49 protein-coding genes, 1 tRNA gene and 1 pseudogene (1 of these 51 only partly in view) are annotated in these 57,213 nt (G+C 69.8%); 28 read left to right on the forward strand and 23 right to left on the reverse strand.

Going from position 1 to position 57,213, the window contains the following annotated elements; all coding sequences use genetic code 11:
- The 3 genes and pseudogenes from GXW79_RS10060 to GXW79_RS10070 form a co-directional block, all read left to right on the forward strand.
- Positions 1-312 (forward strand): annotated as a pseudogene (locus GXW79_RS10060) (regulatory protein RecX); the annotation flags it as partial.
- A gap of 44 nt (positions 313-356) precedes the next feature.
- Positions 357-1,058 carry an AzlC family ABC transporter permease gene (locus GXW79_RS10065; RefSeq protein ID WP_246503889.1) on the forward strand — a complete coding sequence of 234 codons (702 nt, stop codon included), beginning with the start codon at positions 357-359 and terminating at the stop codon, positions 1,056-1,058.
- A complete protein-coding gene (locus GXW79_RS10070) occupies positions 1,055-1,354 on the forward strand; it encodes an AzlD family protein (RefSeq protein WP_211874263.1) in 300 nt (99 codons plus the stop codon). The genes GXW79_RS10065 and GXW79_RS10070 overlap by 4 nt, the downstream gene beginning before the upstream one ends.
- On the opposite strand, the gene GXW79_RS10075 is transcribed toward GXW79_RS10070, so the two are convergent.
- Positions 1,311-3,785, reverse strand: a complete 2,475-nt coding sequence (locus GXW79_RS10075; RefSeq protein ID WP_246503890.1) for a mechanosensitive ion channel domain-containing protein — start codon at positions 3,783-3,785, stop codon at positions 1,311-1,313. The genes GXW79_RS10070 and GXW79_RS10075 overlap by 44 nt on opposite strands.
- Positions 3,786-3,872: 87 nt before the next feature.
- Here GXW79_RS10075 and GXW79_RS10080 point away from each other — a divergent pair, with 87 nt between their 5' ends.
- The 9 genes from GXW79_RS10080 to GXW79_RS10120 all read left to right on the forward strand — a co-directional run bounded on the left by GXW79_RS10080 (position 3,873) and on the right by GXW79_RS10120 (position 9,842).
- Positions 3,873-4,067 (forward strand): twin transmembrane helix small protein, encoded by a 195-nt coding sequence (locus GXW79_RS10080; RefSeq protein ID WP_211874264.1) that lies wholly within the window; start codon positions 3,873-3,875, stop codon positions 4,065-4,067.
- Between the two features lie 136 nt (positions 4,068-4,203).
- Positions 4,204-4,953 carry an electron transfer flavoprotein subunit beta/FixA family protein gene (locus tag GXW79_RS10085; RefSeq protein WP_211874265.1) on the forward strand — a complete coding sequence of 250 codons (750 nt, stop codon included), beginning with the start codon at positions 4,204-4,206 and terminating at the stop codon, positions 4,951-4,953.
- Between the two features lie 2 nt (positions 4,954-4,955).
- Positions 4,956-5,885 (forward strand): electron transfer flavoprotein subunit alpha/FixB family protein, encoded by a 930-nt coding sequence (locus tag GXW79_RS10090; protein WP_211874266.1) that lies wholly within the window; start codon positions 4,956-4,958, stop codon positions 5,883-5,885.
- 52 nt (positions 5,886-5,937) lie between these two features.
- Entirely contained in the window at positions 5,938-6,804 is an 867-nt protein-coding gene (locus tag GXW79_RS10095; RefSeq protein ID WP_211874267.1) for a 3-hydroxybutyryl-CoA dehydrogenase, read from the forward strand.
- Between the two features lie 97 nt (positions 6,805-6,901).
- On the forward strand, positions 6,902-7,849 hold the full coding sequence (locus tag GXW79_RS10100; RefSeq protein WP_211874268.1) for a Bug family tripartite tricarboxylate transporter substrate binding protein: 948 nt from the start codon (positions 6,902-6,904) through the stop codon (positions 7,847-7,849).
- Positions 7,850-8,017: 168 nt separating this feature from the next.
- Complete coding sequence (locus GXW79_RS10105; RefSeq protein ID WP_211874269.1) at positions 8,018-8,182, forward strand: hypothetical protein; 165 nt, start codon at positions 8,018-8,020, stop codon at positions 8,180-8,182.
- A 280-nt stretch (positions 8,183-8,462) separates the two neighbouring features.
- Positions 8,463-9,341, forward strand: a complete 879-nt coding sequence (locus GXW79_RS10110) for a tripartite tricarboxylate transporter substrate-binding protein (RefSeq protein WP_367614879.1) — start codon at positions 8,463-8,465, stop codon at positions 9,339-9,341.
- Between the two features lie 86 nt (positions 9,342-9,427).
- Positions 9,428-9,517: transfer RNA gene (locus tag GXW79_RS10115), tRNA-Ser, on the forward strand.
- Positions 9,477-9,842, forward strand: coding sequence for a polysaccharide deacetylase family protein (locus GXW79_RS10120; protein ID WP_211874271.1), 366 nt, complete (start codon positions 9,477-9,479; stop codon positions 9,840-9,842). Before GXW79_RS10115 ends, GXW79_RS10120 begins: the two co-directional genes overlap by 41 nt.
- On the opposite strand, the gene GXW79_RS10125 is transcribed toward GXW79_RS10120, so the two are convergent.
- The 8 genes from GXW79_RS10125 to GXW79_RS10160 form a co-directional block, all read right to left on the reverse strand.
- A complete protein-coding gene (locus GXW79_RS10125) occupies positions 9,807-10,556 on the reverse strand; it encodes a glycosyltransferase family 2 protein (protein WP_211874272.1) in 750 nt (249 codons plus the stop codon). The two genes, GXW79_RS10120 and GXW79_RS10125, sit on opposite strands and share 36 nt — an antisense overlap.
- Positions 10,553-11,368 (reverse strand): lysophospholipid acyltransferase family protein, encoded by an 816-nt coding sequence (locus GXW79_RS10130; protein ID WP_211874273.1) that lies wholly within the window; start codon positions 11,366-11,368, stop codon positions 10,553-10,555. Before GXW79_RS10130 ends, GXW79_RS10125 begins: the two co-directional genes overlap by 4 nt.
- 188 nt (positions 11,369-11,556) lie before the next feature.
- The gene (gene glgX, locus GXW79_RS10135; RefSeq protein ID WP_211874274.1) at positions 11,557-13,509 is read right to left on the reverse strand and encodes a glycogen debranching protein GlgX; all 1,953 of its coding nucleotides are present in this window, start codon (positions 13,507-13,509) and stop codon (positions 11,557-11,559) included.
- Positions 13,502-14,926: a glycogen synthase GlgA gene (gene glgA, locus GXW79_RS10140; protein ID WP_211874390.1), complete on the reverse strand. Its 1,425-nt coding sequence runs from the start codon at positions 14,924-14,926 to the stop codon at positions 13,502-13,504. The genes glgX and glgA overlap by 8 nt, the downstream gene beginning before the upstream one ends.
- Before the next feature lie 11 nt (positions 14,927-14,937).
- Positions 14,938-16,203 carry a glucose-1-phosphate adenylyltransferase gene (glgC, locus tag GXW79_RS10145; RefSeq protein WP_211874275.1) on the reverse strand — a complete coding sequence of 422 codons (1,266 nt, stop codon included), beginning with the start codon at positions 16,201-16,203 and terminating at the stop codon, positions 14,938-14,940.
- A complete protein-coding gene (locus GXW79_RS10150) occupies positions 16,196-16,411 on the reverse strand; it encodes an alpha amylase C-terminal domain-containing protein (RefSeq protein ID WP_211874391.1) in 216 nt (71 codons plus the stop codon). The genes glgC and GXW79_RS10150 overlap by 8 nt, the downstream gene beginning before the upstream one ends.
- Positions 16,412-16,466: 55 nt before the next feature.
- Complete coding sequence (locus GXW79_RS10155) at positions 16,467-18,875, reverse strand: glycogen/starch/alpha-glucan phosphorylase (RefSeq protein WP_211874276.1); 2,409 nt, start codon at positions 18,873-18,875, stop codon at positions 16,467-16,469.
- Between the two features lie 126 nt (positions 18,876-19,001).
- Positions 19,002-19,919 carry a PfkB family carbohydrate kinase gene (locus GXW79_RS10160; protein WP_211874277.1) on the reverse strand — a complete coding sequence of 306 codons (918 nt, stop codon included), beginning with the start codon at positions 19,917-19,919 and terminating at the stop codon, positions 19,002-19,004.
- Positions 19,920-20,228: 309 nt separating this feature from the next.
- Here GXW79_RS10160 and GXW79_RS21785 point away from each other — a divergent pair, with 309 nt between their 5' ends.
- Positions 20,229-20,378, forward strand: coding sequence for a PepSY domain-containing protein (locus GXW79_RS21785; RefSeq protein ID WP_367614875.1), 150 nt, complete (start codon positions 20,229-20,231; stop codon positions 20,376-20,378).
- Positions 20,379-20,697: 319 nt separating this feature from the next.
- On the opposite strand, the gene GXW79_RS10170 is transcribed toward GXW79_RS21785, so the two are convergent.
- Together GXW79_RS10170 and katG are read right to left on the reverse strand one after the other, a co-directional pair.
- Positions 20,698-21,168, reverse strand: a complete 471-nt coding sequence (locus GXW79_RS10170) for a CreA family protein (RefSeq protein WP_211874278.1) — start codon at positions 21,166-21,168, stop codon at positions 20,698-20,700.
- Between the two features lie 212 nt (positions 21,169-21,380).
- Positions 21,381-23,579 (reverse strand): catalase/peroxidase HPI, encoded by a 2,199-nt coding sequence (gene katG, locus GXW79_RS10175; RefSeq protein ID WP_211874279.1) that lies wholly within the window; start codon positions 23,577-23,579, stop codon positions 21,381-21,383.
- A gap of 247 nt (positions 23,580-23,826) precedes the next feature.
- On the opposite strand from katG, the gene GXW79_RS10180 reads away from it, so the two are divergent.
- Entirely contained in the window at positions 23,827-24,255 is a 429-nt protein-coding gene (locus tag GXW79_RS10180; protein WP_211874280.1) for a DUF1810 domain-containing protein, read from the forward strand.
- Here the strand turns inward: GXW79_RS10180 and GXW79_RS10185 are convergent.
- Positions 24,252-25,655, reverse strand: a complete 1,404-nt coding sequence (locus GXW79_RS10185; RefSeq protein ID WP_211874281.1) for a TolC family protein — start codon at positions 25,653-25,655, stop codon at positions 24,252-24,254. The genes GXW79_RS10180 and GXW79_RS10185 overlap by 4 nt on opposite strands.
- A 29-nt stretch (positions 25,656-25,684) precedes the next feature.
- Positions 25,685-28,801 (reverse strand): efflux RND transporter permease subunit, encoded by a 3,117-nt coding sequence (locus GXW79_RS10190; RefSeq protein WP_211874282.1) that lies wholly within the window; start codon positions 28,799-28,801, stop codon positions 25,685-25,687.
- 214 nt (positions 28,802-29,015) lie between these two features.
- On the opposite strand from GXW79_RS10190, the gene GXW79_RS10195 reads away from it, so the two are divergent.
- Positions 29,016-30,317 carry an efflux RND transporter periplasmic adaptor subunit gene (locus tag GXW79_RS10195; protein WP_211874283.1) on the forward strand — a complete coding sequence of 434 codons (1,302 nt, stop codon included), beginning with the start codon at positions 29,016-29,018 and terminating at the stop codon, positions 30,315-30,317.
- 9 nt (positions 30,318-30,326) lie between these two features.
- Here the strand turns inward: GXW79_RS10195 and GXW79_RS10200 are convergent, their stop codons facing one another.
- On the reverse strand, positions 30,327-31,727 hold the full coding sequence (locus GXW79_RS10200) for a sensor histidine kinase (RefSeq protein ID WP_211874284.1): 1,401 nt from the start codon (positions 31,725-31,727) through the stop codon (positions 30,327-30,329).
- A gap of 93 nt (positions 31,728-31,820) precedes the next feature.
- Here GXW79_RS10200 and GXW79_RS10205 point away from each other — a divergent pair, with 93 nt between their 5' ends.
- Positions 31,821-32,519, forward strand: a complete 699-nt coding sequence (locus tag GXW79_RS10205; RefSeq protein WP_211874285.1) for a response regulator transcription factor — start codon at positions 31,821-31,823, stop codon at positions 32,517-32,519.
- Here the strand turns inward: GXW79_RS10205 and GXW79_RS10210 are convergent.
- Complete coding sequence (locus tag GXW79_RS10210; RefSeq protein WP_211874286.1) at positions 32,492-33,574, reverse strand: MBL fold metallo-hydrolase; 1,083 nt, start codon at positions 33,572-33,574, stop codon at positions 32,492-32,494. The two genes, GXW79_RS10205 and GXW79_RS10210, sit on opposite strands and share 28 nt — an antisense overlap.
- Before the next feature lie 188 nt (positions 33,575-33,762).
- On the opposite strand from GXW79_RS10210, the gene GXW79_RS10215 reads away from it, so the two are divergent.
- The 3 genes from GXW79_RS10215 to GXW79_RS21620 are packed head-to-tail and all read left to right on the forward strand — an operon-like array spanning position 33,763 to position 38,638.
- Entirely contained in the window at positions 33,763-34,932 is a 1,170-nt protein-coding gene (locus GXW79_RS10215) for an isovaleryl-CoA dehydrogenase (RefSeq protein WP_211874287.1), read from the forward strand.
- The gene (locus tag GXW79_RS10220; protein WP_211874288.1) at positions 34,932-36,539 is read left to right on the forward strand and encodes a carboxyl transferase domain-containing protein; all 1,608 of its coding nucleotides are present in this window, start codon (positions 34,932-34,934) and stop codon (positions 36,537-36,539) included. The genes GXW79_RS10215 and GXW79_RS10220 overlap by 1 nt, the downstream gene beginning before the upstream one ends.
- Positions 36,540-36,544: 5 nt before the next feature.
- Positions 36,545-38,638, forward strand: a complete 2,094-nt coding sequence (locus GXW79_RS21620) for an acetyl/propionyl/methylcrotonyl-CoA carboxylase subunit alpha (RefSeq protein ID WP_211874289.1) — start codon at positions 36,545-36,547, stop codon at positions 38,636-38,638.
- Between the two features lie 3 nt (positions 38,639-38,641).
- On the opposite strand, the gene GXW79_RS10230 is transcribed toward GXW79_RS21620, so the two are convergent.
- Positions 38,642-42,031 (reverse strand): indolepyruvate ferredoxin oxidoreductase family protein, encoded by a 3,390-nt coding sequence (locus tag GXW79_RS10230; protein WP_211874290.1) that lies wholly within the window; start codon positions 42,029-42,031, stop codon positions 38,642-38,644.
- Between the two features lie 101 nt (positions 42,032-42,132).
- Between GXW79_RS10230 and GXW79_RS10235 the strand changes: the two genes are divergently transcribed.
- A complete protein-coding gene (locus GXW79_RS10235) occupies positions 42,133-42,588 on the forward strand; it encodes an Lrp/AsnC family transcriptional regulator (RefSeq protein ID WP_211874291.1) in 456 nt (151 codons plus the stop codon).
- Between the two features lie 140 nt (positions 42,589-42,728).
- Here the strand turns inward: GXW79_RS10235 and GXW79_RS10240 are convergent, their stop codons facing one another.
- Complete coding sequence (locus GXW79_RS10240; protein ID WP_211874292.1) at positions 42,729-43,586, reverse strand: alpha/beta fold hydrolase; 858 nt, start codon at positions 43,584-43,586, stop codon at positions 42,729-42,731.
- A gap of 131 nt (positions 43,587-43,717) precedes the next feature.
- Between GXW79_RS10240 and GXW79_RS10245 the strand changes: the two genes are divergently transcribed.
- The 4 genes from GXW79_RS10245 (at position 43,718) to yghU (ending at position 47,166) form a co-directional block, all read left to right on the forward strand.
- Positions 43,718-44,146, forward strand: coding sequence for a PaaI family thioesterase (locus GXW79_RS10245; RefSeq protein WP_211874293.1), 429 nt, complete (start codon positions 43,718-43,720; stop codon positions 44,144-44,146).
- Positions 44,147-44,227: 81 nt separating this feature from the next.
- On the forward strand, positions 44,228-45,202 hold the full coding sequence (locus GXW79_RS10250; RefSeq protein ID WP_211874294.1) for a Bug family tripartite tricarboxylate transporter substrate binding protein: 975 nt from the start codon (positions 44,228-44,230) through the stop codon (positions 45,200-45,202).
- A gap of 4 nt (positions 45,203-45,206) precedes the next feature.
- Positions 45,207-46,190: a substrate-binding domain-containing protein gene (locus GXW79_RS10255; RefSeq protein ID WP_211874295.1), complete on the forward strand. Its 984-nt coding sequence runs from the start codon at positions 45,207-45,209 to the stop codon at positions 46,188-46,190.
- A 94-nt stretch (positions 46,191-46,284) separates the two neighbouring features.
- Positions 46,285-47,166: a glutathione-dependent disulfide-bond oxidoreductase gene (yghU, locus tag GXW79_RS10260; protein ID WP_211874296.1), complete on the forward strand. Its 882-nt coding sequence runs from the start codon at positions 46,285-46,287 to the stop codon at positions 47,164-47,166.
- Here yghU and GXW79_RS10265 read toward each other — a convergent pair whose 3' ends face one another.
- Positions 47,167-47,877 (reverse strand): N-formylglutamate amidohydrolase, encoded by a 711-nt coding sequence (locus GXW79_RS10265; RefSeq protein WP_211874297.1) that lies wholly within the window; start codon positions 47,875-47,877, stop codon positions 47,167-47,169. It lies immediately after the preceding gene.
- A gap of 32 nt (positions 47,878-47,909) precedes the next feature.
- Entirely contained in the window at positions 47,910-48,719 is an 810-nt protein-coding gene (locus GXW79_RS10270) for a transglutaminase-like domain-containing protein (RefSeq protein ID WP_211874298.1), read from the reverse strand.
- A gap of 420 nt (positions 48,720-49,139) precedes the next feature.
- Here GXW79_RS10270 and GXW79_RS10275 point away from each other — a divergent pair, with 420 nt between their 5' ends.
- The 4 genes from GXW79_RS10275 (at position 49,140) to GXW79_RS10290 (ending at position 52,791) form a co-directional block, all read left to right on the forward strand.
- On the forward strand, positions 49,140-50,252 hold the full coding sequence (locus GXW79_RS10275; RefSeq protein ID WP_211874299.1) for a THUMP domain-containing class I SAM-dependent RNA methyltransferase: 1,113 nt from the start codon (positions 49,140-49,142) through the stop codon (positions 50,250-50,252).
- Between the two features lie 71 nt (positions 50,253-50,323).
- On the forward strand, positions 50,324-50,530 hold the full coding sequence (locus tag GXW79_RS10280; RefSeq protein ID WP_211874300.1) for a hypervirulence associated TUDOR domain-containing protein: 207 nt from the start codon (positions 50,324-50,326) through the stop codon (positions 50,528-50,530).
- Between the two features lie 242 nt (positions 50,531-50,772).
- Positions 50,773-51,780, forward strand: coding sequence for an NAD(P)-dependent oxidoreductase (locus GXW79_RS10285; protein WP_211874301.1), 1,008 nt, complete (start codon positions 50,773-50,775; stop codon positions 51,778-51,780).
- A gap of 33 nt (positions 51,781-51,813) precedes the next feature.
- The gene (locus GXW79_RS10290; RefSeq protein ID WP_211874302.1) at positions 51,814-52,791 is read left to right on the forward strand and encodes a tripartite tricarboxylate transporter substrate binding protein; all 978 of its coding nucleotides are present in this window, start codon (positions 51,814-51,816) and stop codon (positions 52,789-52,791) included.
- A 4-nt stretch (positions 52,792-52,795) separates the two neighbouring features.
- Here the strand turns inward: GXW79_RS10290 and GXW79_RS10295 are convergent, their stop codons facing one another.
- The 4 genes in view from GXW79_RS10295 to kdpB are tightly spaced (at most 55 nt apart) and all read right to left on the reverse strand, a layout consistent with a single transcriptional unit that may run on beyond the window.
- Positions 52,796-53,485, reverse strand: coding sequence for a response regulator (locus tag GXW79_RS10295; RefSeq protein WP_211874303.1), 690 nt, complete (start codon positions 53,483-53,485; stop codon positions 52,796-52,798).
- Positions 53,482-56,169: a sensor histidine kinase gene (locus GXW79_RS21625; RefSeq protein WP_211874304.1), complete on the reverse strand. Its 2,688-nt coding sequence runs from the start codon at positions 56,167-56,169 to the stop codon at positions 53,482-53,484. The genes GXW79_RS10295 and GXW79_RS21625 overlap by 4 nt, the downstream gene beginning before the upstream one ends.
- Before the next feature lie 55 nt (positions 56,170-56,224).
- The gene (kdpC, locus tag GXW79_RS10305; RefSeq protein ID WP_211874305.1) at positions 56,225-56,812 is read right to left on the reverse strand and encodes a potassium-transporting ATPase subunit KdpC; all 588 of its coding nucleotides are present in this window, start codon (positions 56,810-56,812) and stop codon (positions 56,225-56,227) included.
- Between the two features lie 3 nt (positions 56,813-56,815).
- Positions 56,816-57,213: the end of a potassium-transporting ATPase subunit KdpB gene (gene kdpB, locus GXW79_RS10310; protein ID WP_211874306.1), read on the reverse strand. It continues 1,633 nt past the right edge of the window; only the last 398 of its 2,031 coding nucleotides appear in the window; its start codon lies off the right edge, out of view — the gene reads right to left on this strand; the stop codon is at positions 56,816-56,818.

Consider the following 57,213-nt stretch of genomic DNA (forward strand, 5'->3'; position numbering starts at 1 on the left):
CGGCGCCTCGCGCGGTCGGGCCGGTCGCGCCGGGCCATCGGCGCGCATCTCGCCGCCAAGGGCATCGCCGCCGAGACCGCCGCCGCCGTCCTGCCGGCCGATGCCGAGAGCGAACTCGACGCCGCGCTCGCGCATTGCCGACGCCGTCGCACGGGCCCCTTCGCCCGCACCCTGATGGATCCGCCGGCGCGACTGAAGGCGCTGGGGTCGCTGGCGCGCAACGGCTTCTCGCGCAATGTGGCGGAGTGCGCTCTCGACATGGACACGGATGAGGCGGAGGCGCGGATCATTGCGCGGCGAGCGAATGGCTAAGACGGACGGCGGCGAGCGCATGGGCAAGGCATGGCGTCGAGCGCATGGCTGACGGCGCCATGACGTTCGCCGCCATCCGGCGCGGCGCGCGCGACGCGCTGCCCCTGGTGATCGGCACCTTCCCCTTCGGCATCGTCGTGGGCGTCATCTCCGACGCCAAGGGCCTGTCGATGGCCGAGACGCTGCTGATGTGCGCGCTGGTCTTCGCCGGTTCCTCGCAATTGCTCGCCCTCGAGCTCTGGGCCGATCCCGCACCGATCCTGGCCGCGGCCATCGCCGCCTTCGCGGTGAACATTCGCCTGGCACCGATGGGGGCCGCGCTGGCGCCATGGCTGAACCGGCTGCGCGGTTGGCGGCTGTGGGGGACGCTGGCGACGCTGGTCGATCATTCCTATGCGCTTTCGGCGGCCGACATGCAGCGCGGCGGCCGCGATGCGGGCTACCTGCTGGGCGTGGGTGCGGGGCTGTGGGTGTTCTGGATGGTGGCGGTCGCACTCGGCCATGGACTTGGAAGCGTGGTGCGGGTGCCGCCGGGGCACCCGCTCTATTTCGCCGCCGCGGCGACCTTCTGCGCGATCCTGGCGGCGTTCTGGAAGGGCGTCGCCCGCGACCTCGCGCCATGGGTCGTGAGCGGCGGGATCGCGCTGCTGCTCTGGTGGGCGGGGCTGTCGCAGCCCTGGCCGCTCATCGCGGGCGCGCTGGCCGGAGCGGCACTCGGCGCGGCGCGCAGCGAGGTGCGCGGATGATCCGCCTCGATGTCCTGGCCGCCATCCTCGCCATGGCGGCGGCGACCTTCGCCTGCCGCGCCGGCGGCTACGTGATCCTGCGCGCGATCCGGGTGCCGCCCTTCGTGCAGCGCATGCTGACGCACCTGCCTGGCCCGCTGTTCTGCGCCTATGTGGCCCCGGCGCTCGCGCAATGGGGCCTGGCCGGTTGGATCGCGGGGGCTGCGGTGATGGCGGTGCAGCTCACCACCCGCAGCATGGCCGTCTCCATCCTCAGCGGGGTTGCGGCGATGGCTGCCCTTCAGGCGCTGGGCTGACCGCGGGTTCCGGCGCGGCGGGCGTCAACGCTGCCAGGGGCGGTGACAGCATCGCGATCCCTTCCGTCGCAAAGACATGCTGCACACGGTTGTTGAACTCGCGCTGCACCGGCCAGCGCTGCGTCGGGTCCGTCTTGATGCGGACCCGCAGGATCAGGGCGCTGTCGGTGAATTTCTCCACGCCCATCACGTCCAGATCGTCGCGGATCGCGGTGCGCCAGCGTGTCTCGCCCCGCATCTCGGTGACGACGCCCTTCAGCAGCGTGGTCACCTTCTCCATGTCCTGGCCGTAGGCGATCGAGATGTCGTGCACCGAGAAGCCGAAATCGCGCGTTTGGTTGGTGACCGTGGTGACCGCGCTGAACGGGACGATGTGCACGCTGCCATCGAGCGCGCGCAGCTTGATCGAACGGATCGAGAGCTGCTCCACCACGCCCGACAACCCGCCGAGCTGGACCACGTCGCCGACCGCGACGGCATCCTCGAACAGCAGGAAGATGCCGGTGATGACGTCCTGCACCAGCTTCTGGCTGCCAAAGCCGATGGCGAGGCCGATGACGCCGGCGCCCGCGAGCAGAGGCGCCACGTTCACGCCGATCTCGCTCAGCGTGTTCAGCGCGAGGAAGACCAGGATCAGCACCATCAGCGCGGTGCGCAGCATCGGCAGCAGCGTGCGCACGCGGGCCGAGCGCGATGCCTGCGCGTCGCGCGCGAGCCGCACCAGGTAGCGCGCAATGGCGGCGTTCACCACCTCCCACACCAGCACCGAAAGGAAGATGGTGAAGCCGATCGACAGCAGCGAGCCGAGCAGCTTGTTGCCGAGCTGGCCCTGCTTGAACCAGCCGAAGGCATCGAGGCCCCACGCCTCCAGCAGGACCAGCGCCGCGACGATGGTGATACAGGCCGAGACGCCGCCCTTCAGCGCCGGGACGTAGCGGTTGGCGCGCGCCTCCAGCCCCGGATAGCGCTGCGCGAGCTCCGGCCCGACGCGGAAGCCGCGCTGGATGGCGCGCCTTGCCCCCACGTCCAGGAATTTCGCCGCGAAGCCGATGAGCACGGTGGCGGCGGAGACGCGCGCCAGTCGGTAAAACCCGTCGCGCACTTCCAGCGCCCAGACGCCCCAGGCCGCGAACAGCCACAGGATCGCGACCAGGTGCCACACTTCCGCAAGCCGGTCGCGCAGGCCGCGCGCGAGCCGGCGCGAGGGCCCGGGGTCCACGCCTTCGGGCAGGTCCGGGGCGCGCAGCACCTCGGCCACCGCGGCGCGGTTCTGCAGGATGACGATCACCGCCAGCAGCGTGACAACGAGCAGGCAGATCCGCGTGATCGCGTCATAGGCCGACCAGGGCAGGCCGAACAGCAGCCCGGCCTCGGCGGCGGCGTAGCCCGCGACCAGCACCAGGGTGATGCGGCGCAGCCAGATGGTGATGTAGGCGGCCGTCTCGTCGGCCACCGGCAGCAGGCGCAGCTGGGCCGAGGCTGGCGAGAGCAGCATCCGGCTCGACGCCATCACCGCGCGCGAAACCATGTAGGCGTTGTTCACCGTGAGGATCACGAGCTGCGTGGTGGGCAAGGGATTCACCGCGCCGATCAGCCCGTAGGAGACGACGGCGAAGGCCGCCACGGGGATGAGGTCCAGCCCCAGCCGCGCGACCACCAGTGGGACCCGCCGGAACCAACTCCATTGCCCGCCATTCGCTGGCGCCATCGCGTCCAGCCGCTCGCGCGGATGGCGCAGCAGCCGGTGCGTGAGCCACTCCGCGAGCAGGCCGAGGCCGAAGATCAGCGCCAGCTTCCAACCGGCATCGAGCACGCGGAACTGCGTCACCGGATCACGCGCGAGGGCGGACATCCAGCGCAGCATCGAGGGCAGGTCGGTGAGCGCCTGGACGCCGCGCACGATCTGCTCGGACAGCGCGGAGAGCCGCTGCGAGGCCGTGGTGAGGATCTGCCCGCCGAGCGTATTGGCGGGGAGGAGATCCACCGGAGCGGGCTCGGCCGCCGCCGCGGGCGCCGGTGCGGCTGGCGCCGGCGTGGCGACAGCCGGGGCTGCTGGCAAAGCCCCGGTCCGCTGCCGCTCGGCCGCGGCGAGCGCTTCGAGCGTGCGGAGGAACTCCGCCCGACGGCGATCATCCTGCAGCAGCTGGATCAGCCGGTCCGCCTCGCTGGGAGTCACCGCCGGGGTCGTGGCTGCGGGTGCGGCGTTTGCTCGTGGTGCCGTCGGCGCGGCGCCCGGCGTTGTCACGGCGGGTCTTGGCGGCGCCGGCGTGGGCGCCGGGGTTGGTGGCAGCGGCGACTCCTCGGCGGGCGTGGCCTGGGCGAAGGCCGGGGCCGTCGCGGGCAGCGACAGCCCCAGCCCCAGGAGCAGTGCGATCAGCAGGCGGTGACAGGTCATGGCGCGCAGGGACACGATGGTGCCGTGCGAGGTCAAGCCCGGACGGCCCGCATCGCGACATGGTTCAATGCCCATGGACCTCGCGGGGATTGGCATTTCGCACCGAGACGTTATGTCAGGGACATGAAGATCGCGCTGACCATCATCATCCTCGCCGCGATGCTCGCGACCGTCGGCGTGCTTCTCGCCGGCCTGCTTGGCATGGCGCGCGGGGATCAGTCGCCGCATCGGTCGAACAAGCTGATGCAATGGCGCATCGGATTGCAGGGCCTCGCCCTGGTGCTCATTGCGCTGCTGATGTGGATCTGGCGCAGCTGACCGACCCATGCGCAACGAAGCTGGTTTTGACAGCGTTGGGGCGTTTGAATAGGGTCCGCGCGCCCTCCCAGGCGCCAGAATCATGCGGCATAGCCCCGGGGTCGCCGCGCCCCCACAACAGGACACGGCCCAGGCCATGAAGCTGCTCGTCCCCGTCAAGCGGGTCGTCGACTACAATGTGAAGGTCCGCGTGAAGGCGGACGGCACGGGTGTCGAGACCGCCAACGTCAAAATGTCGATGAACCCGTTCGACGAGATCGCCGTCGAAGAAGCCGTGCGCCTCAAGGAAAAGGGTGCGGCGACCGAGATCATCGCCGTTTCCATCGGCCCCGCCGCCGCGGCCGAGCAGATCCGCACCGCACTCGCGATGGGTGCCGATCGCGGCATCCTGGTTGAGGTCGAGGGTGCGGTCGAACCGCTTGCTGTCGCCAAGCTGCTTAAGGCGATCATCATGAAGGAAGAGCCGGGCCTCATCATCCTGGGCAAGCAGGCGATCGACGACGACATGAACGCGACCGGGCAGATGCTCGCGGCGCTGATGGGCTGGGGGCAGGGCACCTTCGCGTCGAAGGTCGAACTCGCCGCCGACAGCGTCACCGTGACGCGCGAGGTCGATGGCGGCCTGGAAACGGTGAAGCTGACGCTGCCGGCCATCGTCACCGCCGACCTGCGCCTGAACGAGCCGCGCTATGCCTCGCTGCCGAACATCATGAAGGCGCGCAAGAAGCCGATTGAGAATCTCAAGCCGGCCGATCTGGGCGTCGATGCGTCGCCGCGCCTGACCACGCTCAAGGTCGAGGAGCCGCCGAAGCGGCAGGCCGGCCGCAAGGTGGGCTCGGTGGCCGAACTCGTCGACAAGCTGCGCAACGAAGCGAAGGTGATCTGACCATGGCGATCCTCGTCCTCGCCGACCATAGCGGCGCGACCGTCAGCCAGCCCACGCGCTCCGCCATCGCGGCCGCGCAGAAGATCGGCGGCGATGTGCATGTGCTGGTGCTCGACGGCGAAGCCGCGCCGTCGCATGCCGAACTGCCCGGCGTCGCCAAGGTGCTCACCGCCACGGGCGAGGGCTTCGCACATGGTCTGGCCGAGCCGGTCGCAGCACTTCTGGTTTCACTCGCACCCGCCTATTCGCACCTGCTCGCGCCCGGCAGTGCTGCGGGCAAGAACGTGATGCCGCGCGTCGCTGCGTTGCTCGACGTGCAGATCATCAGCGACATCGCCGGCGTGGTAGATGGCGACACCTTCCAGCGCTTCATCTATGCCGGGAACGCGCTCGCCACCATCCGCAGCGCCGATGCGACCAAGGTCGCGACGGTGCGCGCGGCGAGCTTCGACCCGGTGCCCGCCACCGGCGGTTCCGCCAGCACCGAGGCGGCGCCGGGCATCACCGACCCGGCCCTCTCGCAGTTCCTGCACGCCGAGATCGTGAAGAGCGAACGGCCGGAACTCGCTGCCGCCCGCGTCGTGGTCTCGGGCGGGCGAGCGATGGGGTCGGCCGACAGCTTCAAGATCCTCGAAGGTGTAGCGGACCGGCTTGGCGCTGCGATCGGCGCGTCACGCGCCGCGGTCGATGCGGGCTATGCGCCCAACGACATGCAGGTCGGCCAGACCGGCAAGATCGTGGCTCCCGAGCTGTACATGGCCTTCGGCATCTCCGGCGCGATCCAGCACCTGGCCGGGATGAAGGACAGCAAGGTCATCGTCGCGATCAACAAGGACGAGGAAGCACCGATTTTCCAGGTGGCCGATTACGGCCTGGTCGGGGATGTCTTCAAGATCATCCCCGAGCTGGAAGCCGAGCTCGACAAGAAGTAGTCCCGGGGGCGCCGCTCCCGCAGCCACTCTCCGATCATAGGGACATCCTTCGATGAACATCGGCGTGATCGGGGCGGGACAGATGGGGGCGGGGATCGCGCATGTCGCGGCCCTCGCGGGATTGCACGTCACCATGCTCGACGTGAAGCCGGAGGCGCTGGACAAGGCGCTCGCCGGCATCCGCAAGAACATGGAGCGCCAGGCAGAGAAGGGCACCATCACCGCCGAGGCCATGCAGCAGGCGATGCCGCTGATCGCCACCGCGACTGACTACAGCGCGTTCAGCGCCTGCGACGTGGTGATCGAGGCGGCGACCGAGCGCGAGGAGATCAAGCGCGCGATCTTCGCCACGCTCTGCCCGGTCCTGAAGACCGACGCGATCATCGCGACCAACACATCCTCCATTCCCATCACGCGGCTGGCCGCCACCACGGACCGGCCGGATCGCTTCATCGGGATGCACTTCTTCAATCCGGTGCCGCTGATGAAGCTGGTCGAGATCATCCGTGGGCTGGCCACCTCCGAGGCCACCTTCGCCGCGGTGAAGAGCCTCGCCGAGAGCATGGGCAAGACCACCGCGAATGCCGAGGATTATCCCGGCTTCATCGTGAACCGCATCCTGATGCCGATGATCAACGAGGCCGTGGTCGCGCTGCAGGAGGGCGTGGGCGACGTCGTCTCCATCGACACCGGGCTGAAGCTCGGCTGCAACCACCCGATGGGACCGCTAGAGCTGGCCGATTTTATCGGCCTGGACACCTGCCTCGAGGTGATGCGCGTGCTGCACGCCGGCCTGGGGGATTCCAAGTATCGCCCGGCGCCGCTGCTGACCAAGTACGTCGAAGCCGGCTGGCTCGGCCGCAAATCCGGCAAGGGGTTCTACGACTACAGCGTGAAGGCACCCAAGCCGACCCGCTGAGCGGCATCGGCCCGCGCCCGCAGACCGACCGATCCCCTAGACTTGCCGCCCGTGGGGCTTTGCCGCAGCCTTCCCGCCAAAACCGGGAAGAAACGTCATGCATTTGTTTCGCCGCACGCTGCTGGCAGCACCCGCGCTGATCGCGATGCCCGCGCGGGCCCAGTCCTGGGTACCGACGCGTTCGATCCAGCTCATCGCCGGCTTCGCCCCGGGTGGCGGTTCCGACATCATCGCCCGCACCATCGCCGAGGCGGCCGCCCCACTGTATCCGGTGCCGCTTGTCGTCATCAATCGCCCAGGGGCGGGCGGTGCGCTCGCTGCCGAGCAAGTCGCGCGCGCCGCACCCGACGGGCACACGCTGCTGCTCGCCGGCGGGTCCGAGAGCACGTCTCTGCCCGCCCATCGTCCTCTCCCCTACGACCCGAAGCGCGATTTCCGCTCGGTGATCCGGCTCACGCGGAACGGCCAGTTCGTGGTCGTGAAGGCGGGCGGCCGCTTTCCCACCATGCAGGCGCTGCTCGCGGCGGCACGGGAGCGGCCGGAGGCGGTGACCCATGCCTCGGCCGGCGTCGGGTCGCTGGTGCATTCGGCCTTCCTGCTGCTGTCGCAGGCCGCGGGGGTGCAGATGCTCCACGTTCCGTTCAACGGCGGCGGCCCATCGATGCAGGCGATCGTCGCGGGCCAGGTGGATTGCGGCATCGCCGCGCCCGAGGAGATGCGCGGTCTGGTCGATGGCGGCGAGCTCGCGGTGCTGGCGGTGGCGAGTGCCGAGCGCGCGCTCGCCTACCCCGCGGTGCCGACGCTGCGCGAGCTCGGGTTCGACGTGATCGCGGAGAACATGAAGGGCTGGGTCGGGCCCGCCGGCCTGACCGAAGCGATGGCCGCCTATCACCATGACCGCTTCCGCCAGGCGATCGCCGCGCCGGCCTGGCAGCGCTTCCTCGAACGCGCCGGCGAGGCGGATGGCTATGCCGATGGCGCGGCGTTCCAGCGCAGCATGGACGCCTTGCTCGACCGCATCGCCCTAGCCCTTCGCCGCGCCTGAGGATTGCGATCCGGGTTGCAGACGCGGCGCGTCATGGGCCTAAGGTCGCGTTCCGCCCGGCCCCGGTCTGTCGGCCAGCGAGAGGCGCGCCGTGTTGGACCCGCGGCCCTGGATCCTCGTCCTGCGCATCGTGGCACCGGCCCTTGCTCGTCGGCATGGTGCCGTTGGGTGTTGCGCGTGGTGCTGCTGTGGCCGCTGGCGCCGGCTCTGCTCTACCTGCTGATCGTCGGGTCGCTGGTTCTGCTGGACGCGGAACACGTGACGCTGCGGGCGTTCTTCCTGAGCTTCCTGATGTGCGGCCTCATGCTCGTGCTGCCCTGCCTCGGCACCTGAGTGGTGGGGTCCGGATAGGCGCGGTTCTGCGGGCGTTCCGAGCGGCGCGTGCCGGCGCCGCAGTAAACACGTTTGTCACGCGCATGTGAGCGAATTGTCATGCAGGCTTGACGTTAACAGTGAGGAAGCCGATCTGCGCCCCACCACCAGCCTGTCCCGAACCGGAGGAAACACATCGATGTCACGGCCCGTGAGGCGCGGCCTTCTCGCGCTCGCTCTTTTAGGCATGGCGGCTCCGGCCGCCTTCGCTCAAACTTTCCCGACCCGGCCGTTGAGCATCGTGGTTCCCTTCGCGCCGGGTGGCCCGACCGACACCGTCTCCCGCCTCGTCGCCGAGGCGATGGGCCGTGACCTCGGGCAGAACGTGGTGGTTGAGAATGTCGGCGGTGCCGGCGGTACGCTCGGCTCGAACCGGGTCGCGCAGGCGCGGCCTGACGGGCACACGCTGCTGCTGCACCACATCGGCATGGCGACCACGCCCACGCTCTATCGCCGGCTGCCCTATGATCCGGTGGCGGCGTTCGAACCGATCGGGCTGATCACCGAAGTGCCGATGTCGCTGATCGCGCGCCCGAACTTCCCGGCGAACAATCTGGCCGACGTGGTTGCGGTCATGCGTCAGCGCCGCGAGGAGCTGAACTACGCCAACGCCGGTATCGGTGCCGCGAGCCATCTTTGCGGCCTGCTGCTAATGAGCCGCGTCGATGCGCCGATGACAACGGTGCCGTTCCGCGGCACCGGCCCCGCCATGCAGGAGTTGCTGGCCGGACGGGTGGACCTGATGTGCGACCAGACCACCAACACGACCGAGCAGATCCGCGGCAATTCCGTGCGCGCCTACGCGGTGACGACACCGCAACGGCTGCCGACGCTGCCCGACTTGCCGACCTCGGCCGAGGCCGGCCTGACCGGGTTCGAGGTCTCCGTCTGGCACGGGCTATACGCGCCACGCAACACGCCCGCGCCGATCATCGCGCGGCTGTCGCAGTCGCTGCAGACGGCACTGCGCGACCCTCGGCTGATCGCCCGCTTCGCCGAGCTCGGGACTGCGCCGGTGGCGCAGGACCAGGCGACGCCCGCGGCGCATCGCACCTTCTGGCTCGCCGATATCGCGAAGTGGCGCCCGCTGATCCAGGCGGCCGGCCAATACGCGGACTGAGCGGCGGCATCGCCCTTACGCCTTGCGGCGCGGGTTCTTAGCGGGTTGATACGCGGGCGCGGCCTGACTATGGTCCGCGACCCTGCGGATGGGTGGCCGAGCGGTCGAAGGCGCACGCCTGGAAAGTGTGTATACGTGAAAGCGTATCGTGGGTTCGAATCCCACCCCATCCGCCAGTCAAACCTGCTGCTCGAAGAATTCTACTCCCGGCCGATCACGCCAAGCGAGCTCGGCCCGGTACATGTCGGCTGGAGCCGGCGCGGCTTCGACACGCGCTGCGGCGATGCGGCGCGCCTTCTCGCACGAAGCACGCAGCGACTGCGCGAGGGCGACATCATCCTGCTGCACGATGGCGGCGCCGCACGGGATGCCCGAGGCGAGCCGGTCTGCCTCGCCGTGCTGGAAGCGCTTTTGCCGATGCTCGCGGCGCGCGGCCTTGCCTGCATTCGCCTGGAGCGAGACGCGCTACCGCGCGCGCCGGCGCGCCAGCAGCCTAGGTAGCCGCAGGATGGCGCCGACGACCAGCCGGGCATGCATGCGCGTGAGCAACACATTGTCGCGGCCGTAGCGGAAATGCGACACGCCGCCGGCCGCCGGCGGGACATAGCGGACCTCGGCGGGAAGGTTAATCGCGGGCACACCCTCCCAGCTCAGCCGGACCGCCGCCTCGGGGTCGAAATCGAAGCGCCGCATGCCCCGCTTCCGGCGCATGATCCGCAACAGCGGCGCGATAGGATAGACGCGAAAGCCGAACAGGCTGTCGCCGATGCCGGCCCCCAGGGTTTCGAGATTGGCCCAGGCATTGGATACCTGCCGACCGCGCACGCGCAGCAGCGGCGCCTCCGGCCCGAACACCGGCACGCCGAGCACCATGGCCTCCGGCGCCGCCATGGAGGCCGCCATGAACTCGCCGATCTGCTGCGCCGGGTGCTGGCCATCCGCATCCATCACCAGCGCGTGGGAGAACCCCTGTTGTACAGCCGCCTCCAGGCCGGCGAGGACGGCGGCGCCCTTGCCGCTATTGCGGGGCAGCGTGATCACGCAGAAGCCCGACGCCGGATCATCGCCAAAGGCCGCCGCCGCACCGTCGGTGCTGCCGTCATCGACCAGCCAGACGGGGGACCAGGCGGCGCGCGCGGCGGCAAGCGTCTCGGCCAGGATGGGGCCGGTGTTGTAGCTCGGGATCAGCACCAGGTGGCTGCGGGACGCGTTCATGGCTGCGATGCCTCCGGCTGCAGGCGCATTCGGTAGAGGGCGCCGAGCTCCGCCGCGAACGCCTCGGCCCCGCCCTCCACAGGCAGGCGTGGCCCGAGGGTCACGCGGTAGACCAGGGGGAATTCCGGCCGCCGCCACAACGGCCAGCCCTTCCGGAGATAGGGCGAGTTGCTCTCGATGAAGAGCGTCTGTATCGGCGCCCGCGCCTGCCGGGCAATCAGCGCGAAGCCCGGGCGGAAAGGGCCCATCCGCCCGGCGGGATAGCGGGTGCCCTCGGGGAAGATGAGCAGGTTCGAGCCGTCCCGCAGGACGGCGGCGGCATTGCGGATCAGCCGCAGCGGCTCCTCCGCGCGGATGTAGCCGGCCAGGCGCCCGCCACCCAGCAGCGGATTGCGCCAGGCGGCGGCCTTTATGATGCAGACCGTGCGCGGCAGGCATGATCCGAGCAGCAAGATGTCCAGCAGCGCGAGATGGTTGGCCACGTACACCACACCCCGCGCATCGCGCACCGCATCCACGGCGGACAGATCCACCCGCGCGATGCCAAGCCGGCACATGGTCCACAGGAAAAAGCTGAAGAACACCCGGATGGCGTTCTGGCCCAGCCGCTGGCCCGCGCGACGCGGCAGCAGGCGCGCCAGCACGACGGCAATGAGGCTCCAGCCGGTGAAGCAGACGGCCAGCAGGGTGAGCACCAGGAAGAAGCTGAAGGTGTCCCAGGCGTGGCGCAGCGGGCGACGGCGCGCCTCGACCTCGGCCTCGCGGGAATCCGTCAGTGCCTGGCCTGATGTGCTGGATCGATCGGACGCCATGCCAGGCCCTGGTCCTCTTCCCTCTGCGCCCTTCAGTAGCGTCATCGCGGATCGGCGGCTATCGAGGGTCCTCACGGCGGCTGTCGTCAGAACACCCCTCGACGCGAGCGGGCGGCGTCGCGAAAACGCCCTTTGCATCAGCCGCTGCGGCGAGACGGCAGAGCAGCGCGAGTTCCGCCGCCTTCCGCCTAGCGTGGCACCGCGCGGATCTCGGCCAGCAGGACGACCGAGCGCGCCGCCAGTTCTAGACCCTGCGCGGGCACGCTGGTGCCGCGCGCGGGGTCCGCGCTGTCGGCCAGCAAGGACCAGTAAAAACCCCAGCGCGGCGCGGGCGGGTGCAGCCATCGGCCGGCATCACTGCCATTGACCGCGATGCCGACGCGATCGCCGGCCGCGTGGAGCACCGCGAACAGGGCGCGCCCGGCTGCCCAATCGGAGGGTGTGAGCGCCTGGCCTTCGGGATGCAGCCATGCGACGTCGGGCAGGCCGGTTTCATCCAGGGCCGCGCCGGTGAGCGGCGTGGTCGCGTGCAGCGCAGGATGAGCGCGCCGGGCAGCGACCAGGCGTGCGGTGAAGGCCAGCAGCTCTGCATCCATTCCCGCCCAGTCGAACCAGGATGTCGCGTTGTCCTGCGCATAGGCGTTGTTGTTGCCGCCCTGGCTGCGGCCCGCCTCATCGCCCATCGCCAACATCGGCACGCCGCGGGCCGTCAGCAGCAGGGTGAGCAGCGCGCGCACATCGCCGGCGCGGCGCGCGACGATCGCGGCGACGTCGCTTGCACCCTCGACGCCGTGGTTCCACGAAAAATTTTCGGCGGTGCCGTCGCGCCCTGCCTCGCCATTGGCGGCGTTGCGGCGCTGCTCGTGGCTGACCAGATCGGCCAGCGTGAAGCCGTCATGCGCCGTGACGAAATTCACGCTGTCGGCAACACGCGCGCCGAATTCAGGCGCCGATCCCGCAAGCCGCGTGGCGAGCGTGCCGAGCCGGCCTTCATCGCCGCGCCAGAATCGGCGCAGATCGTCGCGGAAGCGGTCGTTCCACTCGCCCCACCCGGCCGGAAAGCGGCCGAGCTGGTAGCCCTCCGGCCCGCAATCCCAAGGCTCGGCGATGATGCGGCGCGCGCGCAGCACCGGGTCCTGCCGCATGGCGGCCAGCAGCGGGGCATGGGGGTCGAAGCCCGCTTCGGTGCGGCCAAGGGTCGTCGCAAGGTCGAGCCGGAAACCGTCGAAACCCGCATCCGCCCAATGCCGCAGCGCGTCCATGGCGAGGCGCAGCGGCCAGGGCCGGTCCAGGGCCAGCGTGTTGCCGCAGCCGGAATCATTGTGCCCGCGCCGGTACCACGCCGCCTCGCCCAGGCCGCGCAGGCTGAGCGTGGGGCCCTCCGCATCACCCTCACCCGTGTGGTTGAGGACGATGTCGAGGATCACGCCGATGCCTGCTTCGCGCAGCGCCGACACCGCGCCGCGGACTTCCGCCATGCCGCCGGGGGCCAGGCGAGGATCCGGCGCGAGGAAGGCGACCGGATTGTAGCCCCAGTAATTCGACAGGCCGAGCGGGGGCAGATGCCGCTCATCCACCCAGGCGGCCGCGGGCATGAGTTCGACCTGGGTCACGCCCAACGCCGTTAGATGCGCGATCGCCGCGGGATGCGCGAGCCCTGCGAAGGTGCCGCGGATCGCCTCGGGAATCGCCGGATGGGTCCGGGTGAAGCCGCGCACATGCAGCTCGTAGATCACCTCCGGCCGTGCCGGCAGCGGCGCCCAGTCCTGCGGCGGCAGTGGGGCCGCGACGACGGCGCGCGCCACATGCGGCCCGCTATCGGTGAAGTCCTGCGCGGCGCCCGTGTCGAAGGCACTGGGGTGCAGGCGCAGCGGCCCATCCAGCGCCTGCGCCCAGGGGTCGAGCAGCAGCTTGGCCGGGTTGAAGCGGCCCCCGCCATGGGCGCGCAGGCCATAGGCGGTGCCCGGTTTCAAACCGGCGATCCAGCCGCGGAAGACGTCATCCGCGCCGCGCGCGAGAGCGTGGCGCATGACTTCGGTATCGCCCGCGAAGACGCAGAATTCGAGGGAAGCGGCTCCAGGCGCGGGGATGGCGACATCGGCGCCACTGGGTCCCGACGTGACACCCAACCGGTCAGCCACGAAGCATCCCGCGCAACAGCGTCGCGTATTGCCGTGCCGAGCGCGTCCAGGAGACGTCGCTCGCCATGGCGTTGGCTTGCAGGCGCGGCCAATTCTCGCCGTCGCGATAGAGCGCGATGGCGCGCGTGATGGCCGAGGCCAGCATCTCCTGGCTGACCGGTGCGAAGTTGAGGCCGGTGCCCACGCCAGCGGCGAGCGCCATCTCATTCGCATCGATCACCGTGTCGGCAAGACCGCCGACGCGGGCGACGACCGGCGGCGCGCCATAGCGCAGAGCACAGAGCTGGCCCAGGCCGCAGGGTTCGAAGCGCGAGGGCATGAGGATCGAATCCGCCCCGGCATAGCAAAGCCGTGCCAACCCCTCATCGAAGCCGACGTGACTGCCGACGCGGCCCAGCTGCGCGCCGGTCGCGCCACGCACGCGCGCCTCCAGCGCCGTCTCGCCGCTGCCCAGGAAGGCGAGTTGCGCACCATTGTCGAGGATGGCGGGCAGCGCCTCGAGGATCAGGTCCACGCCCTTCTGCCAGGCAAGCCGACCGACGAAGGCGAAGAGCGGCGCGTGCGGCGCGATCGCAAGCCCCATGCGCGCCTGGAGCTTCGCCTTGTTCAGCGCGCGCGGCGTGACATCCGCTGCGTCATAGCGCGCGACGATGTGTGGGTCGGCGGCCGGATTCCACTCATCGGTGTCGAGGCCGTTGAGGATGCCGCTCACGTCGCGCCCGCGCCCGCGCAGCAGCCCATCGAGCCCCATGCCCCATTGTGGCGTGCAGATCTCGGCGGCGTAGCCAGGCGAGACGGTGTTGACGCGATCGGCGAACCACACGCCCGCCTTGAGGTATCCGACCTGGCCGAAATACTCGAGGCCCTCGGTGCGGAAGGCCTCGGCCGGCAGACCGAGCATGCCGAATACATCAGCCGGGAACTGCCCCTGGAAGGCCAGGTTGTGGATGGTGAAGAGGGTGGGCACGCGGCTGCTGGCGAAACGCAGATAGGCTGGTGCGAGGCCCGCCTGCCAGTCATGCACGTGCAGCGCGTCAAAGCCCATGGACTGGGCCGCATGCGCCGCCGCGCGCGCAAGCGCCGCGAAGCGCTGCGCATTGTCCGGCCAATCCATCCCGCCTGGCGCAAGGTAGGGCGAGCCCGCCCGCCCAAAAAACTGTGGCGCGTCGAGCGCGATCACGTCGCGCCCGGCCGCGGTTGCGCGCACCAGCCGTGCCGGTGCACCGAAGATGTCGGCCAGGCTTTCCACCGATTGCACGGGGCCGAGCGCTGCCATGACGGCAGGGTATCCTGGCAGGAGTGTGGTCACACCAACACCCTCGGGCGCGAGAGCCGCCGGCAGCGCGCCAACGACATCGGCGAGGCCGCCGGTCTTCACGAAGGGAAACCCCTCGGAAGCAACGGCCAGCAGCTTGATCGGCGTCGCGCTCATGCCAGCTGGTCGAGCATCGGCTGGGTGATGAGGCACACGCCCTTTTCGGTAAGCCGGAAGCGGCGCGCATCCTCGACCGGGTCCTCGCCCACGACCATGCCCGCGGGGATGCGCACACCGCGATCCACCACCACCTTGGTGAGGCGGGCGCCCTGGCCGACATCGACGCTCGGAAGCAGCACGGCCCCTTCGAGCTTCGCATAGGAGTGCAGGTGCACGCCGGTGAACAGCAACGAGCGGCGCGCGGCGGCGCCCGAGATGATGCAGCCGCCCGACACCAGCGAGGAGATCGCCTCGCCGCGCCGGCCCGCCTCGTCATGCACGAATTTCGCCGGCGGGGTCACCTCCCCATAGGTCCAGATCGGCCAGGCCTGGTCGTAGAGATCAAGCGGGGGGACGATGTCGGTGAGGTCGATATTGGCTTCCCAATAGGCGTCGATGGTCCCCACATCGCGCCAATAGGGGGTGGACTCGTGGCTGGAGCGCACGCAGGACAGCTCATAGCGATGCGCCGCCGCGCGGCCATGGGCGACGATGTAGGGGATGATGTCCTTGCCGAAATCGTGGGTGGAGGCTTCATCGGCCGCGTCGCGCCGGAGCTGGTCGATGAGGAAGCGCGTGTCGAAGACGTAGATGCCCATCGAGGCGAGCGAGACATCGGGCCGGTCCGGCAGCCCCGGCGGCTCGGCGGGCTTCTCGACGAAGTCGGTGATCCAGGAGCGCTCATCCACCGCCATGACGCCAAAACCCTTGGCCTCCTCGCGCGGGACGACCATGCAGGAGACGGTGACATCGGCGCCCATCTCGACATGCTGGGCGAGCATGCGCTCGTAATCCATCTTGTAGATGTGGTCGCCCGCGAGCAGCACGATGTGGCGCGGTGCCAGGTCCTCGATGATGTCGATGTTCTGGAACACCGCATCGGCCGTGCCAAGATACCAATTCTGTTCCGAGACGCGCTGCGAGGCGGGCAGGATGTCGAAGCTTTCATTGCGTTCGTAACGGAAGAAGTTCCAGCCGCGCTGCAGATGGCGGATCAAACTGTGTGCCTTGTACTGCGTGGCGACGGCGACGCGGCGGATGCCGGAATTGATGGCGTTGGAGAGCGCGAAATCGACGATGCGCGACTTGCCGCCAAAGAACACCGCGGGCTTGGCGCGCCGGTCTGTCAACTCCATCAGCCGCGAGCCGCGGCCGCCGGCCAGCACGAAGGCCATGGCGGTTCGCGCCAGCGGCGTGGCGGCGGGCGCGCGGTCAGACATCTTGGCGCATTTCGCTCTCTCCCACCGCGCGCTGCGGCGCGTTCCACTGACCCGGTATCAGATAGAGCGTTGCGAGCGGTGGCAAGAACACCCTCGCCGATGCCGGCTGCCCAAGGGCGGGTTCATCTGCGGCCACCACCTGGCCCATATTGCCCAGGCCGCTTCCGCCGAATGCCGTCGCGTCGGTGTTCAGCACCGCGCGCCGGATGCCCGCAGCGCCGCCAGATCATCCTCGCCGAGCCGCCACGCTTCCATCGCGCGCGCTATCCCGGCACGGGGACACGCCAGATCTCCTGGGCATATTCGGTGATGGTGCGGTCCGACGAGAACCAGCCCATGTTGGCGGTGTTGAGGATGGCGGATTGCTGCCATTCGTCGGGCTTCGACCAACGCGATTCGACCTGGCGCTGGGCGTCGAAATAACTGGCGAAATCGGCGGTGACGAGGAAGTGGTCATGCTCGCGCAGCATGTGCACGAGTTCGCCGTAGCGATGCGGGTCCTCGGCGGAAAACACGCCGGAGGCAATCGATTCCAGCGCCTGCGCGAGCCGCGGCGAGGCGTCGATCGAGTATTGCCCGCGCCAGCCATCCAGGCGCCTTGCGGCGACCTCCTCGGTGGTCAGGCCGAAGATGAAGATGTTTTCCGCGCCCACATGCTCGTGGATCTCGACATTGGCGCCATCCATCGTGCCGATGGTCATCGCGCCGTTCAGCGCCAGCTTCATGTTGCCGGTGCCGGAGGCCTCCATCCCCGCCGTCGAGATCTGTTCCGACAGATCGGCCGCGGGGATGATGACCTCGGCCAGTGAGACGTTGTAGTTCGGCAAAAAGACCACCTTGAGCAGGTCCCGCTGGGTGGGATCGCGATTGACGGTGCGCGCGATGTCATGCGCGAGCTTGATGATGAGCTTCGCGCGATGATAGCTCGCCGCCGCCTTGCCGGAGAATATCTTCACCCGCGGCTGCCAATCCTTCTGCGGTTGCGCGCGGATCTCGTTGTACAGCGCCACTGTCTCCAGCAGGTTGAGCAACTGGCGCTTGTATTCGTGGATGCGCTTGATGTGCACGTCGAACAGCGCGGCGGGGTCGACGCGGATGCCGGTCTCGCGCCGGATGAGCGCGGCCAGCGCTTCCTTGTTCGCGCGCTTCACCTGAGCGAAGGAGGAGCGGAATCCGCCATCGGCCGCGAGTGGACGAAGCGCGGTCAGCGCATCGGGCCGGTCGAGGAATTCGGGCCCGATGCTGTCGCGCACCAGCGCGGTCAGCCCTGGATTGCATTGCTGCAGCCAGCGTCGGAACGCGATGCCGTTGGTCTTGTTCGTGATGCGCCCCGGGAAGAGCGTGTTCATGTCCCGAAAAACGGTCTTCTTCAGCAGATCCGAATGCAGCGCGGAGACGCCATTGACCTTGTGCGAGCCGACGAAGGCGAGGTTGCCCATGCGCACGCGCCGGCCATGACTCTCATCGATCAGCGAGACGGCGCCGAGCAGATCGAAATTGCCCGGATGGGCGGTGCTCACCGCTTCGAGGTGCGCCGCATTGATGATGTAGATGATCTGCATGTGGCGCGGCAGCAGGCGCTCCATCAGCGGGACCGGCCAGGTTTCCAGCGCCTCGGGCAGCAATGTGTGGTTCGTGTAGGAGATGGTGCCTTGCGTGACGCGCCAGGCCTCGGCCCAGGGCATGGCGTGATCGTCGAGCAGGATGCGCATGAGTTCGGCGACGACGATCGCGGGATGCGTGTCGTTGAGCTGGATGGCGACCTTGTCGGGCAGGGATTCGAGACCGCCATAGACGCGAACATGGCGGCGGATGAGGTCCTGCAGGGCCGCGGAGCTGAAGAAGAACTCCTGCTTTAGGCGCAGCTCCAGCCCCTCGGGCGAATCATCCGACGGGTAGAGAAGGCGCGAAATCGCCTCTGCGCGCATCCGTTCAGACAGTGCGCCGATATGGTCGCCGCGATTGAATGCATCGATGCGCAGGGGGTCGGGCGCGCGCGCGGACCAGAGGCGCAGCGTGTTCACATGCTTGCCGCGCCAGCCAAGGATCGGCGTGTCATAGGCGACGGCCAACACCAGGTCGGCCGGCTTCCAGACGTGACGCGGCGTGCCATCCTCGCCGTCCAGCTCTTCGACGGTGCCGCCGAAGCCGATGCTGTGCGCGATCTCGGGACGGGCGAATTCCCAGGGATTGCCGAATTGCAGCCAGTCCTCCGGAAACTCTTCCTGCCAGCCGTGCCGGATGATCTGCTTGAACAGCCCGTGATCGTAGCGAATGCCATAGCCGAAGGCGGGGATGGACAGGCTCGCCAGGCTTTCCATGAAGCAGGCGGCGAGGCGGCCGAGGCCGCCATTGCCGAGTGCCGCATCGGGCTCGCTGTCGATCACCTTCGCGACGTCGACGCCGAGCTCCGACAATGCGGCGCGGACCTCCTCGACCATGCCGAAATTCGACATGTTCTCGCGCAGCAGGCGGCCGATGAGGAATTCCAGGGAGAAGTAGTAGACCTGTTTCTGACCGGTCGTGTAGGCCGAGCGCATGTCGTTCAGCCAGGGTTCCACGACGCGGTCCCGCACGGCGAGCGCGGTGGCCATGAACCAATCACGATCGACCGCTGCCGCGCGGCTCTTGCCGAGGTCATAGGTGAGCTTGCGCAGGATGGCGTCGCGCATGTCTCCCGAACTATTCGCAGAGGCGTCGGGTGGTGCGGCGTCAGTCACGAGGCGGGAAGTCCTTGGTGGTTTTCGTCACAAGAGTGTGACACGGATCGGGCCTCGGCCAAAAGCGGCGATGGCGCGTCACCCTTCCGCGCGGTCCGCGATGAAGCCGTCCGTCTCGGCGCGATGGGCGGTCGCACCGTCACGCGCCCGCAATGCGCCTGCGGCACTGCCGAAGCGAAGCGCTGCCTCCTCATCCATCCCCTCCGCCATGCCGAGCGCGAAGGCGCCATGGAAGACATCGCCCGCGCCGGTGGTATCGCGTGGCTCGATCCGGAACGCCATCATCTCACGCGGCCGGGTCTCGCCGCGCCGGAGCCAGAGCGTGCTCTTCTCACCGCGGGTGACGGCGGCCATGCGGGTGACGCCCTCGGACACGGCGCGGCGCAGCGCTTCGGCCGGGCGCTGGCCGGGCGCGAAATTGTTGAGGCCGGGTGCCGAGAAAATCGCATAGCGCACGCGTGGCACGAGATCGAGCAGCAGGCGCGTCTCGCTGCGCTCGCCGTCGAGCACCGTCGGTATGTCGAGCTTTTCCGCAGCCTCCAGCGCAACATGCGCGCCTTCCGGCCAGCGCGGATCGCACAGGAACCCGCGCGCCTCGCGCAGCATACCGAGCGGCAGCCAGGAGGGATCGGTGCCGAGACCCTCGCCGCGAAACCCCATGATCGCGCGCTCGCCATAGCGATCAACCAGCACCGCGGAAACCGGGCTGCGCGCGCCCGCCACGGCGTGCATGCCGGTGAGGTCGATGCCCTCCACGCCCAGCTGCTCGGTCAACAGCGTGGCGTTCGAATCATCCCCGACGCGACCCCAGAAGGCGGACCGCCCGCCCAGGCGCTTTACCGCAATGGCCGCATTTGCTGCCATCCCGCCGACCGTAAGCTTGTAGCCGCGCGCCCGCGCCTTAGCCGGCGGCTGTGGTACTTCATCGACCCGGAAGACGTGATCGGCGACGACATTGCCGAGGCAGATCACGAGGGGCGGGAGGGATTTCGTCATGGTCGCGAAGCTAGAGGAAATGCGCGCCGCGCCGAAAGCGCCCTTCTTCCGATTCGTGGCAATCGCCCTGCCGCGGAGGGTTTGCCGCTGACACCTAGCTGAATGCCGCTACGCTTCTGGTTCAGCCGACTGTCAGGCGCGGATGCGCTTCTCGTCCCAAGGCGCAAGTTTCTGGATGCAGTGTAATGGCCCGTCCTCCTGCCGGCAGTGCTGGTGTTCTGCACCATCGGCGCCAGCGCCGCATTCGCTGACTAGCGGTGCAAACTGCCCCTAGCAGAGTGGCAGCCGCGCGCCGCGCTTCAGCAGCAGGTGGAGGCGCAGGGAGGGCGGGTCACTGGCATCAGGACCAGGGATGGCTGCTATGGGGTCCATGCCACCAACGACCGTGGCGAACGCTACGAAGCAATGTTCCATCCCGGCACGCTGTTGGCCTTGAAAGTTGAAATCGATCAGGTCTGAAGGGAACTGTTGCCAAAGAAGGTTGGAGTCCGGCTCCCACCGCTGCAGGCGAAAGGATCCGGACGCTCGGCGCCAACGTAGTCGTTTCGCTGCGATGCCGCCTTTCGAGCAGCGGCGGCACAACCCGCTGCGGCTCTCTTCCGCGTAGGGGATGTCGCAACGGAGGCCGGAAAGGTCATGCGGGTCAACATCCGCGTCGCTCATCATCACTGATGATCGGAGTCACTCTCCCAGTATTCTGCCCGGCACGGTCGCCGACGAAGAGTGAGGAGCCGGCGCTGGCTTGCAGCTGTGGCCGCTTTTCAGAGCGGCCTCGTATTCAGCGGATCGGCACCACTGCCACGGCGTTGAACGGGCTCCCATCGATCAGCCGCGTGGACCACGCCAGGTACACGACTGCGTTGCGTTGCTCGTCAATGAAGCGGTGCACCCGGGTTTCCTGGAAGAACAGGCTCGTGCTGCTCTCGAACACCTGCTCGCCGCGATTGCCGCGGCGCGCGCCGGGCTGGACCTCCACCGCGCCGGTCGCCGCGCAGGTCAACGCAAAGCGGGACGGGTCGTCGGCGACGCCGAGCATGCCGCCGACACCGCCGGTGCGGGCCTGGCTGATCCAGCAGGACACGTTGCGCACCTCCGGATCATCGAAGCGCTCGACCACGACGCGATGGCTGCGCGTCAGCCCAAGATTGGTGATGGCGGTGTTGACGTAGCCGATCTCCCGCGTGTCGTCGGCCAGCGCGGGCGAGGCGAGGGTGAGGGCGAAGAGGGTAGCCAGGCAGGCGGCGCGCATGCGGACGATCTCCTTCAAGGCGGCGCGGGCTGCGTCGCGGCGAGCAGGCGATCCCTAGATGACGCCGCACGACGGCTCAACGCTGAAGCGGACCGCAAGTTCGCAAGGGCTGGTCGTGAATGGCGAATGCGCCGGCCGAGGACCGGTTGTGCGCCCGCTGAAACGTGGTTGGGCGCCCGGGAAGACATCCTCCCGGGCGCAGTCCAATCCGATCAGGCCAGGTCGAAGCGGTCGAGGTTCATCACCTTCACCCAGGCCGCCACGAAATCCTGCACGAAGGCGCCTTCGGACCCTGCCGAGGCGAACACCTCGGCCAGAGCGCGCAGCTGCGAGTTTGCACCGAAGACGAGATCGACCCGCGTTCCGGTCCACTTCAACGCACCCGAGGCATCGCGTCCTTCGAAAAGGTCGCCCACCTCGGACACCGGCGTCCAGCTCGTCTTCATGTCCAGCAGGTTGACGAAGAAATCATTCGTGAGCACGCCCGGACGCTCGGTGAAGACCCCGCGCATGGTGTCCCCGGCATTAGCCCCCAGCACGCGCAGCCCGCCGACCAGAACCGTCATCTCCGGCGCGGTGAGTGTCAGCAGCTGCGCGCGATCGACGAGCAGCTCCTCGGCCGACAGTGCATAGGAGGTCCTGAGATAGTTGCGGAAGCCATCCGCGGTCGGCTCCAGCACCCCGAACGAGGCGATGTCCGTCTGCTCCTGCGAGGCATCAGTGCGGCCCGGCGTGAACGGGACGCTGACCTCATGCCCGGCCGCCTTCGCCGCCTGCTCCACGCCGACGCAGCCGCCGAGCACGATCAGATCCGCGATCGAGACCTGCTTGCCGCCGGCATTGAACGCCGCCTGGATGCCGGTGAGCGTCTCGAGCACGCTCGCCAGCTGCGCCGGCTCGTTCACCTCCCAGTCCTTCTGCGGGGCGAGGCGGATGCGCGCGCCGTTCGCCCCGCCGCGCTTGTCCGAACCGCGGAAGGTCGAGGCCGAGGCCCAGGCGGTCTTCACCAGCTGCGAGACGGAGAGGCCGGAGTCGCGGATCTGTGCCTTCAGCGTCGCGATCTCCGCATCGCCGATCAACGGCTGCGTCGCCGGCGGGACAGGGTCCTGCCAGATCAGCTCCTCGGCGGGGACGAGCGGGCCGAGGTAGCGCACCTTCGGCCCCATGTCGCGATGGGTCAGCTTGAACCAGGCGCGCGCGAAGGCGTCGGCGAACTTCTGCGGGTCCTCATGGAAGGACTTGGAGATGGGCGCGTAGATGGGGTCCATCTTCAGCGCCATGTCCGCCGTGGTCATCATGGGTGCGACGCGCTTGGAGGGATCATGCGCGTCGGGCACGCTGGTCTGTGCCGCGGGGTCCGTCGGCGTCCACTGCCAGGCGCCGGCCGGGCTCTTCGTCACCTCCCACTCATGGCCGAGCAGATTGTCGAAGTAGCCATTGTCCCATGCGACGGGATTGTTGGTCCACGCACCCTCGATGCCGCTGGTGATGGTGTAGCCGCCCGATCCGGTCCCAAAGCTGTTCTTCCAGCCCAGTCCCTGCTCCTCGATCGAGGCCGCCTCGGGCTCGCGCCCGACATTGGATTCCGCGCCCGCGCCATGGCACTTGCCGAAGGTATGGCCGCCGGCGACGAGGGCCACCGTCTCCTCGTCGTTCATCGCCATCCGCGTGAAGGTCTCGCGGATGTCGCGCGCTGAACCGAGCGGGTCGGGCTGGCCGTTCGGGCCCTGCGGGTTGACGTAGATGAGGCCCATCTGCACCGCGCCCAGCGGGTCTTCCAGCTGGCGGTCACCGGTGTAGCGCACGTCGCCGAGCCAGGTGTCCTCCGCGCCCCAATAGATGTCCTCCGGCGGCTCCCACACGTCGGCGCGGCCGAAGCCGAAGCCGAATGTCTTGAAGCCCATCGTCTCCATCCCGACGTCGGCAGCCATGATCAGCAGATCGGCCCAGGAGACGGCGTTGCCGTATTTCTGCTTGATCGGCCACAGCAGGCGCCGCGCCTTGTCGAGGTTGACGTTGTCCGGCCAGCTGTTGAGCGGCGCGAAGCGCTGCGTGCCGGACCCTGCCCCGCCGCGGCCGTCGGCAATGCGGTAGGTGCCCGCGCTGTGCCAGGCCATGCGGACAAACAGCGGGCCGTAATTGCCGTAGTCGGCCGGCCACCAATCCTGCGACGTGGTAGCCAGTTCCGCGAGGTCGCGCTTCAGCGCCTCGATGTCGAGCTTCTTGAATTCCTCGGCATAGCTGAACCCCTTGCCCATCGGGTTCGACAGCGCGGAGTGCTGGTGGAGGATGCGCAGGTTCAGCTGGTTCGGCCACCAATCCTTGTTGGACCGGCCGCCGAGCGTCACGTGCTTGGGCGAACCATGCATCACCGGGCATTTGCCGGCGCTCGGGCTACTCGTTCCGTCCATGTTTCTCTCCGATTCTGAGTGATGGTCTCGTGTGGTCCGGGACGCAGGCCACGAGTTCCGGAGACAGCATGATGGTGCGGAAAGGTTCCAACCCCCGATGCGCGCACCCATGATCCGGGACGCCGCATCATCCTCACCGTCAGGCGTTCCCTTGAACAGGACCGTCCTGGCGGGAGAATAGGGTCTGGGTGGCGGAGCGCAATGGCGGGGGCTCCGCCCGTCGCCGCGCTCGTGTAGCATCGTGGCCATGGCCGATCCATTTGCACTCCACCGCTTCGTCGAGGCGCAGGACCCCGTGATGGCGGCGGTCGAGGCCGAGCTGCGCGCCGGGCGCAAGCGATCGCACTGGATGTGGTTCGTCTTCCCGCAGCTGCGTGCCCTGGGCCACAGCGCGACGGCGCTGCATTTCGGCATGGTCTCGCTCGACGAGGCGCGCGCCTATCGCCTGCACCCGGTGCTAGGGCCGCGCCTCGTTGCCTGCACGGCGCTGATGCTGGCGCACGCGGGGCGCTCGGCGCACGATATCCTCGGCAGCCCTGACGACCTCAAGCTGCGCTCCTCGATGACGCTGTTCGCCGCCGTGAATCCGGCCGAGCCCGGCTTCCGCGCCGTGTTGCGCGCCTTCTACGACAACGCACCAGACCAGCTCACCGCGCGGCTGCTGGCCGAAGGCTAGGGCTGCAGCCGGGGCGCCAGCCCGTCCACGCCGCTGGTCCGCTCCAGCGTCACCAGTGCGGTCGCATAGGCCGCGCGCGCCGCATTCGCCGCGACGCGCGTGGCGTTGAGCGTCCGCAACGCGTCGAGCGTGTCGAGCAGGCTGCGGCCACCGGCGAGGTAGGCGGCCTCGGTCGCGCGATAGGCATCCTCGGCGCGCCGCAGCGCGGTTCCGGTGGTCAGCGCGAGCAGGCTGCGCGCCTGCTCGTAGCTTGCCCAGGCGATGGCGAAATCGCTCTGCGCCTGGGCCAGTGCGCCATCGGCCTGGGCCTGCGCCTGGCTCTGCTGCGCCTGTGCCACGGCGATATTCCCTTCCGTGATGCGGCGCGTGAAGATTGGCACGGAGAGGCTCAGCCCTAGCGTATTGGTCGCGCGCGGGGTGGTGGAGCCCGACGGCAGGTCCTGGCTGAGTTCGGTGCGTGACGCGCTGCCGCCGAGCGACACATCGCGCGACCGGCCGGCCTCGGCGAGGCGCGTATTGGCGTTCGCCGCGCTTGCCGTGCGCTGGGCGGCGAGCACGTCGGGCCGCGTGGCGATGGCGGCAGCGAGCGTGCCGCGGGGGATGTCGAGCGGGCGCTCCCCCTCGAGCCGGCCGCGCAGCTCGAAGCTGGCGCCGGGGGCCGCGCGCGGCAGGCTGGCATCGGCGCCAAGCAACGCCGTCACCTGCGCGACCGAGGCGGCATAGGCCTGGATGGCGTTCGCGACATCCTGCTCGAAGGGCAGCCGGCTCGCCTGGAAGCGCAGCAGGTCCGCCTCCGGGATCGCACCCTCGCGCACCTGAAGCGAGAGCAGCGATTCCGTCCGACCCAGGCTCTCGCGATTGGCCAGCGCCACCTGCAGGTTCGCGCGCGCCTGCAGCCCCTGGATGAAGGCGGTGCGCAGCGCGAAGATCTGTTCGCGCATGGCGTCGAGCACCTGGGCTTCGGCGACGCTGATCTGTTCCTCCGCGAGGCGGGTGCGCAGCTCCCGCTTGCCGCCGCGCTCGATCGTGACCGTCAGGCTGAAGGAGAGGTTGTTCAGCGGCGAGATGTAGCGCGCGCCGGTATAGCCGCTGAAGCGCTGGCGCTCGTTCACCTGGGCCGTGGTCTGGCCATAGCCGACCGACCCGGCCGGGTTGGTGTCGGCGACCAGGCGCTGCGCGGCGGCGATGTCCACGCCGCGCCGCGCGGCGATGACCGTGAGGTTGCGCGCGACCAGCAGCGACTCCGCCTCGGCCAGGGTGATGCCGGGGCTGGTGGCGGGCGTGACAGGTCGCGCCTGCGCGGCGTTGGTTCCGCGCGGTCGTGACTGCTGCGCATGCGCGGGGGCAAGGGGCGCCGCCAGCATCGCGGAGGCGAGGAGGCTCAGCGGTGCAAGGCGCATGATCAGTCTCTCGGGCAAGGCGCGCGTGGTCATTCGGCGGGGACGGGGTTGCGCAGGCGGTATTCCCGCTCGGCCGGGCCTCGGCCAAGCAGGTCCACCGCTGCGGGCAGCACCACCAGGATGAACACCGGCACCAGCCCGATGCCGCCCACCACCACCACGGCAAGGGGCTTGGTCACATCCGCGCCGATGCCCGAGGCGAGCGCCATGGGCAGCAGCCCGCAGAACGAAGCGAAGCAGGTCATCATCACCGGCCGCAGCCGGTCGAAGCCGGCGCGCAGCAGCGCGGGCGTCCAGTCCAGCCCCTCCTGCTCCTGCAACTGCCGGAAGTAGGAGAGGAAGATGATCGCCTCCATCACCGTGATGCCGAGCAGCGCCAGGAAGCCGATCGCGGCGGGCACCGAGAAATGCAGGTCCGCCAGCATCAGCGCAAAGACGCCGCCCGAGATGGACAGCGGCAGCATGGCGAACACCATCAGCGTCTCGCGGATGCGGCCGAAGGAGATGTAGAGCAGCACCGCGACAATCCCGAGCGCGATGGGGACCACCACCATCAGCCGCGCCACCGCGAGCTGGAGGTTGCGGAACTCGCCCACCCATTCCAGCCGGTAGCCCTGCGGCAGCTCGACATTGCGCCCGACCCGTTCCTGCGCCTCCTGCACCGCGGATGCCGCGTCACGCTCGCGCACCGAGAATCGCACCGGCACGTAGCGCGCCGAATTCTCGCGGTAGATGTAGGAGGGGCCGGAGATCATCTCGATGCGCGCCACGTCGCGCAGCGTGGCATTGCCGGCCCCGCCGACCGGCACGCGGCCGATGGCGTCGATGCTGCCGCGATAGCCCTCGGCCAGGCGCACGATGATGGAGAACTGGCGGTCGCCCTCGAACACCGTACCGGCCTCCTGCCCGCCGACGGCCGCCGACAGCGCGTTGTTCACGTCGCCCACGGTGAGGCCCAGCCGCGCGGCACGGGCGCGGTCGACCGTGATGGACAGCGTCTGCTGCCCCACGCTCAGCAGCACGCCGAGGTCGGCGATGCCCTGGATCTGTGCCATTTCGCGCCTTATCTGGTCGGCGATGCGCGAGGCGACGGCGACGTCGGGCCCGATCACCTTCACCGCATTCGCACCCTTCACGCCGCTCGCGGCCTCCTGGACGTTGTCCGAGATGGTCTGCGAGAAGGAGAACTCCACGCCGGGGAATTCGGCCGAGAGCCGCCGGCTGACCGCGCTCACCAGCCCGTCGCGGTCGGGTGCGGTGGTCCAGCGTTCCTGCGGCAGAAGCGGGACGAAGAACTCCGCGTTGAAGAAGCCCGCGCTGTCGGTGCCGTCATCGGGCCGGCCCTGCTGCGACGTCACGGTGATGACCTCGGGGAATTCGGTCAAGATGCGGCGGATGCGGTTGGCGACCGGGTTGCCTTCCTCGAGCGAGATGGTCGAGGGCATGGTCGCGCGCAACCAGATGCTGCCTTCCTCGAGCGTGGGCAGGAATTCGGCGCCCAGGCGCGTCATCACGCCGACGCTGCCGACCAGCATCACGCCGGCGATGGCGAGTGTGGCCACGCGGCGGCGCAGCCCGAAGCCGAACATCCGCGTATAGACCCAGCGAACCCCCTTGATGGCGAAGGTGTCGCGCTCCTCCGTGTCGGCCTTGAAGAAGGTCGCGGCGAGTGCGGGCGTGATGGTGAAGGTGGCCAGCAGCGCGCCGCAGATCGCGTAGGCATAGGTCTTGGCCATCGGGCCGAAGATGCGCCCCTCGATGCCGCCCATGGCGAACAGCGGAATGAAGGCGGCGATGATGATCATGATCGAGAACAGGATCGCCTTGTCCACCTCGGCCGCCGCGCGCAGCACCGTCATCGAGACCGGCCGGCGCGGCTGCCCGTCCGAGGCGTGGCGGGCGAGGTGCAGGTGGCGGAAGATGTTCTCCACCATGATGACGGTGGCATCGACGAGCAGGCCGAAATCCAGCGCGCCGAGCGAGAGCAGGTTCGCACTCTCGCCACGCGCCAGCATCAGCAGCACGGCGAAGAAGAAGGCGAAGGGGATGGTCGCCGCGATCACTGCGGCACCGCGCAGATCGCCCAGGAAAAGCCACTGGATGACCAGGATCAGCAGCACGCCCTCGAGGATGTTGTGCACCACCTTCACCGTGGTCGAGGAGACCAGGTCCTCGCGGTCGTAGAGCGTGAGGATCGAGACGCCGGGCGGCAGCACGCCGCCGGCATTGATCCGCGCGACCTCGCGCTGGACCAGGTGGATGGTGGGCAGCGTCTGCTCGCCGCGGCGCATCAGCACGGTGCCGAGCACCACGTCGTCATCCTCGGCATGCCCGGCCACGCCCAGCCGCGGCAGCGTGCCGAGCTGCACCGTGGCGACGTCCGAGACCAGCACCGGGCTACCGTTCTGGCTGCCGATGACGACCTGGCCGATATCCTCGACATTGCGGATCAGGCCGATGCCCTGCACCACCACGGATTGCGCACCCAGGCTCAGCAGCCCGGCGCCGACATTGACCGACCCGTTGCGGATCGCGTCGACCACCGCCGGCAGCGCGAGGCCATAGGCGGCCAGCCGCCCGAGATCGACCTGCACGGAATAGGTCTTGGTGGTGCCCCCGAAGGAGGTGACGTCGATGACGCCGGGCACCCGCTTGAACAGCCGGTCCAGCACCCATTCCTGCAGCGTCTTGAGGTCCTCGAGCGGATAGCCGGGCGGTCCCACCAGGCGGTAGCGCATGATCTCGCCGATTGGCGAGGCGGGCGAGATGCCCGGCTGGGCGCCTGCCGGCAGGCCCGACATCTGGCCCAGGCGGTTGAGCACCTGCTGCACCGCCTCGTCATAGGTGTAGTTGAAGTTGAACTGCACCCGCACGTCGGACAGGCCGAACAGCGAGGTCGAGCGCAGGGTGGTGAGGTTCGGCAGCCCCGACATCGCGACCTCGATCGGGACGGTGATGTTGCGCTCGATCTCGGCCGCGCTCTGGCCCGGATTCTGGGTGATGACGACCACGGTGGGCGGCACCGGGTCCGGATAGGCTTCGATGTTGAGCTGGCGGAAGCCGATCGTGCCGACCACCAGGAACAGCACGAAGAACAGCAGCACCATGGGTCGGCGCTCGAGCGCCTGGGCAACGAGTTGACGCAAGGCGGACACTCCCAGCAGGTCGGGCCCGATGTGACGGGTGAGGGGGCAGGCGGGCGCGGCGCGCGCAGGTCGAAGGCGGCTCCTTCTCCGCCCTGACATGCACTTTGGAAAGGCGGAATTCCGCCGTAAGCCGGATGTAAGCACCAAGCCCTAAACCATCCGCATCACCGATGCCGGACCAAGCCGAGGCGCGGCATCGCAGGAGTTTGTGTGCATGAACAGCGTGTCGCCGAAATCCGCCATGTCCGAGGTCGAGATCCTCACGCCCATCGCCCCGCCCGCGCCGCCAGTGCCGCCCCGCCGGCGAAAGCGCCTGCTCGGCGTGGCCGTGGTGCTCGCACTCGGTGCCGGTGCGGGTGCCTATTGGTGGCTGACGCAGCGGGCGCCGACCGCCGAGGCGGTGCCGGTCACCGGTGCGGCGACCGGACGGCTGACCGATGGGTCCTTCCGCCTGCCGCCCGCCCAGGCCCGGCTGCTGCGGATCGAGCCGGTGGGCCGGCGCGACTTCCGCCCCGAGCGCGTGGCCGAGGGTCGCATCTCCTACAACGAGGACCGTTCGACCCCCGTCTTCGCCCCCTATACCGGCCGCGTCCTGCGCGCCGTCGCGCAGCCCGGCCAGCAGGTCCAGGCCGGCGAGGTGCTATTCGAGATCGAGACGACGGATCTCACCCAGGCCGCGAACGACCTGCTCGGCGCGCTCGACGGCACCGGCCGGGCCCGCACCCAGCTGACGCTGGCCACGCGCAACCTCGCCCGCCAGCGCGAGCTGTTCGCCGCCCGCGCCGCGGCGCGCCGCGAGCTCGAGCAGGCCGAGGCCGACCTCGCCAATGCCGAAGGCGACCTGCGTACCGCCGAGGCCTCGCTCGCGGCCGCGCGCGACCGCCTGCGCGTGCTCGGCCGCGATCCCGCCGCCATTGCCGAGATCGAGCGGACCCGGCGCGTGAACGCCGTGGTCTCCGTGGTCGCCCCGCTGGCCGGCACCGTCGTGCAGCGCCGCATCGGGCCGAACCAATGGCTCGGCGCCGGCGGTTCCGACCCGGTCTACACCATCGCGGACCTGTCCGACGTGTGGCTGGTTGCAGGGGTGCGCGAGCTCGACGCGCCGCTGGTGCGTATCGGCCAGGAGATCGAGGTCACGGTGTCCGCCCTGCCGGGCCGCACCTTCGCCGCCCGGATCGAGCATGTCGGCGCCGCACTCGACCCCACCACCCGGCGCCTCGCGATCCGCGCCGCCGTGCAGGACCCCGAGCACCTGCTCAAGCCCGAGATGTTCGCCGCCTTCCGCATCGCCGTTGGTGATGCGCGAAACGCAGTCGCGGTGCCGGCCAGCGCGTTGATCCATCGCGGCGCGCAGGTGTCGCTGTGGGAAGCGATCGACGATACCCGCTTCATCCTGCGCAGTGTCCGGGTCGGGCCGCAGATCGGCGGCTATGTCCAGGTCACCGAGGGGCTGGAGGATGGCGCCCGCGTGGTCAGCGGCGGCGCGCTGTTCATCGACCGCGCCGCGCAGGACTGAGACTGCGCCTCAGGCGGCAGCGACGGCGTCCAGCGGTGCCGGCAGCCGCAGCGTGAAGACGGCACCGCCCTCGGGGGCGTTGTGCACATCCACGGTGCCGCCATGGGCGAGCACCACCCGCTCCACGATGGACAGGCCGAGCCCCAGCCCGCGACGGCGCACGCTGCCGGCGCGCCAGTAGCGGCGGAACAGGCTCGCGCGGTCCGCCTCGCGCACGCCGGTGCCGTGGTCGGCGACCTCGATGACGGCGCCGCCATCCTCGTGCGCGGCGACGCGGAGGTCGATCGGCGCGCCCGGCGGCGAATGGGCCAACGCATTCTCCAGCAGGTTGCGCAGCGCGCGGCCCATCGCGTCGCCCTCGCCGCGAATCCAGATCGGCTGCGCCGGTGCGGCGACCCTCAGCGCATGACCCTCGCGCTCGGCGAGCGTTGCGAAGCGCCGGACCGAGGTGTCGGCGAGTGCGACTAGGTCGAACACCTCGTCGCGCAGCGGCTGGTCGCGGGCGGCGGCGGCGGCTTCCAGCAGGCTGCTCACCAGCTGCGCGAGCTGCTCGACGTCATGTTTCAGCCGTTCGGTTACGGCGCCGGAATCGAGCAGGTCGAGCTCGGCCAGGAGGATCGCGAGCGGGGTGCGCAGCTCATGGGCGACCTCGGCCGAGAAGCCGCGCTGCCAGGCGAGCGAATCATCGAGCCGGTCGAGCGCCCCGTTGACCGCCTCGATGAGCGGCAGCACCTCGGCCGGCATGCGTGCGGTGGCCAGGCGCGGGGCGCCGCCATGGCCGATCAGCTCCGCCTCCCGCGCCGCACGGCGCAGTGGGCGCAGCAGCAGCAGAAGCAGGCCGACATTGGCGAGGAAGATCAGCACCGAACCGCCGCCCAGCACCGCGAGCAACGGTAGAAGGGCCGCAGCCGGGACGTTGTCGAGAACGACGTAGCTGCGGTCCATGTCCTGTGCGACCTGGAGATCCATCGGTCCATCCGGCGTCGCGATCCGCTCGGTGACGCCCCAGACGAGCGAACCATCCTGGCCCTGCTGGAAATCGCGCTGCACGGTGCCATCCTCCGCCAGCCGCGGCAGCACCTGCTCGGCGCCGGGCGAGCTCACCAGCCGGCGGCCGCGCGCGTCGATGACCGCATACATCATGGTGCCGCTGGCGGTGTCGAAGCGCTGGGCGATGGCTTCGGGCAGCGGCCGGCGGAGGCCCGCGACGCCCTCTGCCTCCAGCCGCTGGCGGACCTCGCCGGCGGCGGCGAGGATGCCGCGGCGATGTTCCAGCCACACCACCTCGCGCAGGGTGTCCTGCAGGATCGCTCCCCCGAGCAGCAGCGTGCCGAGCCCGACCACGGCGTGCCAGAGCGCGAGGCGCAGGATCAGGCTATGCGTGCTTTTGGACTTTGGTTCCATCGCCATGGCGCAGCTTAGGGCATCGGCGACGTGAACGGAATCGGGGGCGGCAGCGGCCGTCCGGCACGCTAGTATACCGCTTTGCAGAGGGAGCTGCCGGTGCGGGTGCTGCTGGTCGAGGATAATGACCGTCTGGCGGCGTTGCTCGGTGAAGGGTTGCGCCGCGCCGGCTGGGAGGCCGAGATGGTGGGCAGCGTCGCCGACGCCGAGGCCGCGCTCGCGACGGGGGAATACGACGCCCTGTTGCTTGACCGCGGCCTGCCCGATGGAGACGGGCTCGACCTCATCCGCCGTCTGCGCCACCAGCCAAACACGCCGCCCATGCTGCTGATGACCGCGCTCGGCGACGTGGCGGAGGTGTGCAAGGGACTCGACCTCGGCGCCGATGACTACATGGTCAAGCCGATCACCCTGCGTGAGGTCGTCGCACGGCTGAACGCGGCGCAGCGGCGCGGCACCCGCGTGGCGGTGACCCTGACGCTGGGTGCGCTATCCTTCGACCCGGCGTCGCGCGCGCTCACCGTCGCCGGCCGCGCCTTCGAGCCGCCGCGGCGCGAACGCACATTGCTCGAAGCGCTGCTGCGCGCCATGCCGCGCCCGGTCGCGAAGGAGGCGCTCGAGGCGCGCATGGCGAGTCTCGACCGTGCCGTGCAGCCCAATGCCGTCGAGGTCTATGTGCACCGGCTGCGCACGCGGCTGAACGAGGTGCAGGCGGGGGTGGTGATCCACACCGTGCGCGGCCTGGGCTATCGGCTGGACGCAGCGTCCGTTCAGGCGCCGCCGGCGGAGGCCGGCTGAGCCGCGACGGCCCTGCAGCCCGGGCGCTCCACCATCAGCCCGGCGCGTGCCCAGGCGCCCATGCCGCCCGCGATATGCCGCGTCTGCAGCAACCCGGCATCCTGCGCTGCCTGCACCGCCATCGCGCTGCGCTCACCGAAGGCGCAGTAGAAGAGCAGCGCGCGCCCGGTCGCCGTGGCCAGGTCGTGCAGCACCCCGCCGGGGCGGAGATTCGCCTGCAGATCGGCGTAGGGCGCGTGCACCGAACCGGGGATCACGCCGTGCTTCGCGCGCTCGGCCTGCTCGCGCAGATCGACCAGCACGACGCCATGCGCGCCGATCAAGGCCGCGGCTTCCGTCGACCCTATAGCCCAGCCGCGCCGCGCGATCTCCGCCTGCAACAGGCCCTGCCGCATGTTGGCCGGCACCGCGACATCCATCATCTTCGGGTTGGGCAGGTGCAGGCCTTCCATGAGCGCGGCGTAGGCTTCCGCGTCGCGCACCTGCAGGCGCGGATTGTGCCGCTTCTCCTCGCCGATCGTGCTCACCGTGTCGCCCTTGTAGTCATGCGCGGGGAAGACCAACGTCTCCTCGGGCAGGCGCATCAGCCTTTGCAGGCTGGCGTATTGCTGGCGCGCATCACCGTTCTGGAAGTCGGTGCGCCCGGTGCCGCGGATCAGCAGCGTGTCGCCGGTGAAGATGCGGTCGCCCATGATGAAACTGTAGGAATCATCGGTGTGGCCGGGCGTGTAGAGCACATCGAGGCTCAGCCCCTCGACATGCAGCCGGTCGCCTTCGCCGATGCGCATGGACACGACATCGACCTGGCTCTGCTCGCCCATCACGGTGATGCAGCGAGTGCGGTCACGCAGCGCGCCGAGGCCGGTGATGTGGTCGGCGTGCAGATGCGTATCCACCGCCTTCACCAGGCGCAGGTCCAGCTCCTCCATCAGCTTGAGGTAGCGATCCACCTTTTCCAGCACCGGGTCGATGATCAGCGCTTCGCCGCCATGGCGGCTGGCGAGGAGGTAGCTGTACGTGCCCGAAACGCTGTCGAACAATTGCCGGAAGATCATGCCGCGCCCTCCCGAGGGCAGGTGCCCCCGGGGGGACTGCCGCGCCAAGTCTAGGCGCCGGTCGCGGCGCGCCGCAACGCATCCCTGGGCGGTGCCGCGCATCCGGCACCATCGCCCGCGTTGCGTTCCGCCGACGCCGGGGGGATATTTCCCGGCGCGATTGCGCCAAGTCCGGAGGACACACCGCCATGCCGCGCAGCGACACGGGTCTCGATTTCGAACTGGGCGACACGACCGCCGCGCTGCGCGACATGGTCGCCGATTTCGCAGAGCGCGAGATCGCCCCGCTCGCCGCGGGGATCGATCGCGACAATGAATTTCCCATGGCCTTGTGGCGCCGCATGGGCGAGCTGGGCCTGCTCGGCGTCACGGTCGAGGAGGAGCATGGCGGCGCCGGGCTCAGCTACCTCGACCATGTCGTGGTGATGGAGGAGATCAGCCGCGCTTCGGCCTCGGTGGGCCTGTCCTACGGGGCGCATTCGAACCTCTGCGTAAACCAGATCCGCCGCAACGGCAGCGCCGCGCAAAAGCGGCGGTATCTGCCGAAGCTGATCAGTGGCGAGCATGTCGGAGCGCTGGCGATGTCGGAGACCGGCGCGGGGTCGGACGTGGTGGGCATGCGCCTGAGGGCGGAGCTTCGCGGTGACCGCTACATCCTCAATGGCGGCAAGATGTGGATCACCAACGGGCCCGACGCCGATGTGCTGGTGGTCTATGCCAAGACTGCGCCGGAGGCGGGGTCGCGTGGCATCACCGCCTTCCTGATCGAGCGCGGTTTCGCCGGTTTTTCCACGGGCGCGAAGCTGGACAAACTGGGCATGCGCGGATCGAACACCTGCGAGCTGATTTTTTTTGACTGCGAAGTTCCGGCGGAGAATGTGCTCGGCGAAGTGGGTGGCGGCGTCGGCGTGCTGATGAGCGGGCTCGACTACGAGCGCGCGGTGCTGGCCGGCGGGCCGCTCGGCATCCTGCGCGCCTGCCTGGACCTGGTGCTGCCCTATACGCGGGAGCGCAAGCAGTTCGGTCGCGCCATCGGCGAGTTCCAGCTCATGCAGGGCAAGCTTGCCGACATGTACACCATCACCAATGCCGCCCGCGCCTATGTCTATGCCGTGGCGCGGGCGTGTGACCACGGCCGGCCGACGCGCAAGGATGCCGCGGGTGCCATCCTGTTCGCCGCCGAGAAGGCGACCTGGGCGGCGGGGGAGGCCATCCAGGCGCTGGGTGGCAATGGCTATACCAATGACTACCCGGCCGGCCGGCTGCTGCGCGATGCAAAGCTGTATGAGATCGGCGCAGGGACCTCCGAGATCCGCCGCATGCTCATCGGTCGCGAACTTTTTGCCGAGGGCGGCTGATGCCGGTGATCGAGAGCCGCTTCGACGCGGCCGCGCCCGAGAGCGTCGCCAATGCCGAGGCGATGCGGGCTGTGGTAGCGGATCTGCGCGCGCACGCCGCGCGGGTGGAAGCGGGCGGCGGTGCGGCATCGCGCGAGCGCCATGTCTCACGCGGAAAGCTGCTGCCGCGCGAACGGGTGCGATTGCTGCTCGACCCGCTCTCACCCTTCCTCGAAATTGGCCAGCTGGCGGCGCACGGAATGTATGAGGATGTGGTGCCCTCGGCCGGGCTGATCGCGGGGATCGGACGGATCAGCGGGCGCGACTGCATGGTGATCGCCAATGACGCGACGGTGAAGGGCGGCACCTATTTCCCGCTGACGGTGAAGAAGCATCTCCGCGCGCAGGAGATCGCGGAGCAGAACCGGCTGCCCTGCCTGTACCTGGTCGATTCCGGCGGTGCGAACCTGCCGAACCAGGACGAGGTGTTCCCAGATCGCGACCATTTCGGCCGCATCTTCTTCAACCAGGCCACGATGTCGGCCAAGGGCATTCCGCAGATCGCCGTGGTGATGGGGTCCTGCACAGCGGGCGGCGCCTATGTGCCGGCGATGTCGGACGAGACCATCATCGTGCGCGAACAGGGCACCATCTTCCTCGCTGGACCGCCGCTGGTGAAGGCTGCGACCGGTGAGGTGGTGAGCGCGGAGGCGCTGGGCGGCGCCGATGTCCACACCCGCATCTCCGGCGTCGCCGACCACCTCGCCGAAAGCGACGGCCACGCGCTGGGCCTCGCGCGCAGCGCGGTGGCGCGGCTGAATGCGGTCGCGCCCACCTGGCCCGCGCCGCTGCCACTACGCCCGCCGCGCTTCGCGGCCGAGGAGCTCTACGGCATCATCCCCGCCAACAGCCGCGCATCGTATGACGTGCGGGAGGTGATCGCGCGCATCGTCGACGACAGCGATTTCGACGAGTTCAAGGAACGCTATGGCGCGACGCTGGTCTGCGGCTTCGCTCGGATCGAGGGGCACGCGATCGGGATCGTCGCGAACAACGGCGTGCTGTTTTCGGAGAGCGCGCTGAAGGGCGCGCACTTCATCCAGCTGTGTGCCCAGCGCGGCATCCCGTTGGTCTTCCTGCAGAACATCACCGGCTTCATGGTCGGCCAGAGATACGAGGCCGGCGGAATCGCCAAGGATGGCGCGAAGATGGTGACAGCCGTCGCCACTGCTGCCGTGCCGAAATTCACCGTGATCATCGGCGGCAGTTTCGGTGCCGGCAATTACGGCATGTGCGGGCGCGCCTTCTCGCCGCGCTTCCTGTGGATGTGGCCCAATGCGCGCATCGGCGTCATGGGCGGCGCGCAGGCGGCAAGCGTGTTGGCAACACTGCGGCGCGATGCGCTGGCCGCGCAGGGGCGCGACTGGAGTGCCGAGGACGAGGAAGCCTTCACCGCGCCGATCCGTGCGCAGTATGAGACCCAGGGCCACCCCTACTACGCGACCGCGCGTCTGTGGGATGACGGCGTGATCGACCCGGCCGATACACGCCGTGTGCTCGCGCTGGGCCTTGCCGCCGCGCGCAACGCGCTGCCTGCGGAGACGCGCTTCGGCCTGTTCCGGATGTGAGGGGGATGTTCACGAAGATCCTCATCGCCAATCGCGGCGAGATCGCCTGCCGCATCATCGCCACCGCGCGACGGATGGGCATCAAAACCGTCGCCGTCCATTCCGAGGCGGATGCCGGCGCGCTGCATGTGGCGCTGGCCGATGAGGCGATCGCCATCGGGCCCGCGCCGGCGCGGCAGAGCTACCTCGACATCGCGGCCATCCTCGACGCTGCGCGGCGAACCGGGGCGGAGGCGATCCATCCTGGCTACGGCTTCCTGTCGGAGAATGCCGATTTCGCCGAAGCCTGCGCGGCCGCCGGCCTGGTCTTCATAGGGCCACCGGCCGGCGCGATCCGCGCGATGGGCTCCAAGGCGGCATCCAAGGCGCTGATGGAAGCGAGCGGCGTGCCGCTGGTGCCGGGCTACCACGGCGAGGCGCAGGATACGGCCACGCTGGCCGACGCCGCCGCGCGCATCGGCTACCCGGTGCTGATCAAGGCGAGCGCCGGCGGCGGCGGGCGCGGCATGCGCGTGGTCGAGCGCGCGGAGGATTTCGAAGCGTCCCTGACCAGTGCGCAGCGCGAGGCGCTCGCGGCCTTCGCCGATGACCGCGTGCTGCTGGAGAAATACCTGGTCCGGCCGCGCCACATCGAGATCCAGGTCTTTGCCGACAGCCACGGCCGCACCGTGTCGCTGTTCGAGCGCGACTGCTCCATCCAGCGCCGCCACCAGAAGGTGGTGGAGGAAGCGCCCGCACCGGGGATGACGCCGGAATTGCGCGCGCGCATGGGCGAAGCAGCCGTCGCCGCCGCACACGCGGTCGGCTACGTCGGCGCCGGGACGGTGGAATTCATCGTGCCGGAAGGCACGTCTCATAGAGGCTTGCCGGAAGGCACGTCCCATGAAGGCTTGCCGGAAGGGACGTCTCATAGAGGCGTGCCGGAAGGCACGTCTCATCAAGGCGTGCCGGGCGGCACGTCTCACAAAAGAATGCCCGAGGGCGGCGGCAGCTTCCACTTCATGGAGATGAACACCCGGCTGCAGGTGGAGCATCCGGTCACCGAGATGATCACCGGCCTCGACCTGGTCGAATGGCAGCTGCGCATCGCCGCCGGCGAGGCGCTGCCCGCGGGTGATCTCGCCATCCTTGGTCATGCGATCGAGGTGCGGCTCTGCGCCGAGGACCCCGCGCGGAATTTCCTGCCCGCCACCGGCACGCTCGCGCATCTGCGTCTGCCGGAGGGCGCGCGCGTCGACACCGGCGTACGGCAGGGCGACAGCGTCACGCCCTACTACGATTCCCTGCTGGCGAAGATCATCGTCCATGGTGCGGACCGCGCCGAAGCCGTCGCGCGCCTGCGGGCGGCGCTGGCGGATTGCGAGGCGATCGGTGTCGCGACAAATCTGGACCTGCTGCGCGCCATCGCCGCTCACCCCGAATTCGCGGCCGGCGGCGTCGATACCGGCTTCATCGCGCGGCACCTGGACATGCTCACCGCCGGCACGGCCACGCCGTCGCTGCGCGATGCCGCCCGCATTGCGGCGGCGCTGCACGTCGCGTCCGAACTTCAGGCTGGCGCGCGCACGGGTGATCCCTGGGCCGCGGCCGATGCCTGGCGCATGAACGGCGTGGGCCACCACGCAATCCTGCTGCGCGAGCCGGGCAGCACCGTGGGCACCACGCTGCGCCTGCATGCGCGGCCGGATGGCGGTCTTGCCATCGCCGGTGCCGAGGATGCGCGGCTTGGCGATGGCCAGCTCACCCTGGGCGGCCACACGCGGCCGGCGCTTGTCATCCGCCAGGGCGCCGCGCTGACCGTGGCGCTGGACGGCGGCCGGCATGTGTTCGAGCAGGTCGATCCCCTGGCACCGCCACCACCCGCGGCCAGCTCCGGCGAGCGCGTCATCGCGCCCATCCCGGGCCGCGTGATCCAGATTCTGGCCGCACCCGGCGACCATGTCGTGAAAGGTGCGACGCTCCTCGTCATCGAGGCGATGAAGATGGAGATCGCGTTGCGCGCGCCCATCGACGGCATCGTCCTCGCCCTGCGCGCGACCCTCGATGGCATGGTCGCCGAGGGCGCGGAGGTGGTGACGATCGGCGCCGAACCGGGCTGAGCTTTACGCCGCCCTGGCCTGCCGCATCGCGCTGTCGAGGGCGGCGATGCGCAGCCGCGCCGCCGCTATCCGTTCCGCCTTCACCGGCCCATAGCCGCGGATGCCGCCCCAGGCCTCGATCCAGGCGAGCAGCGCCGCCTCATCCGGGCCGAGTGCCAGCAGGGTTTCCAGCCCGGTGCGGAACTCGCCCGGCAGCGTGCGTTCGGCGCGGCGCTCATCGGTGCGGCCAAACGGGTCCGCCCATGTCCCGCGCAGGACCCTGCCGTGGCGCAGCAGCCCCATCGCGCGGAGCATCCACGGCCCTAAGGCGCGCTTGCGCGGGCGGCCTTCCGCATCCTCGCCCCCGAGCATCGGCGGTGCGAGGTGCAGCACGGCGCGCTTCGTGCCTGAAAAACGCGCGGTGAGGCTCGCCTGCCAGGCCGGGTCACGGTGCAGGCGCGCGACCTCATACTCGTCCTTGTAGGCCATGAGGCGGTGCAGCTGGTGCGCGGCGGCGCGCAGCACGGCCTCACTGGCATGGGGCCGGATGCTGTCGAGAAAAGCCGTGTACCCGCCCGCGTAGCGCGCGCTCTGATACGCCACGAGGTCGGCTGCGCGATGCGCGATCAGCGCATCCAGCGTCTGCGGTGCCTCCGGCTCGGCGGGCGCTTCCAGCGCGGCCGCGCGGCCATCGGCGAAGGCCGCCTTGTTGCGTGGCACGGCGGTGCCGTTCAGCTCCAGCGCCCGCTCGATCGAGGCGGCCGTGAGCGGCACCAGCCCACGCTGGAACGCGACGCCGAGCAGGAAGACATTGACGAAGATCGCATCGCCGAGATCGCCCAGCACGCGCTTCGTTGCATCCATCGTGATGAGGTCGTGGGTCGCCGCCGCCAGGCTCGCGCGCATCCCCGCCGAATCGTAGCGCGTGGTCGTGTCGCGCACGAATTGCGCGGTCGGCGCGATGGCGGTGTTGACCACCGCGACGGAACGATCCGCCGCCAACAGGGGCCGCGCGCTCGCCCCATGCGCCACCACCATGTCCGCCGCGATCAGCAGGTCCGCCTGGCCCTGCCCGATGCGCGGCCCGCGCAGGCTCTCCGGCGCCGTACCAGCCTCGCCCAGGCGCAACTGCGCATAGACGCCGCCGCCCTTCTGCGCGAGGCCGAGCTGGTCGATGGAGCGCACCGGGCGCCCTTCCAGATGCGCGGCTTCGGCGAGGATGGCGGAGAGTGCGGTCACCCCCTGCCCGCCAACGCCGGCGAGCAGGATGTTCCACGCCCCGTCGCGCAGCGCGAGCGGCGCCGGGTCCGGCAACGCCGCGCCCGCCGCGGGCATACCCGGCTTGACCGGCTCGGCGCCTTCCAGCGTGACGAAGCTCGGGCAGAAGCCGTTGAGACAGGAGAAATCCTGGTTGCAGGCGCTCTGGTCGATCTGGCGCTTGCGGCCGAACGCCGTCTCCACCGGTTCCACCGCCAGGCAATTCGAGACGCGCGAGCAATCGCCGCAATCCTCGCAGATGCGTGGATTGATCACCACGCGCTTCGTTGCCGCCGCCGCGGTGCCGCGCTTGCGGTGGCGACGGCGCTCGGTCGCGCATTCCTGGTCGTAGAGCAGTGCGGTCACACCCAGCGTCGCGCGCAATTCCCGCTGCACGGCGTCGAGATTGGCGCGGTCATCGAAGGTGACGCCGACGGGGATCAGCGCATGGCCGCGATGGCGTTCGGGATCATCGGAGACGATGGCAATGCGCGCAACGCCCTCCGCCCGCAGCTGGGCGGCAATGCGCGGGACGGACGTGTCGGATTCCGTATGCTGCCCGCCGGTCATCGCGACCGCGCCGTTGACCAGGATCTTGAAGGTGATGTTCGTGCCCGAGGCGATGGCCGCGCGGATCGCGAGGCTGCCCGAATGCGCATAGGTGCCGTCGCCCATATTGGCGAAGACGTGCTGCTCTTCCACGAAGGGCGCCATGCCGAGCCAGGGCGCGCCCTCGCCGCCCATCTGGGTAAACAGTTCGGTGTCGCGGTCCATGCGCGTGGCGAGGAAGTGGCAGCCGATGCCGGCGAGACCCAGGCTGCCATCTGGGAGGCGGGTGGAGGTGTTGTGCGGGCAGCCGGGACAGAAATACGGGTCGCGGCTGTGCAGCGGCGCCAGCGCCTGCGTGTTCAATGCGTCGAGCGCGGCGAGGCGTTCGGCCAGCAGCGGCGTGCGCAGCGCCGCGGGCAGGCGCGCGGCGAAGGCGCGCAGGATCTGCGGCGCATCGAGCTCGCCGAGATCGGAGAGCAGCGTCGCCCCCTCGGGCGTGGTCTTGCCGGCGATGCGCGGCCGGGCGTCGAGGCTGTACAACGCCTCGCGCAGCTGCGGCTCCAGCACGGGGCGTCGGTCTTCGATGACGAGCACCTCCTCCAGCCCCCGGGCGAAATCGCGAGCGGCTTCTGCATCCAACGGCCAGGCAAGCCCCACCTTCCACAGGCGCAGCCCGGCCTCGCGCGCCATCGCGTCGGTGATGCCGGCATCGGTCATCGCCTGGCGCAGCGTGGCGTAGGCTTTGCCGCGCGCCGCAATGCCGTAGCGCGCGGTGGGGCTGTCGATGATGATCCGGTTCAGCCCGTTGGCGCGCGCGAAGGCGACGGCATGCGGCAGCTTGAAATGGCGCTGGCGCCGTTCCTGCGCGATCCAGTGGTCGTTCAAACGGATATGCAGCCCATCTGGAGACGCGGGCAGACCAACTGGCGCGATGGTCGCATAGCGCGCCGGGTCGATCGTGACCGTCGCCGCGGCGTCCATCGTGTCGGCGACGCATTTCAGCCCGACCCAGAGCCCCGCGAAACGGCTCATCGCGATGCCCTTCAGCCCGAACTCCAGCACCTCCGCGATATCGGCTGGATCCAGCATCGGGATCTCAAGGTCGATGAAGAAATGTTCCGACCCGGAGGTGATGGTCGAGGATTTGGCGGTCGGGTCGTCGCCGGCCAGCGCCAGCACACCGCCTAGGGGCGACACGCCCGCACTGTTGGCGTGGCGGATCGCGTCGCCGCTGCGGTCCACGCCGGGCGCCTTGCCGTACCAGATGCCGAAGACGCCCTGGTGCTTCGCGCGCTCGCGCAGCCCCGGCATCTGGCTGCCCCAGACGGCGGTCGCAGCCAGGTCCTCGTTCAGTCCCGGCCGCACGACGATGTTCGCCGCATCCATCCGCGGCTTCTGCTTCGCCAATTCCTTGTCGTAGCCGCCGAGCGGGGAGCCACGATAGCCTGCGATGAAGCCCGCCGTGTCCAGCCCTGCCGCCGCGTCCATCTCGCGCTGAAGCAGCGGCAGTCGCACCAGTGCCTGGATGCCGGTGAGCAGCACCGGTGCAAGGCCGCGCGATTCGAAGCGGTCGTCGAGCGTGGTTTCAAGGCGAGGGATGCTGCCCATGGCCGGGCCTCCTACAGCAGGCAGAAGACTAGACCCGGAGCAGGCGAAAATTATGCCGAATTCCGTTGTGCGCTGCCGAAGGTTTGGCACATTCTTCCGTGATGGACGCCATCGACAGAAAAATCCTCCGCGCCCTCGCATCCGATGCGCGTCAGAGCAATGCGGAGCTGGCCGAGCAAGCCGGGCTGTCAGCCTCGCCCTGCTGGGCGCGGGTCAAGCGGCTGGAACAGAGTGGCGTCATCCAGGGCTACCACGCGCTGCTCAATCAAGCCGCGCTTGGCTTGCCGGATACGGTGTTCCTTGAGATCCAGATGGAAAAGCACGACGACACCATCCTCCACCGCTTCGAGGAAGCGGTGGCGGCGATGCCGGAGGTGCTGGAGGCCTGGTTGGTGACGGGCGAGTATGACTACGTCGTCAAGCTCGCCGTCGGAGGCACGGCTGGATACGAGCGGCTGCTGCGCGAGAAGATCTACCGGCTGCCAGGCATTCGCCACACACGCACGAGCTTCACCCTGCGGTTGCTGAAGCGACGGTTTTCCGCAGAGCCGGGATGATCAGCGCAGGCCGAGAAAGCTGAGGATCGCGATGACGATCACGACGGCGCCAACGATGTAAACGATGCTGTTCATGGGACATGCTCCTTTGAGGGTCGCTCCGGTAACACGCGCGATACAAGAAGGTTGCCAGGATGATGTCAGGCCCCATGCAGGGCCAGATGCTCCAGCATCAACGCGTTCACCCGCTCCGGCATCTGGTCGGCCGCGTAGTGGCCCACGCCCGGCAGCACCTCGAAGCGATAGGGGGCGTCGATGAAATCCGCCGTGCCCTCCGCGGCCATGCGCCCGACGGTGTCGTCGGCGTCGCCCCAGATGAACAGCGTGGGCACCGTGATGCGATTGATCGGGCGATGCACCGTGCCGCGCGCGCGGTACCAGGCAAGGGCGGCCTCCATCGCCTCGGGGTTGCCGATGACCGCGAGGTGCTTCTCCGTCGCCCGCGCGGGGATGCCGTTCGCCGCGTGGCGCGTGCGCAGCCAGCGCGCATCGTCGGCCAGCAGTTTTGGCACCGCATCGGGCGCGAGGAACGCTTTATGGTGCTGTGACCGGATGGGCTGCTCGGGATCGTCGCGCAGGGCGCGGGCGAAGGCGCCGGGGTGCGGGCGGGACAGCATCGTGAGCGAGGCGAGCCGCTCGGGATGCCGCGACGCGATCTCCCAGGCGAGGCTGCCGCCCCAATCATGCCCGACCAGGTGGAAGCGCCCGTCGCCATGACCCAGCACGCGGGTGAAGGCCATCGCGTCGTCCAGCAGCAGTTCGATGTCATAGAGCGCGACGTTCGCCGGGTCCGGCCGGGCGCCGGCGGAATAGCCGCGCTGGTTTGGCGCGGCGGCGAAGTAGCCGGCCTGCGCGAGTGCCGGCAACTGCGCATCGTACAGATGCCGCGACACCGCGAAGCCGTGCAGCATGAGGACCAGCGGCGCATCAGCCGCGCCCGCCACGGAGATGTCGAAGACGAGGCCGGGCTGGGCCTCGACCAATCTATGCTCGATCATCGTAGGTTCCCTGGCTTGCCCCGGCGCGACGAGAGCACCACGCCGCGGGGTGCACAAGCGCCCGGTTGGCGCCGCCCCTGGCCTGGCTTATGGCAAAGACGACCGCCATCGCCGCAGCAAGGCCCTCGCCCATGTCCGACGCCATCCCATCCGCCTTCAACCCGTCTGCGGAAGGCTGGGCCGTGCTGCCCGAGCGCGGCTTTCCCGTGCTCCTCGGCACCTTCTTCTCCAAGCAGGTCGATGGCGCCTGGCGCTACGGCTTCCTCGCCGAGGAGCGCCATCTCAATGTTGGCGGCGTTGTGCATGGCGGCATGCTGATGACCTTCATGGACGACATGCTGGGCCTGACGGTCTGGCAGGCGGTGGGGCGCGTGCCGATCTCAACCATTCAGCTCAACAGCCGCTTCGTCTCGCCGGCGCGCGCGGGGGATTTCGTCGAGTGCGTGCCCAGGGTCGAGCGCATCGCGCGATCCGTCGCCTTCATTCGCGGCGAGCTGTTGGTGGGCGACCGGCTTGTGCTCGCTGCGGACGGCGTGTGGAAGCTGCTCGGCCAGCGTTAGCGCGATGTGCGGCACGGCCCTTGCTGAACCCGCCTCGTGCGGCGCGCCGGCGCACGCCATCCGTATTGGAGTGTTGCAGGCATGATCACGCGCCGTCTTGTCACCGGCCTCCTTGCCGCGCCGGCCGTTCTGCGCGGGGCTCTCGCGCAGGGCAGCGCCTGGCCGCAGCGCCCGGTGTCCATCCTGGTGCCGTTTCCGCCGGGTGGGTCGAACGACCTGCTCGCCCGGCCGATCGCACAGAAGCTGCAGCAGGCGCTGGGCGGGCATCCCGTCGTGGTGGACAATCGCGGCGGCGCAGGGGGGATCGTGGGCGCGACGGCGGTGGCGCGCGCCGCACCCGATGGGCACACGCTGATGTGGGGCCATATCGGCACGCTCGCGGTGAACCCGTGGATCTATCCGAACATCACCTATGACCCGGTGCGCGATTTCGCCCCCGTGGCGCTGGTCGCGACCCTGCCATCGGTGCTGACCATCCACCCCTCGCTAGGCGCACGCGGCACGGCAGATTTTGTGGCAATCGCCAAACGATCACCGGGCACCATCCCCTACGGCACCGCGGGCAATGGCGCGGCCTCGCACATCACCATGGCCGCCTTCGCCGACCAGGCCGGGATCGAACTGGTGCACGTGCCCTATCGCGGCAATGGCCAGATGCTGGCGGACCTCCTCGCCGGCCGGGTCGCGGCGAGCTTCGCCGGCGCGCCGGTGGTGCTGCCGCATTTGCGAGAGGGACGGCTGCTGGCGCTCGGCGTGTCCTCGGCGCAGCCCTCGCCACTGTTGCCGGGCGTACCGGCCGCGTCCGATGCGCTGCCCGGCTTCGCGCTGGTGCAGTGGCATGGGCTGGTCGCACCCGCCGCGACGCCGCCCGAGATCGTCGCGCGCATCAACCAGGTGGTGAATGGAATCCTCGGCGATGCGGAGCTGCGTGACCGCCTGATGGTGGAAGGTGCCGACCCTGCGCCGCGCAGCCCGGCCGCCTTCGGGCAGCTGATCCGCGAGGAGCTGGAGCGCTTCCGGGGCCTGATCGGCCGTGCCGGCATCAGGGGCGATTGAGGTGGTGCACCTCACCTTCGCCTGCTTCCCCTATGACCGCGTGCGCCCGCTGATCGATGGCCGCGTGCGCGTCGAAGGAGCCGCGCTACTGCCCATCCCGCTGCCATCGGAGGAGAGTTTTCCGCGTGCGCACAACCGCGCCGAATTCGATGTGAGCGAGCTCTCGCTCAGCTCCTACCTGATGCAGCTCGGCCGCGGCGAAAGCCCCTATGTTGCGATCCCCGCCTTCGTCTCGCGCGCCTTCCGGCACAATGCGATCTATGTCCGGGCGGGTGCCGGCATTGACGATCCGAAGGCGCTGGAGGGCCGCCGCGTCGGCATCCCGGAATACCAGATGACGTTGGGCCTCTGGGTGCGCGGCATCCTGGCCGAGGATCATGGCGTCGAAACCGACCGCATCGCCTGGCGCACAGCCGGCACCAATGCGCCGGGGCGGAAGGAGCGGCTGCCGCTCGTGATGCCGCCGCACATGGACGTCGCACCGCTGCCGGCGGGTATGACACTGAACGCCGCGCTGCTGGACGGCAGCATCGACGCGATCGTTGCGCCGAGCCCGCCCGCTGCCTTCACTGCCGGCGACCCGCGCATCGCGCGGCTGTTTCCTGACGCCAAGGCCGCCGAGATGGGGTGGCATCGCCGCACCGGGATGCACCCCATCATGCACGTCATCGGCATCCGTCGCGACGTGCTCGCACGCGACCCGAACCTCGCGCGACGGCTGCTCGACGGCTTCCAGGCCGCGCGCACCATGGCGCTGGAGGAGATGGAGCGCGCCGTCGCCGCCTCCTTCGCGCCGACCATGCTGCCCTGGCTCGAGCAGGCCTGGGCGGAGACCCGCGCCGTGCTGGGCGCCGGCCTTTGGAGCCATGGCGTGGCCGCGAACCGGCCCGCGCTGGAAGCGGTGTGCCGCTGGTCGCTCGCGCAGCACCTGTCGCCCCGCGCTCTCACGGTCGAGGAACTCTTCGCGCCGGGCACCGCTGAGGGCTGATCCGCAACGGTGGCCGCCTTGCCGGGCGTGGACAGCGCCCGAGACGCCCCACATGCTGAGGGCGACGCCTAGGCCCCCCACAGGAGACATCCCGATGAGCGACAGCACCGAATACACACCCCCCAAGGTCTGGGTCTGGAACAAGCCCAGCGGCGGCCGCTTCGCCAACATCAACCGCCCCATCGCGGGTGCCACGCACGAGAAGGAGCTGCCGGTCGGCCGCCATCCGCTGCAGCTCTATTCGCTCGGCACGCCCAATGGCGTGAAGGTCACCGTTCTGCTGGAGGAGCTGCTCGCCGCCGGCCATGAGGGTGCGGAATATGATGCCTGGATCATTCGCATCAGCGAGGGCGACCAGTTCGGGTCCGGCTTCGTCGGGGTGAATCCGAATTCCAAGATCCCCGCCTTGCTCGACCGCAGCGGGCCGAAGCCGATCCGCGTCTTCGAATCCGGCGCCATCCTCATGCATCTCGCGGAAAAGTTCGATGCCTTCCTGCCGACCGAGACTTCGGCGCGCGCGGAATGCCTGTCCTGGCTGTTCTGGCAGATGGGCAGCGCGCCCTACCTCGGCGGCGGCTTCGGGCATTTCTACGCCTATGCGCCGACCAAGATGGAATACCCGATCGATCGCTTCGCGATGGAGGTGAAGCGCCAGCTGGACGTTCTGGACCGCCGCCTTGGGGAGAGCGAGTTCCTCGGCGGCGCCGAGTACACCATCGCCGACATGGCGGTCTGGCCCTGGTATGGCGGCCTGGTGAAGGGCTGGAACTACGGCGCGGCGGAATTCCTCGACGTGGGGAGCTACACCAACGTGCTGCGCTGGGCGAACGCCATCCATGAACGTCCGGCCGTCAAGCGCGGCCGCATGGTCAACCGCGTGCAGGGCGACCCCGCGGGCCAGCTCTGGGAACGCCACGAGGCGAGCGATTTCGACAGCAAGACCCAGGACAAGGTCGCGCCCGCCACCGGCGGGTGATCAGAGCAGCCCTGGCCGCCGCAGGATGGCGGCCAGGCGCTGCGCCCAGCCCTCGATGCCCGCCTGGCTGCCGAGCAGATCCTGCCGCACTTCGATCAGCGCGGCGGGGATACCGCGCGCATCGCCATGCACCGGCACCGTGTAGTCCTCCTCCAGATTGACCTGGTAGGGCTCGTTGTCGCCGACCACCAAGGCTGGGTCCTCGCGCAGCGCGTCGCGCAGCAGGGCGCCGAATGCGATGGCCTCGCGGTAAAGCACCCCGGCATGCCAGGGGCGCGCCGTTCCGAGAAAGACCGGCGTGAAGCTGTGAACGCCCAGGATGGTGGTCCGCTGGCCCGCGCGCGCATCGAGGCATCGGGTCACCGCCACCTGGAACGGGTCGAAGAAGGCTTCCCGCCGCGCCGCGACATCCGCCGGCAGCAGGCCGTGATTGCCCGGGATCTCCGTCGCCTCGCTCACCAGCGGGATGCTGCTCGGCGCCCCCGGCGGGCGGTTGCAGTCGATCAGCAGGCGCGAGGCGCCCGAGAGCACAAGCGGCGCGTCGAGCAGCGCCGACAGCCGCCGCGAAAGCGCCGCCGCGCCGATGTCCCAGGCGATGTGGCGCTGCAGCTCCGCCGCGGGCAGCCCCAGCCCGGCGAAGCGTGCGGGGATGTGGTTGGACGCATGCTCGCAAACCAGCAGCAGCGCGGCGGCGCCGGTGGCGTTCTCCACCGCCGCCGCCGGCGGGTCGGGATCGAGATGGGTCAGCCGGTCACCTCGTCGGTGAAGACGGTAAAGCCGGACAGCATGCAATTCCCGAAGGTCGTGACGATCGCCACATCCGTCGCGTCGCGCCCGCGTGCCATCAGGATGCGCCCGATCCGCGGGGTGTTGTTGCGCGCATCAAAAGTGTGCCAGCGATCATCGAGGTAGACCTCGAACCAGGCGGCGAAATCCATCGGGCCATAGGGCGGCAAGGTGCCCATGTCGCCCAGGTAGCCGGTGCAGTAGCGCGCGGGGATGTTCAGGCAGCGGCACAGCGTGACGGCGAGATGGGCATAGTCGCGGCAAACGCCGCGCCGCTCCTCAAAGGCTTCCGACGCGGTGCGCGTCGCCCGCGCATGCTCGTAGCCGAAGGTGATGTGGTTGTGCACGTAGTCGCAGATGGCCTGCACCATCGGCCAGCCGCGCACGCCGGTGCCGAACAGCGACCAGGCAGTGTCCGACAGCCGGTCCGTGTCGCAGTAGCGGCTGCCCAGCAGGTAGACCAGGAACTCGTCCGGCAGCCCCTCGACCGGGCGCTGCCAGGCGGCCGGCATGATCACATCCGGGGTGCCGGGATCGTTCACCAGGATGCTGGTCGAGATGGTAAGCCGCCCGGGCGGTGCGACGATGCGCGTGCAGCGATTGCCGAAGCTGTCGAAATAGTGCCGCGAGGGCACCGGCGGGTCAAAGCGCTCCACCGCCGGGCCGATCAGGTCCGGCTCGCGCGACGGGTGCGGATTCACCATCAGCAGCATGGGCGTGGGTTGTGCGCAGTCGTAGGTAATCTGGCAGCCGGCGGCGATGCGCATGGGCGGTAATCCTTCGGGATGGCGGTGGCGTTCGTGAGCGTGGTTCCGCGATGCGGCAGGCGAACTGGTCGGCAAGGCCGGCGCCTTGCGCGCCATAGGGTCATGTAGGGGTTTGTCGGCGAGGATCGGGAGGCGGTCACTCCAAGGGGCGGCGGTCGGCTATGGCAACCCGCGGCGCGCCGGGCAAGGATCGGTCCGCCCGGCTGCGGCGGGAACGATCAGGAGGGGAGGGCAGTCCGGCCGATAAAGCGTGGCTCGTGGGTTTGGTTTCAGATGCGGCCGAAAACGCCGGCCGCGGATTGTCGCGACGCACGAAAGCGATCGATCATGTAAGCAGTTCCCGTGCCAGACGCATCCCCAGCGTTGGATCGTGCTAAAGGCGCGCTGTGCCGGCCGCGACCGGCTGGCCTGAAGACGAGCATGACAACGGACGAATTCGACATCTTCCTCGCAACCGCGCCGGGCCTCGAGGCCATGCTCTGCGCGGAGGTGCGCGGCAAGGGGTTCAAGCAGCCCAAGGGCGTCCCCGGCGGCGTGGTCACCCGCGGCGGCTGGCCGGAAGTGTGGCGGGCGAATTTGTGGCTGCGCGGCGCCGGGCGCGTGCTGGCGCGCATCGACGCCTTCCACGTGACCCACCTCGCGCAGCTTGATGCCCGCGCCCGGCGCGTGCCCTGGGACTCGGTGCTGCGCCCGGACGTGCCGTTCCGGGTCGAGGCCGCCTGCGCATCCTCGCGCATCTACCATTCGGGTGCCGCGGCCGAGCGCGTCGCCACCGCGATCCGCGAGACCCTCGGCGCGCCGCAATCGGAGGAGGACGCCATCCTGGTGCGCGTGCGCATTGAGGATGACCATTGCACCATCAGCGTCGATACCTCGGGCGAGCCGCTGCACAAGCGCGGCTACAAGCAGGCGGTCAACGCCGCGCCGATGCGCGAGACGATGGCCGCACTGTTTCTCCAGCAATGCGGCTATGACGGGCGCGAGCCCATGCTCGACCCGATGTGCGGCTCGGGCACCTTCGTCATCGAGGCCGCCGAGATCGCCGCGCGCCTCAATCCCGGCCGGGCCCGTGCCTTTGCCTTCGAGCGCCTCGCCACCTTCGACGCCGAGACCTGGGCGCGGATGCGCGGCGTCAGGCGGGAGCCGCTGCCGCCGCAGGGCTGCCATGGCAGCGACCGTGACGCAGGTGCGGTGGCCATGAGCATGGCCAATGCCGAGCGCGCCGGCGTGGCCGAGATCACCGCGTTCCGCCAAGCCGCGATCAGCGACGCCACGCCACCGGGCGACCGGCCGGGGCTGGTGATCGTGAACCCGCCCTACGGCAATCGCCTGGGTGACGGCGCCGCGCTGCTGCCGCTGTATCAGGCGTTCGGCAACGTGATGACGCGCCGCTTCGCCGGCTGGCGCGTCGGCATCATCGCCTCCGACGCGCGCCTCGCCCAAGCCACCGGGCTGCCCTTCCTGCCGACCACGCCGCCGGTGCCGCATGGCGGGTTGCGGGTGACGCTGTACCAGACTGGCCCGCTGGCCTGAGCGGAAGGATCGGCGGGAACGATGGGCGACCTCGCGCGTTGCGATATCGCATGACGGAAGGAGCGATCGGCATGACCAAGGAGTTGAAGCCTGGAGACGCGGTCAGCTGGAAAAGCCACGGCGGCACCGCGCACGGCAAGGTGGTGCGCAAGGTGACCGAGCGCACTCGGATCAAGGGCCACGAGGTCGCCGCCTCGCCTGACAATCCCGAACTCATCGTCGAGACGGGCAATGGCGCGAAGGCCGCGCACAAGCCGGGCGCGCTGACCAAGGAATAGTCGGGACTTTGTCACCGACCGCCCCGCCCTGTTCACCGCCGCGCTGATCTGGGGCGGCGACACGGTCAAGGCCGGGGCGGACCGCATGGTGAAATCGCTCGACAAGGGATGATGGTGGTGGCTAAGCCACCGTCCTCGCCTGGGCCTGGACGCTGACGGGCCGACTTTCGCGGGTCGTGGCTATGAACGCGCCCGCGCCGCCGACCGATCACCGCATGCCGCGCACAGGCGCAGGAGCCACCATGGCCCAGAAACCCACCGTCCTCGTCACCGCAGCGAAGCTCGCCCCGGAGGCGGTCGCGATGCTCGAGGCGGTGGGGTACGCGGTGCCCTGCACGTCGGGCTATCCCGGCGAGGCGGAGCTGCTCGCCGCCATCGCCGAACATCGCCCTATCGCGATGCTGCACCGCCAGGGCCTCATCACGGGCACCATCATGGACGCGGCAGCACCTGCGCTGCGCGTCATCGCCCGGCACGGCGCCGGGGTGGACGGGATCGACCTCGCCGCCGCCGAGGCGCGTGGGCTGACGGTGACGCGGGCCGCGGGCGCGAATTCACGCTCGGTCGCGGAGCACGCCATGGCGCTGATGCTCGCGCTGCTGAAGGACCTGCCCTCGGTCGCCTCGGGCATGCGCGAGGGGCTGTGGGAGAAGACCTCGCGGATGACGCGCGACGTGGATGGTGTATCGCTCGGCATCGTCGGCTACGGCGCGATCGGGTCCAAGGTCGCGCGCTTTGCGGAGGCCTTCGGCATGCGCGTCGCGGTGCATGACCCGCTGCTGCCGCCGGGCCCGCTGCCGGGGCCTGGCGAGCGCGTCGAAGACCTGCGTGTGCTTCTGGCGCGCTCGGACGTGCTCTCGCTGCATTGTCCACTGGATGCGAACACGCGCGGGATGATCGGCGCCGCCGAGCTGGCCGCCCTGCCGAGCGGCGCCATCCTGGTCCACACGGCCCGCGGCGGCATCGTGGACGAGGCCGCGCTGCTCGCCGCCCTCGATGCCGGGCACGTCGCCTGGGCCGGCATCGACGTATTCGCGAAGGAGCCGCTGGAGGTCGAGAGCCCGCTGCGCGGCCATCCCCGGGTGCTGTCCACGCCGCACCTCGCTGCCAACACGCCGCGCGGCGCGGTGGGCATGGCGACCGGCGCCGCCGAGAGCATCGTCGCCGTCCTTGCCGGGCGGCTGCCGGCGCTTGAAGGCGCGGTGGTGATTCCCGGCGGCCTCGCCGCTGCCCGCGCCTCCGCCCCCTGAGTCCCCCGCAGTCCTTTCCCGAAAGACCACGTCATGAGCACGCAGGCCTTCCTCACCCGTCGCGGCGCCATCGCCGCGAGCGTCGCGACCCTCGCCGCGCCGGCCTTGGCGCAACCCGCCTGGCCCGCCGCGCGGCCGATCGAGGTGATCATCGGCTTCGCGCCTGGCGGCGGTACGGATGTGATGGTCCGCGCGCTGGCGCAGATGCTGCTGCCCGAGATCCCCGGCGCCAATTTCGTCGTCGTGAACCGGCCCGGTGCCGGCGGCGAGACCGCCTACGTGGCGCTGCAGTCTGCGCGGCCGGATGGCTACACGCTCGGCACCATCAACACGCCCGGCTACGTCTCGCTCGGCGTCCAGCGCCGGGTGCGCTACGACACCGCGCAGATCCGCCTCATCGCGCGCCTGGTCGACGACCCCAGCGCCTTCGTGGTGCACCGCGATTCCCCCTACCGCTCGCTGCGCGACCTGGTGGACGCGGCCAAGCGCCGGCCCGGGACGATCAGCGTCGGCTCCTCGGGCATCGGCACCGATGATCATCTCGGCCTGACGCTGTTCGAGGCAGTGTCGGGCACCGAATTCATCCATGTGCCCTTCGCGGGCGCGGGTCCGGTGCGTAACGCCGTGCTCGGCCGGCAGATCGACATTGCCGGCATCAACCTGGGCGAGATGGGCATGGTCGGGGAGACGAACCCGCTGCTGCGCGCCATCGCCGGCATGGGCGAGCGCCGCTGGGAGCTGATGCCCGACGTCCCCACCTTCCGCGAGGAAGGTTTTGATGTGCTGATGAGTTCCGAGCGCGGTCTCGGCGCGCCGCGCGGCATCCCTGACGAGATCGCGACGCGGCTTGAACAGGCCATCGCGAAGGTGATCGCGACGCCCGAGTGGGCGGAGCGGGTGCGCCAGCTCGAGCTCGCGATGGCGTACCTGCCGGGCGCGGCCTGGGAAGCGCAGCTTCCGGTGCAGCTCGCGCGCTACCGGCAGATCTGGCAGCGAACCCCCTGGCAGTGAGGCCTCAGGCGACCTCTTCCAGCAGCCGGTAGCCGACCCCGGGCTCGGTGCGCAGCAGCCGCGCCGCCTCGCCCAGCTTGGCGCGCAGCTGGCCGACATAGACGCGCAGGTACTGGTTGTCCTCGACATGCGCCGGACCCCAGACCTCGGTCAGCAGACGTCGCTGCATCACCACCCGCCCGAGGTCGCGCGCCAGCGCCGCGAGCAAGTCCCATTCGCGCGGGGTGAGGGAGAGTTCCACACCGGCCACGCGCGCGACGCGCCGCTCCAGATCCACCTGCAGCGGCCCGGTGGTGACGATGGGCGACGGCACCTCGCTCAGCAACGCGCGCCGGGTCTGCGCGCGCAGCCGGGCGAGCAGCTCGGCCAGTCCGAACGGCTTCTCCACATAGTCATCGGCGCCGGCATCGAGTGCCGCGACCTTCTCCGCCTCGCGGTCGCGGGCGGAGATGATGATGATGGGGACGGCGGAGAAGGCGCGCAGCCGGGCCAGCGCCTCCTTGCCATCCATGTCGGGCAGCCCGAGGTCGAGCAGCACGCAGGCCGGCCCGCGCGCAGCGGCCAGGCGCAGGCCCTCCCGCGCGGTCTCGGCCCGCAAGGGTGCGTAGCCGGCGGCTTCCAGCGCCGGGCCGAGGAAGCGGTGGATCTGCGGCTCGTCGTCGATGACGAGGATGGACAGCGGCGCCGCTGTCACTGCGGGAAGCGCAGCGTGATACGGGTGCCACGCCCAGCCGCGACGGGGCTTTCGGCGGCGATCCGCCCGCCCATCGCCCCCACGAGGCCACGGCAGATCGACAGGCCGAGCCCCGATCCGGCCACCACGCGATCGGTGCGCGCGGCGCGGAAGAAGGCGTCGAAGATGCGCGGCAGGTCCGCGGCCGGGATGCCCGGCCCCTCATCCTCGACGGTGAGCATCACGTCCGGCCCCTCGCGCCGCGCGGCGAGCGTCACCGCGCCATCGGGGGCGGAGTATTTCAACGCATTGTCCAACACATTCTCCAGCACGCGGTCGAGCAAGGTGGCGTCGAGGCGGGGACTCGGCAAGCCATCCGGCACGGTGCAGGTGACGCTGCGTCCCGCATAGGACTGCCGCGCATGCGCCGCCGCCTCGCGCAGCACGGCGCCGAGATCGACCGGGTCGCGTCGCGGCACCACCTGCCCGGTCTCGAGCCGCACGATGTCCAGGATCGCGGACATCCACCGCGCAAGCCGCGTCGCCTCCTCCTCGATAGTGGTGAGCAGGTCGGACCGCGTCGCCTCGGTGAGTGCGGCGCTGGAAACGCGCAACGTCTCGGCGGCGCCGCGGATGGCGGTGAGCGGCGTGCGCAAATCATGGCCGAGGCTTGTCAGCAGCGCGGTGCGCAGCGCCTCGGCCTGGCCATGGGCGCGGGCATTGGCGGCGGTGTCGGCCAGACGGGCGCGTTCGAGCGCGACCGCCGCCTGGTCCAGCAGCGCCTCCAGCGCACGATCCGCCTCGGGGTCGGGCGCCTCGCGCTCGGGCCGCAGGCCCAGCAGGCCAAGCATGGCGGGGCTGCCCTCGCGCGAGGCGGTGAGCGGGATGAAGCGCCAGGCGCTGGTGGGCAAGGTCGCGGTGCCGCGCCCGGCGGCGCGCCCGTTCGCCAGGGCCCAGCGCGCGGCGGCCATCGCGCCGTCATCAGGCATCGCGTCCGGCGGGCTCGCCGCGCGCAGCACCGGCTCGCCATCGCTGGCTCCGTCGGGGGCGAAATGCCCGGGCAGGCTGGCGGCGAGCGCGGCATCCAGCGGCAGCAGCAGGCAGGCGGGACCACCGGTGATGCGCGCCGCCTCCTCCACCACCGCCATCTGCAGTTCCGACATCGAGGCCTGGGCGTTCAGTCGTCGCGACAATGCCGTGAGCCGGCGCAGCGCGGCGAGCCGTGCCGCCGCCGCGCGCACATTGCGCCCGAGCCGCCCGGTGGTGCCGGTCAGCAAGGCCGCCACGACACCGAACACGACCACGCCCAGCACATCCTGCGCCGAGGCGATCGCCAGCGTGTAGCGCGGCGGCAGGAACAGGAAGTTCCACGCCGCAAAAGAGAGCACCGCGCCGATGCCCGCCTGCATCGGCCCGAGCAGGGCGGCCAGCGCGACAACGGCGCAGAGATAGACCATGCCGAACGCGGCATCCGGCACGTCACCGTCGAGTGCGAGGCAGACCAGCGTCGCGGCACCCACCAGAAGCGGCAGGAACAGCCATGCGACCCAGGCCGGCAGCGTGCGCGGCACGGCCAGGGGTCGCGACGCCGCCTGGCTTGGCACGATGTGGAGGGAGAACTCGCCGGCCTGGCGCGCCAGGGTGGCAATCAGCGTGCGGCTCAGGACGCGCCGCCACCAGGGCGGATTGCCGCGGCCCAGCACGATGTGCGTCGCATTGTGCGCGCGGGCATGCGCGAGCACCGCGGCGGGCAGGTCGGTTGCGGCGGTGACGTCGGTCTCCGCACCCAGCGCCTGGGCGAGCGCCATCCCCGGACCGGGGTCCGCATCCTGGCCCGGCTGCTCGACATGCAGTGCAAGCAGCGGGGCGTGCAGCGCATCGGCGATGCGCCGCGCCTGCTGCAGAACGGGCTCGGCCGCGGCACCGCCCGGGATCAGCGCCAGCACGCGGTCGCCCACCGGCCAGGGGCCGGAGACGGCATTGCGCCGCATCCAGGCGGTGACATCGGCGTCGACGCGGTCGGCGGTGCGGCGCAGCGCCAGTTCGCGGAGCGCCGCCAGCGCTCCCTCCTTGAAGAAGCCGCGCATGGCACGCTCGGCCTGCTCAGGGCGATAGATCTTCCCCGCGCGCATGCGCTCCAGCAGTTCGGCGGGCGGGATGTCGACCAGCTCCACCGCATCGGCACCCTTCAGCACGGCGTCGGGCACCGTCTCGGCCACCCGCACGCCGGTGACGCGCGCGACGGCCTCGGCGCTGCTCTCCAGGTGCTGGACGTTGACCGCGGTCCAGACCTCGATGCCGGCGTCGCGCAGCTCCTCCACATCCTGCCAGCGCTTGGGGTGGCGGCTGCCCGGAGCGTTGGTGTGGGCGAGTTCGTCGAGCAGCAGGATGCCAGGCCGCCTGGCGAGTGCGGCGTCAAGGTCGAATTCCTGAATGACCTGGCCGCGATAGGCGATGGCGCGCAGCGGCAGCCGGGGCAGGTCGCCGATGGCGGATTCCGTCTCGGCGCGGCCATGCGTCTCGACCAGGCCGATCAGCACGTCCTGTCCAGCCTGGTGCACGCGGCGCGCCTCGGCGAGCATTTCGACTGTCTTGCCGACGCCCGGGGCAGCGCCCAGGAACACCTTGAGCCGCCCCCGGCCCTCGCGCGCGGCGAGGTCCACGAGCGCATCAGGGTCGGGGCGGCGGGGTTCGCTGTCCTGCATCCCGCGCACTATAGTCGGTCGCGGCCCTGGGTGGGCCCTCCGCCGTTCGTGGCGTTCAGCGTGGCACCGGGGCCGCGCCTCCCGGCGTGCCCTGGGCAACGGCCTGCGACTGCACCTCGAGCGCGAGGTTGAGGCGCAGCACGTTCACGCGCGGCTCTCCGAACAAGCCGAGTTCACGACCCTCGACGGCCTGCTCCACCAACGCCAGCACGCGCGCCGGCGGCAGGCTGCGCGCGGTCGCGACGCGGGGCACCTGGGCGCGGGCGTTCTCCGGGCTGATGTGCGGGTCGAGGCCCGAGCCGCTGGCGGTCGCTGCGTCGGCGGGGACGTCGCGGCCACCGGCCACGCGCTCGGTCACGGCGGTGAGCAGCGCGGCACTGGTCGGGCCAAGCTGCGATGCGGCCGAAGACGTCGCGTCGTAGGGCGCTGCCGAGGTCGCCGACGGCCGGCCCTGGAAGAAGCGGTCATCAGAAAAATTCTGGCCAATCAGGGCGGAGCCGACCACCTGGCCGTCGCGCCGGATGAGGCTGCCGCCGGCCTGGCCCGGCATCACCGCACCGGCGACGAATGTCATGCCGAGCGGCACGGCGACGCCGAGGAGCAGCGTGAAGCCGAGCAGCAGGGAGAGAAGGGGGCGCAACATGGTTCAGGCCACTCCGATGAGGGTCAGGATGATGTCGATGATCTTGATGCCGACGAAGGGCGCGAGCAGGCCGCCCACGCCATAGATCAGCAGGTTCCGCCGCAGCAGTGCGGCCGCACCCAGCGAGGCGTAGCCCACCCCGCGCAGCGCGAGCGGCACGAGGGCCACGATGATCAGCGCGTTGAAGATCACCGCGGACAGGATCGCGCTCTGCGGGCTGGTGAGCCCCATGACGTTGAGCGCGGCGAGGCCCGGGTACTGCGTGACGAAGATCGCCGGCAGGATGGCGAAGTATTTCGCCACGTCGTTGGCGATGGAGAAGGTGGTGAGCGCCCCGCGGGTGATGAGCAGCTGCTTGCCGATCGCCACCACCTCGATGAGCTTAGTCGGGTCGGAGTCGA

This window comes from Plastoroseomonas arctica, assembly GCF_018128965.1.
In the GTDB taxonomy this organism is placed as follows: Bacteria; Pseudomonadota; Alphaproteobacteria; order Acetobacterales; family Acetobacteraceae; genus Plastoroseomonas; species Plastoroseomonas arctica.

Coding starts and splice junctions, on each gene's coding strand:
- GXW79_RS10065 (WP_246503889.1), top strand. CDS start 357: ATGGCTGACGGCGCCATGACGTTCGCCGCCATCCGGCGCGGCGCGCGC.
- GXW79_RS10070 (WP_211874263.1), top strand. CDS start 1,055: ATGATCCGCCTCGATGTCCTGGCCGCCATCCTCGCCATGGCGGCGGCG.
- GXW79_RS10080 (WP_211874264.1), top strand. CDS start 3,873: ATGAAGATCGCGCTGACCATCATCATCCTCGCCGCGATGCTCGCGACC.
- GXW79_RS10085 (WP_211874265.1), top strand. CDS start 4,204: ATGAAGCTGCTCGTCCCCGTCAAGCGGGTCGTCGACTACAATGTGAAG.
- GXW79_RS10090 (WP_211874266.1), top strand. CDS start 4,956: ATGGCGATCCTCGTCCTCGCCGACCATAGCGGCGCGACCGTCAGCCAG.
- GXW79_RS10095 (WP_211874267.1), top strand. CDS start 5,938: ATGAACATCGGCGTGATCGGGGCGGGACAGATGGGGGCGGGGATCGCG.
- GXW79_RS10100 (WP_211874268.1), top strand. CDS start 6,902: ATGCATTTGTTTCGCCGCACGCTGCTGGCAGCACCCGCGCTGATCGCG.
- GXW79_RS10125 (WP_211874272.1), bottom strand. CDS start 10,556: ATGAACGCGTCCCGCAGCCACCTGGTGCTGATCCCGAGCTACAACACC.
- GXW79_RS10130 (WP_211874273.1), bottom strand. CDS start 11,368: ATGGCGTCCGATCGATCCAGCACATCAGGCCAGGCACTGACGGATTCC.
- glgC (WP_211874275.1), bottom strand. CDS start 16,203: ATGTCTGACCGCGCGCCCGCCGCCACGCCGCTGGCGCGAACCGCCATG.
- GXW79_RS10155 (WP_211874276.1), bottom strand. CDS start 18,875: ATGCGCGACGCCATCCTGCGCAAGCTCACCTATGACCTCGGCAAGAGC.
- GXW79_RS10160 (WP_211874277.1), bottom strand. CDS start 19,919: ATGACGAAATCCCTCCCGCCCCTCGTGATCTGCCTCGGCAATGTCGTC.
- GXW79_RS10170 (WP_211874278.1), bottom strand. CDS start 21,168: ATGCGCGCCGCCTGCCTGGCTACCCTCTTCGCCCTCACCCTCGCCTCG.
- katG (WP_211874279.1), bottom strand. CDS start 23,579: ATGGACGGAACGAGTAGCCCGAGCGCCGGCAAATGCCCGGTGATGCAT.
- GXW79_RS10180 (WP_211874280.1), top strand. CDS start 23,827: ATGGCCGATCCATTTGCACTCCACCGCTTCGTCGAGGCGCAGGACCCC.
- GXW79_RS10185 (WP_211874281.1), bottom strand. CDS start 25,655: ATGCGCCTTGCACCGCTGAGCCTCCTCGCCTCCGCGATGCTGGCGGCG.
- GXW79_RS10195 (WP_211874283.1), top strand. CDS start 29,016: ATGAACAGCGTGTCGCCGAAATCCGCCATGTCCGAGGTCGAGATCCTC.
- GXW79_RS10200 (WP_211874284.1), bottom strand. CDS start 31,727: ATGGCGATGGAACCAAAGTCCAAAAGCACGCATAGCCTGATCCTGCGC.
- GXW79_RS10210 (WP_211874286.1), bottom strand. CDS start 33,574: ATGATCTTCCGGCAATTGTTCGACAGCGTTTCGGGCACGTACAGCTAC.
- GXW79_RS10215 (WP_211874287.1), top strand. CDS start 33,763: ATGCCGCGCAGCGACACGGGTCTCGATTTCGAACTGGGCGACACGACC.
- GXW79_RS10220 (WP_211874288.1), top strand. CDS start 34,932: ATGCCGGTGATCGAGAGCCGCTTCGACGCGGCCGCGCCCGAGAGCGTC.
- GXW79_RS21620 (WP_211874289.1), top strand. CDS start 36,545: ATGTTCACGAAGATCCTCATCGCCAATCGCGGCGAGATCGCCTGCCGC.
- GXW79_RS10230 (WP_211874290.1), bottom strand. CDS start 42,031: ATGGGCAGCATCCCTCGCCTTGAAACCACGCTCGACGACCGCTTCGAA.
- GXW79_RS10235 (WP_211874291.1), top strand. CDS start 42,133: ATGGACGCCATCGACAGAAAAATCCTCCGCGCCCTCGCATCCGATGCG.
- GXW79_RS10240 (WP_211874292.1), bottom strand. CDS start 43,586: ATGATCGAGCATAGATTGGTCGAGGCCCAGCCCGGCCTCGTCTTCGAC.
- GXW79_RS10245 (WP_211874293.1), top strand. CDS start 43,718: ATGTCCGACGCCATCCCATCCGCCTTCAACCCGTCTGCGGAAGGCTGG.
- GXW79_RS10250 (WP_211874294.1), top strand. CDS start 44,228: ATGATCACGCGCCGTCTTGTCACCGGCCTCCTTGCCGCGCCGGCCGTT.
- yghU (WP_211874296.1), top strand. CDS start 46,285: ATGAGCGACAGCACCGAATACACACCCCCCAAGGTCTGGGTCTGGAAC.
- GXW79_RS10270 (WP_211874298.1), bottom strand. CDS start 48,719: ATGCGCATCGCCGCCGGCTGCCAGATTACCTACGACTGCGCACAACCC.
- GXW79_RS10275 (WP_211874299.1), top strand. CDS start 49,140: ATGACAACGGACGAATTCGACATCTTCCTCGCAACCGCGCCGGGCCTC.
- GXW79_RS10280 (WP_211874300.1), top strand. CDS start 50,324: ATGACCAAGGAGTTGAAGCCTGGAGACGCGGTCAGCTGGAAAAGCCAC.
- GXW79_RS10285 (WP_211874301.1), top strand. CDS start 50,773: ATGGCCCAGAAACCCACCGTCCTCGTCACCGCAGCGAAGCTCGCCCCG.
- GXW79_RS10290 (WP_211874302.1), top strand. CDS start 51,814: ATGAGCACGCAGGCCTTCCTCACCCGTCGCGGCGCCATCGCCGCGAGC.
- GXW79_RS21625 (WP_211874304.1), bottom strand. CDS start 56,169: ATGCAGGACAGCGAACCCCGCCGCCCCGACCCTGATGCGCTCGTGGAC.
- kdpC (WP_211874305.1), bottom strand. CDS start 56,812: ATGTTGCGCCCCCTTCTCTCCCTGCTGCTCGGCTTCACGCTGCTCCTC.